The organism is Fortiea sp. LEGE XX443 (assembly GCF_015206815.1).
Lineage (GTDB): Bacteria > Cyanobacteriota > Cyanobacteriia > Cyanobacteriales > Nostocaceae > Nostoc_B.
The window spans coordinates 1-57,671 of record NZ_JADEXZ010000008.1; the positions used below are offsets into that span (position 1 = coordinate 1).

Annotated in this window: 50 protein-coding genes, 2 tRNA genes and 1 pseudogene; 12 read left to right on the forward strand and 41 right to left on the reverse strand. The window is 40.9% G+C overall.

Annotated elements, in window-relative coordinates; translation table 11 throughout:
• The 3 genes and pseudogenes from IQ259_RS05340 to IQ259_RS05350 all read right to left on the reverse strand — a co-directional run.
• Positions 1–454: pseudogene (locus tag IQ259_RS05340) on the reverse strand (hypothetical protein); the annotation flags it as partial.
• Between the two features lie 1,000 nt (positions 455–1,454).
• A tRNA-Phe gene (locus IQ259_RS05345) sits at positions 1,455–1,527 on the reverse strand.
• A 73-nt stretch (positions 1,528–1,600) separates the two neighbouring features.
• Positions 1,601–2,470, reverse strand: a complete 870-nt coding sequence (locus IQ259_RS05350) for a metal ABC transporter permease (protein ID WP_193881995.1) — start codon at positions 2,468–2,470, stop codon at positions 1,601–1,603.
• Positions 2,471–2,781: 311 nt separating this feature from the next.
• On the opposite strand from IQ259_RS05350, the gene IQ259_RS05355 reads away from it, so the two are divergent.
• Both IQ259_RS05355 and IQ259_RS05360 read left to right on the forward strand, forming a co-directional pair.
• Positions 2,782–4,140 carry a GTPase family protein gene (locus tag IQ259_RS05355; RefSeq protein ID WP_193882011.1) on the forward strand — a complete coding sequence of 453 codons (1,359 nt, stop codon included), beginning with the start codon at positions 2,782–2,784 and terminating at the stop codon, positions 4,138–4,140.
• A 276-nt stretch (positions 4,141–4,416) separates the two neighbouring features.
• Positions 4,417–4,737: a hypothetical protein gene (locus IQ259_RS05360; protein ID WP_228014378.1), complete on the forward strand. Its 321-nt coding sequence runs from the start codon at positions 4,417–4,419 to the stop codon at positions 4,735–4,737.
• A 236-nt stretch (positions 4,738–4,973) separates the two neighbouring features.
• Here IQ259_RS05360 and IQ259_RS05365 read toward each other — a convergent pair whose 3' ends face one another.
• The 19 genes from IQ259_RS05365 to IQ259_RS05455 all read right to left on the reverse strand — a co-directional run bounded on the left by IQ259_RS05365 (position 4,974) and on the right by IQ259_RS05455 (position 23,011).
• Positions 4,974–5,435, reverse strand: a complete 462-nt coding sequence (locus IQ259_RS05365) for an orange carotenoid protein N-terminal domain-containing protein (RefSeq protein WP_193882017.1) — start codon at positions 5,433–5,435, stop codon at positions 4,974–4,976.
• Between the two features lie 258 nt (positions 5,436–5,693).
• A complete protein-coding gene (locus IQ259_RS05370) occupies positions 5,694–8,237 on the reverse strand; it encodes an ABC transporter substrate-binding protein (RefSeq protein ID WP_193882020.1) in 2,544 nt (847 codons plus the stop codon).
• A gap of 355 nt (positions 8,238–8,592) precedes the next feature.
• The gene (locus tag IQ259_RS05375; protein ID WP_193882022.1) at positions 8,593–9,360 is read right to left on the reverse strand and encodes a phycobilisome rod-core linker polypeptide; all 768 of its coding nucleotides are present in this window, start codon (positions 9,358–9,360) and stop codon (positions 8,593–8,595) included.
• Positions 9,361–9,470: 110 nt separating this feature from the next.
• Positions 9,471–10,163 (reverse strand): phycobilisome rod-core linker polypeptide, encoded by a 693-nt coding sequence (locus IQ259_RS05380; protein ID WP_193882025.1) that lies wholly within the window; start codon positions 10,161–10,163, stop codon positions 9,471–9,473.
• 276 nt (positions 10,164–10,439) lie between these two features.
• Positions 10,440–11,183 (reverse strand): phycobilisome rod-core linker polypeptide, encoded by a 744-nt coding sequence (locus IQ259_RS05385; protein ID WP_193882028.1) that lies wholly within the window; start codon positions 11,181–11,183, stop codon positions 10,440–10,442.
• Between the two features lie 114 nt (positions 11,184–11,297).
• Positions 11,298–12,137: a phycobilisome rod-core linker polypeptide gene (locus tag IQ259_RS05390; protein WP_193882031.1), complete on the reverse strand. Its 840-nt coding sequence runs from the start codon at positions 12,135–12,137 to the stop codon at positions 11,298–11,300.
• Between the two features lie 37 nt (positions 12,138–12,174).
• Positions 12,175–12,774 carry a HEAT repeat domain-containing protein gene (locus tag IQ259_RS05395; RefSeq protein ID WP_193882034.1) on the reverse strand — a complete coding sequence of 200 codons (600 nt, stop codon included), beginning with the start codon at positions 12,772–12,774 and terminating at the stop codon, positions 12,175–12,177.
• 66 nt (positions 12,775–12,840) lie between these two features.
• Positions 12,841–13,656, reverse strand: coding sequence for a HEAT repeat domain-containing protein (locus IQ259_RS05400; RefSeq protein WP_193882037.1), 816 nt, complete (start codon positions 13,654–13,656; stop codon positions 12,841–12,843).
• Between the two features lie 9 nt (positions 13,657–13,665).
• Positions 13,666–13,908 carry a phycobilisome linker polypeptide gene (locus tag IQ259_RS05405; protein WP_193882040.1) on the reverse strand — a complete coding sequence of 81 codons (243 nt, stop codon included), beginning with the start codon at positions 13,906–13,908 and terminating at the stop codon, positions 13,666–13,668.
• Between the two features lie 51 nt (positions 13,909–13,959).
• Positions 13,960–14,820, reverse strand: coding sequence for a phycobilisome linker polypeptide (locus IQ259_RS05410; RefSeq protein ID WP_193882043.1), 861 nt, complete (start codon positions 14,818–14,820; stop codon positions 13,960–13,962).
• Between the two features lie 153 nt (positions 14,821–14,973).
• A complete protein-coding gene (gene cpcA / locus IQ259_RS05415; protein ID WP_193882046.1) occupies positions 14,974–15,465 on the reverse strand; it encodes a phycocyanin subunit alpha in 492 nt (163 codons plus the stop codon).
• 82 nt (positions 15,466–15,547) lie between these two features.
• On the reverse strand, positions 15,548–16,069 hold the full coding sequence (locus IQ259_RS05420) for a phycocyanin subunit beta (RefSeq protein WP_193882049.1): 522 nt from the start codon (positions 16,067–16,069) through the stop codon (positions 15,548–15,550).
• Positions 16,070–16,614: 545 nt separating this feature from the next.
• The gene (locus tag IQ259_RS05425) at positions 16,615–17,238 is read right to left on the reverse strand and encodes a HEAT repeat domain-containing protein (protein WP_193882052.1); all 624 of its coding nucleotides are present in this window, start codon (positions 17,236–17,238) and stop codon (positions 16,615–16,617) included.
• Positions 17,239–17,334: 96 nt separating this feature from the next.
• The gene (locus IQ259_RS05430; protein ID WP_193882055.1) at positions 17,335–18,108 is read right to left on the reverse strand and encodes a HEAT repeat domain-containing protein; all 774 of its coding nucleotides are present in this window, start codon (positions 18,106–18,108) and stop codon (positions 17,335–17,337) included.
• A gap of 85 nt (positions 18,109–18,193) precedes the next feature.
• The gene (locus IQ259_RS05435) at positions 18,194–19,030 is read right to left on the reverse strand and encodes a phycobilisome rod-core linker polypeptide (protein WP_193882058.1); all 837 of its coding nucleotides are present in this window, start codon (positions 19,028–19,030) and stop codon (positions 18,194–18,196) included.
• 271 nt (positions 19,031–19,301) lie between these two features.
• Positions 19,302–19,790 carry a phycocyanin alpha subunit gene (locus IQ259_RS05440; RefSeq protein ID WP_193882061.1) on the reverse strand — a complete coding sequence of 163 codons (489 nt, stop codon included), beginning with the start codon at positions 19,788–19,790 and terminating at the stop codon, positions 19,302–19,304.
• A gap of 76 nt (positions 19,791–19,866) precedes the next feature.
• Entirely contained in the window at positions 19,867–20,385 is a 519-nt protein-coding gene (locus IQ259_RS05445) for a phycocyanin/phycoerythrocyanin subunit beta (RefSeq protein ID WP_193882064.1), read from the reverse strand.
• Positions 20,386–21,159: 774 nt separating this feature from the next.
• Positions 21,160–22,098 (reverse strand): RluA family pseudouridine synthase, encoded by a 939-nt coding sequence (locus IQ259_RS05450; protein WP_193882067.1) that lies wholly within the window; start codon positions 22,096–22,098, stop codon positions 21,160–21,162.
• A 217-nt stretch (positions 22,099–22,315) separates the two neighbouring features.
• Positions 22,316–23,011, reverse strand: coding sequence for a Uma2 family endonuclease (locus IQ259_RS05455; RefSeq protein ID WP_193882069.1), 696 nt, complete (start codon positions 23,009–23,011; stop codon positions 22,316–22,318).
• 901 nt (positions 23,012–23,912) lie between these two features.
• Between IQ259_RS05455 and IQ259_RS05460 the strand changes: the two genes are divergently transcribed.
• The gene (locus IQ259_RS05460) at positions 23,913–25,037 is read left to right on the forward strand and encodes a response regulator (RefSeq protein ID WP_193882072.1); all 1,125 of its coding nucleotides are present in this window, start codon (positions 23,913–23,915) and stop codon (positions 25,035–25,037) included.
• A 171-nt stretch (positions 25,038–25,208) separates the two neighbouring features.
• Here IQ259_RS05460 and IQ259_RS05465 read toward each other — a convergent pair whose 3' ends face one another.
• From IQ259_RS05465 to IQ259_RS05490, 6 genes are all read right to left on the reverse strand, one after another.
• On the reverse strand, positions 25,209–25,427 hold the full coding sequence (locus IQ259_RS05465; protein ID WP_193882075.1) for a type II toxin-antitoxin system HicB family antitoxin: 219 nt from the start codon (positions 25,425–25,427) through the stop codon (positions 25,209–25,211).
• Positions 25,424–25,648: a type II toxin-antitoxin system HicA family toxin gene (locus IQ259_RS05470; RefSeq protein ID WP_193882078.1), complete on the reverse strand. Its 225-nt coding sequence runs from the start codon at positions 25,646–25,648 to the stop codon at positions 25,424–25,426. Before IQ259_RS05470 ends, IQ259_RS05465 begins: the two co-directional genes overlap by 4 nt.
• A gap of 243 nt (positions 25,649–25,891) precedes the next feature.
• Positions 25,892–26,569: a peptide-methionine (S)-S-oxide reductase MsrA gene (gene msrA / locus IQ259_RS05475; RefSeq protein WP_193882081.1), complete on the reverse strand. Its 678-nt coding sequence runs from the start codon at positions 26,567–26,569 to the stop codon at positions 25,892–25,894.
• Positions 26,570–26,618: 49 nt separating this feature from the next.
• Positions 26,619–27,086: an N-acetyltransferase gene (locus tag IQ259_RS05480; RefSeq protein ID WP_193882084.1), complete on the reverse strand. Its 468-nt coding sequence runs from the start codon at positions 27,084–27,086 to the stop codon at positions 26,619–26,621.
• A gap of 159 nt (positions 27,087–27,245) precedes the next feature.
• Positions 27,246–27,920 (reverse strand): response regulator transcription factor, encoded by a 675-nt coding sequence (locus IQ259_RS05485; protein ID WP_193882087.1) that lies wholly within the window; start codon positions 27,918–27,920, stop codon positions 27,246–27,248.
• Positions 27,917–29,047 (reverse strand): cell wall metabolism sensor histidine kinase WalK, encoded by a 1,131-nt coding sequence (locus IQ259_RS05490; protein ID WP_193882090.1) that lies wholly within the window; start codon positions 29,045–29,047, stop codon positions 27,917–27,919. Before IQ259_RS05490 ends, IQ259_RS05485 begins: the two co-directional genes overlap by 4 nt.
• A gap of 683 nt (positions 29,048–29,730) precedes the next feature.
• On the opposite strand from IQ259_RS05490, the gene IQ259_RS05495 reads away from it, so the two are divergent.
• Both IQ259_RS05495 and IQ259_RS05500 read left to right on the forward strand, forming a co-directional pair.
• Entirely contained in the window at positions 29,731–30,057 is a 327-nt protein-coding gene (locus IQ259_RS05495) for a hypothetical protein (RefSeq protein ID WP_193882093.1), read from the forward strand.
• 1 nt (position 30,058) lies between these two features.
• The gene (locus IQ259_RS05500; protein ID WP_193882096.1) at positions 30,059–34,579 is read left to right on the forward strand and encodes a tetratricopeptide repeat protein; all 4,521 of its coding nucleotides are present in this window, start codon (positions 30,059–30,061) and stop codon (positions 34,577–34,579) included.
• Between the two features lie 66 nt (positions 34,580–34,645).
• Here the strand turns inward: IQ259_RS05500 and IQ259_RS05505 are convergent, their stop codons facing one another.
• The 3 genes from IQ259_RS05505 to hemE form a co-directional block, all read right to left on the reverse strand.
• Positions 34,646–36,634, reverse strand: coding sequence for an amylo-alpha-1,6-glucosidase (locus IQ259_RS05505; protein WP_193882099.1), 1,989 nt, complete (start codon positions 36,632–36,634; stop codon positions 34,646–34,648).
• Positions 36,635–37,149: 515 nt separating this feature from the next.
• Positions 37,150–38,106 carry an NAD(P)-dependent oxidoreductase gene (locus tag IQ259_RS05510; protein ID WP_193882102.1) on the reverse strand — a complete coding sequence of 319 codons (957 nt, stop codon included), beginning with the start codon at positions 38,104–38,106 and terminating at the stop codon, positions 37,150–37,152.
• A gap of 310 nt (positions 38,107–38,416) precedes the next feature.
• On the reverse strand, positions 38,417–39,478 hold the full coding sequence (gene hemE, locus IQ259_RS05515) for a uroporphyrinogen decarboxylase (RefSeq protein WP_193882105.1): 1,062 nt from the start codon (positions 39,476–39,478) through the stop codon (positions 38,417–38,419).
• Between the two features lie 116 nt (positions 39,479–39,594).
• On the opposite strand from hemE, the gene IQ259_RS05520 reads away from it, so the two are divergent.
• Genes IQ259_RS05520 through IQ259_RS05530 form a run of 3 tightly spaced genes read left to right on the forward strand, consistent with a single transcriptional unit; the run spans position 39,595 to position 41,999 of the window.
• On the forward strand, positions 39,595–40,332 hold the full coding sequence (locus tag IQ259_RS05520) for a hypothetical protein (RefSeq protein ID WP_193882108.1): 738 nt from the start codon (positions 39,595–39,597) through the stop codon (positions 40,330–40,332).
• A gap of 49 nt (positions 40,333–40,381) precedes the next feature.
• A complete protein-coding gene (locus IQ259_RS05525) occupies positions 40,382–41,107 on the forward strand; it encodes a Uma2 family endonuclease (protein ID WP_193882111.1) in 726 nt (241 codons plus the stop codon).
• A gap of 4 nt (positions 41,108–41,111) precedes the next feature.
• Entirely contained in the window at positions 41,112–41,999 is an 888-nt protein-coding gene (locus tag IQ259_RS05530; protein ID WP_193882115.1) for an aspartoacylase, read from the forward strand.
• Between the two features lie 291 nt (positions 42,000–42,290).
• On the opposite strand, the gene ptsP is transcribed toward IQ259_RS05530, so the two are convergent.
• From ptsP to pdhA, 8 genes are all read right to left on the reverse strand, one after another.
• Positions 42,291–44,783 (reverse strand): phosphoenolpyruvate--protein phosphotransferase, encoded by a 2,493-nt coding sequence (gene ptsP, locus IQ259_RS05535; protein ID WP_193882118.1) that lies wholly within the window; start codon positions 44,781–44,783, stop codon positions 42,291–42,293.
• A gap of 267 nt (positions 44,784–45,050) precedes the next feature.
• Positions 45,051–45,314, reverse strand: a complete 264-nt coding sequence (locus IQ259_RS05540; protein ID WP_193882121.1) for a type II toxin-antitoxin system RelE/ParE family toxin — start codon at positions 45,312–45,314, stop codon at positions 45,051–45,053.
• Entirely contained in the window at positions 45,311–45,511 is a 201-nt protein-coding gene (locus tag IQ259_RS05545) for a hypothetical protein (protein ID WP_193882282.1), read from the reverse strand. Before IQ259_RS05545 ends, IQ259_RS05540 begins: the two co-directional genes overlap by 4 nt.
• 551 nt (positions 45,512–46,062) lie before the next feature.
• The gene (fba, locus tag IQ259_RS05550) at positions 46,063–47,142 is read right to left on the reverse strand and encodes a class II fructose-bisphosphate aldolase (protein WP_193882124.1); all 1,080 of its coding nucleotides are present in this window, start codon (positions 47,140–47,142) and stop codon (positions 46,063–46,065) included.
• Between the two features lie 310 nt (positions 47,143–47,452).
• On the reverse strand, positions 47,453–48,139 hold the full coding sequence (locus tag IQ259_RS05555; protein WP_193882127.1) for a Uma2 family endonuclease: 687 nt from the start codon (positions 48,137–48,139) through the stop codon (positions 47,453–47,455).
• A gap of 137 nt (positions 48,140–48,276) precedes the next feature.
• Positions 48,277–48,348: transfer RNA gene (locus IQ259_RS05560), tRNA-Lys, on the reverse strand.
• A gap of 62 nt (positions 48,349–48,410) precedes the next feature.
• Positions 48,411–49,280 (reverse strand): aldose epimerase, encoded by an 870-nt coding sequence (locus tag IQ259_RS05565; protein WP_193882131.1) that lies wholly within the window; start codon positions 49,278–49,280, stop codon positions 48,411–48,413.
• A 120-nt stretch (positions 49,281–49,400) separates the two neighbouring features.
• Positions 49,401–50,435, reverse strand: a complete 1,035-nt coding sequence (gene pdhA / locus IQ259_RS05570) for a pyruvate dehydrogenase (acetyl-transferring) E1 component subunit alpha (protein WP_193882135.1) — start codon at positions 50,433–50,435, stop codon at positions 49,401–49,403.
• Between the two features lie 786 nt (positions 50,436–51,221).
• Between pdhA and IQ259_RS05575 the strand changes: the two genes are divergently transcribed.
• Together IQ259_RS05575 and IQ259_RS05580 are read left to right on the forward strand one after the other, a co-directional pair.
• Complete coding sequence (locus IQ259_RS05575; RefSeq protein WP_193882138.1) at positions 51,222–53,543, forward strand: IMS domain-containing protein; 2,322 nt, start codon at positions 51,222–51,224, stop codon at positions 53,541–53,543.
• Between the two features lie 190 nt (positions 53,544–53,733).
• A complete protein-coding gene (locus tag IQ259_RS05580) occupies positions 53,734–54,045 on the forward strand; it encodes a hypothetical protein (RefSeq protein ID WP_370568002.1) in 312 nt (103 codons plus the stop codon).
• Between the two features lie 173 nt (positions 54,046–54,218).
• Here the strand turns inward: IQ259_RS05580 and IQ259_RS05585 are convergent, their stop codons facing one another.
• A complete protein-coding gene (locus tag IQ259_RS05585; protein WP_193882144.1) occupies positions 54,219–54,545 on the reverse strand; it encodes a DUF2103 domain-containing protein in 327 nt (108 codons plus the stop codon).
• A gap of 4 nt (positions 54,546–54,549) precedes the next feature.
• Positions 54,550–54,876, reverse strand: coding sequence for an ATP-dependent Clp protease adapter ClpS (gene clpS / locus IQ259_RS05590; protein WP_193882147.1), 327 nt, complete (start codon positions 54,874–54,876; stop codon positions 54,550–54,552).
• A gap of 445 nt (positions 54,877–55,321) precedes the next feature.
• Between clpS and IQ259_RS05595 the strand changes: the two genes are divergently transcribed.
• Positions 55,322–56,830, forward strand: coding sequence for a UbiD family decarboxylase (locus IQ259_RS05595; RefSeq protein WP_193882150.1), 1,509 nt, complete (start codon positions 55,322–55,324; stop codon positions 56,828–56,830).
• 247 nt (positions 56,831–57,077) lie between these two features.
• Positions 57,078–57,617: an SH3 domain-containing protein gene (locus tag IQ259_RS05600; RefSeq protein ID WP_193882153.1), complete on the forward strand. Its 540-nt coding sequence runs from the start codon at positions 57,078–57,080 to the stop codon at positions 57,615–57,617.
• The last annotated feature ends 54 nt before the right edge of the window (positions 57,618–57,671 follow it).

A 57,671-nucleotide genomic window follows, 5' to 3' on the forward strand; every position in this document is an offset into this window, starting at 1 on the left:
AGGTACAAACCTTGCCCCTTGTGGGCAAAAGCCCCCTTGCTCCTTTTCTCCCTTGGTTGTTCGCGTAGCGTCCCGTAGGGAAGCCCCACCCCTTGTGGGTGGTTTTTCTCCCCTGCTCCCTGCTCCCTGCTCCCCTGCTTTTTTCACGGTGTTTGAGTCTCTGGAGACGACGACGCTGCTCTCGATTTAAGTTCCGTCCCGTTTGTACTTGTCTAATCCAATATTTTATCAAGGGAAACCACAAAAGTTTGACATTGAGTTGAGGCAAGTTTAAAAAGCGTTGCAGGTTTCGCTTGCGACTGCCATATTGAATCGGTTGTGGAAAGACACTCGCTAAAACGGAGAGTTTGACCTGTCGATGAACTTGTAGCCATAATAACAGAAGCTGTACGGTTATATACTGGCTTTCATTCAGATGGCCACGCAGGGTTTTTTGGTAAGATTCAGGAAACATATTTTTCCAGGGGAGTCACAACAGTACTCCCTATTTTTTGTCTTCACCATCCTCTCAAAGTTTTGTCCTGCATAGCTTATAGTTGCCTTGTCACCCTTTAAGCAATTTCTATGACATAAATAATGACATCACTAAATGACATACAACTTTTACCCCTATATCCCCCTCGGAAATACACTGTCAGATAGCAAGCTAATTTTGAATGAAGAGGACTGTACAGCATACCTTTCAGGCGAACTAATCATTTATGAGATAAGAAGTTTTACTGTCACCTACGCACTTAATCACCAACACAAAGGCAGTACCAACTACAAGAGAATACTTACATCCCACACGAACGCGCATATATAGAGAGATGAAAATATGTTAATTGAGTGTGGTTGTCAGTTTGGGTAACGCACTAATTAAGCACTAATGCAGTAATCTCTCTCGTTTATGTAAGCATAAGTGGTTTATGAAATTTCTACGTAACACCTCAACAAACTAGGTGTATATATACTACGGAACTCAAGAGCATTACTGAAAAAGCTACCAGCATCACCTATTTCTTTTATGCCATAAACATATGTCATTTTCTGTGCAATAAAAAAAGACATGGGTAAATGGCATTCACTTTTTACCCCTACCCTATACCCAGTAAAGTACTTGTTTTGTACAGCAATAAGTGAACAAGCATCAGATATCCGTAAACGCCTTTTATTGTCCATGAATATCAAACTGACATAACTGACATAAAATCACCGCCAAGTTTACTACCAGGAATAGAACCAACTCAGAACACCCGTAGGTGTTGCTGTCGCTTCTCCTGAAGATACCTGTAACGTAATTCACCCTTGCTACCCTACTGGAGCGTAGCCAAGCTGAGAGATGACAAAAGGTTGTGTGTACCGTACCTACAATCAGAAGTGGGCAGTAAGTATCTACTATTAGTGCATCTAGCTTATGCCAGTTTTATGTCAGTTTATGTCTTATGCCAGAGATTGTATTAGGCTGTGATGTATGCCAGGAACGAGACTTGAACTCGTGACACGAGGATTTTCAGTCCTCTGCTCTACCAACTGAGCTATCCCGGCGCGGGCTTTGTTTTGCGCCCCGACTTATAAATTTAGCAAACAAAGAAGGATTACGCAAGGGTTTTAAAAAAAATTATGCTGTCTTCCACCCCAACTTGATCCCAATAAAAACAGTTACAAATAGGAGAAACTGGACAAGAACAATACTAGGGCCAGAAGCTAGGTTAAAAATACCTGACACAAGAATGCCTGCAATGCTGCTAGTAGAGCCAAATACCACGGACATTAACAGAAAACGGCTAAACTGCTGGCTCATCAGTTTGGCTGTAGCGGCAGGAATAACCAAAAAGGCGTTCACTAATAAAACTCCAACGGCTTTAATCGCTACAGCAACAGCTAGTGAAAGCAGAACTACAAACGCATAGCGATATAATTCAACTGGAATGCCTTGAACTTTGGCTACATCAGTATTCAGGGTTAACAAAATCTGCTGACGCAGAGTGGATAATAAAAATATGGTGCTTCCAACAAGCACCAGCAGCGTTAACACTAAATCTGTGGCATCAATAGCAAGAATATCGCCGAAAAGCACCGCCATCAGGCTGCCACGATATCCCTGAATCAGACCAGAAAGAATCACACCGATCGCTAATGCCCCTGAGAGAACTATACTCAGTACGCTGTCGCTTGCTAAATCGGTTTTATCGACAAAGTAAAGAACAATAACACCAAAAATTAGAGTAAAGGGTAACAGCATCCAAGTTGGATTTAACTGTAGCAGTACACCCAAGGCTACACCAACTAATGCAGCATGACCTACGGCATGGCTAAAAAACGATAACTGACGCAAGGTAACAAAGCTACCTAGTAATCCTCCAAGTATCCCCATGAACATCGCACCAATCAGCGCTCGTTGCATGAAGGGAAATTGTAATAAAGTTACTAAATCTTTACCAGTAGTAATGGTTAGCTCTGCGATCTGATAATCAGAGTAGAAATTCATAAGCAATCTTCAATTGTATTAATACTGAAAAACCTGTATATTTTTTAGCTTTTTAGTTGATCAACTATTAATTAAGGCGCGGACACAGGATCAAGCATTTAAGAAGTTTGGGAGAAACTCTATCCCAAGGTATAACTAATTCTATGTTGATGCTGACCTTAGCGTTGAATCATCTAAAATTACAAGTGAGCGTCTTCAAGATATAAGCAATGTAAATGATTCAGTGCAGTTATGGATCTTGAGCGATGGCGTTCCGCCCAGCGTAGCTGATCGCCAAAATGAAGTTGGAATTTATCTGCTGTTTTGATACTATGACTGACCAACCTAATACTGATTTGCCATCAGCGGATTCTCATCAGTTGAATCAACCAAACGACAACCAACCTACGGACATGTCTCCTAGAAATGGGACAACCAAGCCGACTAATGATCCTTGGACAAACCGCATTGCAGATGTCTGGAAGAAAGCCACAACCAGCGTGATGCAGTTCCTACCCGTAGAGCAAGTATCACAGACTGTTGTTGAATGGTATAGTGTCAGCGAAGCTCAGGTGGCAGAGATTTTAGAAGTTGTACGCGCCGAACTGCCAACTACCGAAGCTTTGTTGATTGGTAAGCCTCAAGCTGGTAAAAGTTCGATTGTGCGAGGGCTTACGGGAGTTTCGGCGGAGATTATCGGGCAAGGATTCCGTCCCCATACGCAGCACACTCAGCGCTACGCCTATCCTTCTAATGATCTGCCGTTGCTAATTTTTACAGATACGGTGGGATTAGGAGATATCAACCGAGAAACTCAGGCAATTATTCAAGAGTTGGTGGGTGATTTGCAACAGTCGAGTCGTGGTGCAAGGGTGTTAATTCTCACCGTCAAGATTAATGATTTTGCCACGGATGCGTTACGACAAATTGCCCAAAAACTACGTCAGCAATATCCAGATATTCCCTGTCTCTTGGCGGTTACATGTTTGCATGAAGTTTATCCTCCCGATGCAGCTGATCATCCGGTTTATCCGCCAGATTATGAGGAAGTTCAGCGAGCCTTTGTCGAAATTCAGCAAGCCTTTGCCGGATTGTGCGATCGCTCTGTTCTCATTGACTTCACTTTAGAAGAAGATGGTTACAATCCCATATTTTATGGTTTAGAAGCATTTCGAGATTCCTTGGCGGAATTGTTGCCAGAAGCCGAAGCCCGTGCCATTAATCAGTTATTAGCTCAGGGAGTAGGTAAACAAATTGGTAACATCTACCGTGATGCTGGACGGCGTTACATGCTCACATTTTCGATTATGGCAGCAACACTGGCAGCTATACCTTTACCTTTTGCAACTATGCCTGTGTTAACGACATTGCAAGTATCGATGGTAGGACTTTTAGGTAAATTGTACGGACAAACAATCACACCATCCCAAGCTGGTGGTATTGTCAGTGCGATCGCTGGTGGATTTTTAGCCCAAGCTGTGGGAAGAGAGTTAGTTAAATTTATCCCTGGCTTTGGCAGTGCGATCGCAGCTTCTTGGGCAGCGGCTTATACTTGGTCTTTAGGTGAAGCTGCTTGTGTTTACTTTGGTGATATTATGGGTGGGAAAAAGCCCGATCCGCAACAGATTCAATCTGTGATGCGAGAGGAGTTTCAGGCGGCTAAAGAACGGTTTAAGGGAATTAAACGCTAAATTTTTGTGACAAGCAACTTTATTTGGGTGGTAATTTTATATATGTAGATTTATTGAAGCGGTTTACTATTATATAGTAAAAAGCAGGAGTCAAGTATTATGCCTATTAGTAAAAATATTAAAGTTAAAATTCAGTTACCGTTTATTGATGAAATTGAAGGTTCCTGGGAGCCTGATGAAAACGAAGAGAAGGCTGCTTAGGCACTCTATGTAGAATTAATAACGCGTATATCTATTGTAGAGCTTAAACTTGATGAAGGTTTGCTGCGAGAAGCCTTGTCTTCTCTTTATTCAGTATTCGCCACTACCAGAGAAATATTAAAAAAACATGGCGCTTCTATCGCTCGATGTAAAAATGAAAGCCAAATATCTTTTGGTTATTTAGCAATAGCGGTTCTCAACACTGTTTTACGCCCTGTTTTAGCTAAATGGCATCCTTTACTGTTAGATTATGAAAGCAAAAAACCAGAGGATGTATCGCCTGTTGAACATGAAAAATTATGGAATAGAAATCAAGAATTAAGAACAGAATTAAATCAAGTCAGACACGTTTTACTAAGTAGGCCGGTGTTAAAAATTGTCGTTATGACAAGGTAGGAGGCAGAGGGCAGAAGGCAGAAGGGAAGAGGTTTTCAAGCTACTTTACTTTCCGTTACATAGTTCGGTTTATTTGCACCTTTCTACTTAAACTATGCTGAAATATTAGCTGAAGTTGCTAAAGTCCCGCTTTTAATTGTAGATAGATAGCTATATATGTAACAGCTTATAAGAATATTGAGTTTGAGTGCGTTGTTTTAGTAACGCACCCTTTTTTATGTTGTTGAGATAGCTGCTTATTGCTTCGCACCCATTTCTAATGCAACACTACGCATAAAATCAATGCGCTGTTCCAAATCCAACTGTTCAATACGTTCTACAAAATCATTTGTTTCTGTTGGTAATTCATAGTCAGAAGGCATGGGAATAATCTGCTCGTTTTCCATACCTTGTGCTAGGCGTAACCAGAATTCCAATTTGCCACTAGAATGTAAGCTAGTGTAAGCACGACTAATATCAGTATTTTCACAGCTAATAATATCACGTTGCGCTTGTAACTGCTGTTCTCTTGGCAAAGCCTGGATTTGATTATACACAGCATTAGCCGTATCTATTTCAGCAGCAACGTTTCCCGAAGGAAGCAATTCTTCTTTGATATCGAGATAGCCAAACCACAGTAAAGCTAATTGCGTATCAACATCAAACTGGTGAAATTGTTCTACAGCTTGTCTTGTGCTTTCGTCGGTTGCATAAGTCATGGAATATCTCCGATCGCTTGAATAAACCTATGTGATTAAAATCACTCATGACAGTTAACTAGTCACTCACTGACAAAATCTTATAGATCAAGCGTTGTGGTTTAACCCTACCGGAGACAGAAATGAGTTTTGCCGCTTTTGACAGATGTAAATCATACACTATAAGCTAATAAGTAACGGATCATACTCAAATAGATAAGTGCGATCGCTCACACACCAATTATGTTATTTAGCTGTAAATTTCTGAAAAATTAAGATTTATTTAATTATTTGAAACTCGCCATCTTTAGGTGAAACTAAAAAAACCAAGTCTTTAATGTTTTGTTGATCAATAGCGCGATCGTGGTTTTTATCAAACCGCACTTTGGTTTTAGCACCTTCTACCATAAAGTTATGTTTACTCAATTCATCATATAACCGTTTCCGAGTGGGATTATTGCCACTTCTTCTTAAACCTTCCACAAGTGCTTGAGTTGCATCGTATGTCATTGCACTAGCAAAGTTGATGTCTTTAGTTCCCCAAAGTTTAAGCGATTTTTGCTCCAGGAGCGATAAATTGTTATCACTACTTCTGTGCCATTGAACAGCAATAACTAACTTCTCAAATATAGCATTGCTAATTGGCACACTCTCAAGATAAGCTGTAGGGCCAGATATAACAATAGTATCTTGGCTATCCTGCAATATTTTATTAATTTCTCGGTTTAGAATATCACGACTAATAGTCAATAAGATGATATCAGTTTTTTGTTTTTTAGCCCTTTGTAAACACTGGGATACCACAAATGGCTTATTTTGATATTCAAAAAAGTCACATTCATTAACAACTTGTCCTCGGTGACCAAATACTTTTTTGAATCCTTGGCTGAAAGATACACTAGCAGGCTCTAAATGATTAAAAAATATTGCAATCTTGGAACCTTGTTTATTGAGTATGTAATCAACCAGAGGTTTAGCCAAATGAAAATCTCTTGGAGACACACGAAAAACATATCTATTTATATCTATAACCTCTCCCTGATTAAAATGAGTTTCTCGAACAGCCGTGCTAGTAGGAGAAATGCTAACTAATCTGTTGTCACCATATTGTGGCTCGCCGTAAACCTTTCCAGCTGCTGAGGTTGTGAGGGTGAAGTAATGACCAACAACTCCTAAAACTTGTTTATCTTGCATCAATTTTTCAGCAACTTGGCGAGCAATAGTGCGATTTTGTTGATCGTTACAAATTTGAATGAGCAACTTTTTTCCATTAATAGATTTCTTCGCTTCTGTATTAATTTCTTCTTGAACAACAGCAATTCCTCGCAAAAGTTGCTCTACTCCAAGACCATTATCTTTGAGTATTGGAAGACATATAGCTATTTTGATCAACTCTTTACTTTTAGCTGCTCTAGCATTATTTAAATAAATCCGAAATTCTGGCATGTTTGGATAATTACTGAGATAAGTAGAAAAATTTTCAATTGCTTCCTGATATTGTCCTTTTTTAAAAGCTTCAGTTCCTTGTCTGAAATCGACTGAACCTAATATTTTTTCTGGGTACTGTAAAAGTGATTTTTCACCGCAACTGAAGTAAGGATCATCAATACAAATGGGATTATGAGGTCTAGTATATAAAGACACTAAAGCAAGCAACCCTAAAATCACACTTCCTAACCCTCCAATCAGAACCATCCTCCATTTTTGCAAAGAGCGTGGTGGCTGTGACGATATTGATGGTTGTATTGAAGCCTGTTCGGATGACTGTAATTTTTGGGGTTGAAGCTCTGGAGGCTTTTTTTCTAGTATCAGTGAATTTTGGTGTTGGAGGGGTGTTGGAGGATTTTCTGGTAGCGGTGTTGGCGCTGATTTTTTTTGGTTTTCTAAAACTTCCATTACTTGACGCGCAGACTGAAAACGATGACTTCTTTCAGCCGATAGCATAGTATCTAAAATTGTTGCCAATTTGTCACTGACATCAACATATCTTCTCCAACTCCAAATATCTCCAATTCGCAAATCTTCAGCGGGTTTTAATGTTAGTAAGGAAACACAAGTCGCTGCTAGAGAATATAAGTCTGAAGATGGATATACTGCTAAACCTGCCCTTTGTTCTGGTGATGCGTACCCTGGTGTTGCTATGGCAATAGATTGTTCCGCTGGTATCCCTGTGACAGCTTGCTTAACAGCACCAAAATCAATTAAATAGAATTTTTTATTAGTATCAAGAATAATATTCTCTGGCTTAATATCTCTATGGATTAACATCACAGGTTGAAGATTGTGAATGTAATCTAAAACTGGTAAAATTTGTCGTAAAAGTTGGGTAACTTCATCCTCTGACCATCTCTCATTTTTTAGTTGTCGAAGATTGCTGCCTTTTATATAATCTTGTACTAAATAAAATACTACTTGTGCAGTTTCTAATGTTTGCTCAGATTCCTCTGACTGTGGCGCAGAAAGTTCAAAAAAATCCCATAGTCTGGGTATTTGCGGATGGTTTAAATGACATAAAGCTTGTGCCTCTCTTTTAAAAGATTTTTGGATGTATTGCAACTGTGCAGGTGTCCATTGAGCGTTAGAAATATTTGTTAGTCGTAGCTGTTTGATTAAACACTCGTGTTCTAAATTAGAATCCCAGGCGCGAAAAGTTCTGCCAAATCCTCCACTACCTATTTGCTCTAAAGGTATGTAGCGAGTCCTTAAAACTAGACGCATTCCACAATTACTACAAAATTTTTGTTTACCTTTGGCGGGAAGAAATTTGTCAGCAATATCGTTTTCTGGAGTGTGGCAGTTAGGATTTGTACAGTAAACTCTCATAGATTAACCTTTGGGTAGAACAGAGCGATAAGTACTCACCTTCATGGAATATCAGCAACTTGACAATTTCACAGAACACACCAGAACAATCGAAATTAAAGCAGTTTTTTTGCTGAATAGACTATAAGTACCAGGTATAGCTCCCAAGTTTCAAATATTTGGGATGCGGTACTGGATACTACGGGTATAGATTGCGTACAGTTATTATTGCAGTTTTTTGAAATGGATACTATAAAAAGCTACTGGGTCTAGCTTTCACTCAAGGTAACATCCAACTAACAAATAAGCTGCTGGTCGTTACATCAACGCAAAAACTAGACCCAGTATAAAATTTTAGCTAATCAGGACTTAAATCCTAGCGTCTGTTGCCGCCACGGTAAGGTACTGCTGCAAGATAATCGATATCAAAGGAAGACAGTCTTTGAGCGTAGTTACCACTACCACTGACTGATGCTGCCATATCAGCATACTTGCGTGGGTCGCCTTCAGCAAGGCGTTTTTCTTTAGACTTGCGGCTGTAGAATTTGTCCAAAGTAAAGCGCCAGTCGGTTTGGACTGTACCGGCTTTTTCTTGGAAGTCTTCGCCGTAACGAGGTGTAACCAAGTTGTGCGGACGATCTACCATACGTTTACGTTGGTATGGTACTGTATTTTCGCCAAAGCTTTGGGTATATTCTTCGCTGTCTACAATAGCATCAACAAAGCCACCAAAACCTTTGGTTCCAATTACGATTGACCAAGCAATTTCTTCTTCTTTGTTGTAAGCAGAACGACCTAACAAGCGTTTGAGAGTAATATCAACTAAACGATAGTTGTTGTTGACAGAAACAACCAAACGATAGAAAGCTTCAGACTTAGCCAAACCACGGATAAAGTCGCGTACAGAGATTGCGCCAGTTTTGAGTTGAGATTCCAAAGTTACTTGGCGGTTGAACTTGAGAATTTCATGTTCGCTAAAGACTTGACGGTAAGTTGCCCAAATGATGTTTTGCATGTCAGTATAAGAACTGACATCTTCTATACGATAGATATAGGGTGTATTTTCATTTTGGTCAGCAACACCAAAGCTTTTGACTCGGTGGTTTTGACTGCTGGGTTTGTATTGAAGTAATGGCAATGCCATGCTACTTTTTCCTCTTATTAAAAGATTACACAGAGATTTAGCTGGTGAAAAACGAGGAGGTTTGATTGCTCAAATCCTCACTCATGCTTTATCTATTGTCCCGCATTAGGTTAGAAGCCAGTATTAATTCCTAACCAATTTAGTACCAACAAGAAAGTTATTCCTGCCGACATTACAAGTAATACAGCTAACATTGCAGTTCCATCAAGTTTCCGTTCAGATACTTGAGAACTGGTGATACCTGCTCTGTCTCGATAGTCAGCACCATAGCGGGGCGTAAAGCTGAATGGTCGGTCTACGGTCTTGCGTTTGCGTTGATAGGGTACAGTATAGTCACCGAAGGCTTGAGTGTATTCTTCACTGTCTATCAAAGCGTCTACAAATCCACTCCAACCGCGAGTAGCGATTTGAATAGACCAAGCTATTTCTTCTTCCCGATTATAGGGAGCGCGACCCAACAAACGTTTCAGGCACATTTCTACCAGCCGATAGTTATTATTGGGTGTGACAACCAGCTGATAAAATCGCTCTGACTTAGCCAAACCTCGGATAAAATCTTTAACCGTGATTGACCGATTTTTGAGTTGGGTTTCTAGGGCTATTTGGCGGTTAAATTTCAGAATTTCCTGCTCATTGAAAATTTGGCGATAAGCAGCCCAAATTAGTTGCTCAATTTCGCTAGGAGAGTTAGCTGTTTCTCTTCGGTAGATATAAGGTGTATCTTCGTTTACATCTGCCGTACCAAAGCTTCTAACTCGTTGATTTTGAGTTGTGGGTTTGTATTCCAGTAAAGGTAATGCCATACTAAAGACCGCCTTCAGGATAAGGTTGGCATCTTATACTTAGTCCGTCTTATACCAATTCGTAATTCGTAATTCGTAATTCGTAATTAAGAAAGTCAACTATGGTTAGGGTTTTGAGTTTTGAATCTGTCGCCAGATTTTAGTGACTTGGTATGAATTACTCGTCATTTTTTACGATTAGTATTTAAGCGAAAAAATATTTAGAAGGTTGTTCGTTTGATGATGCAAATTTTGTGACCTTCTTATACCTTGATCAAACCACTAAACAAAAGTTTTTTACCGCACGGGGAAATTAGCGCTGGAATTGATAGAAACCGGAATACCTTGAGGTGTGGTTTCTCTGGTGGTGTCGGGAATTTTGATGTTGGTAAGGTTAACTGGTGTGTAGGTGACTGTTCTAATACTGAGGGAATTAGCCAGTTCCATGAAGTTTTTGATGTCACCTTCTTTATAGCGAGCGTCTTCTAGCTTGTCGCGCCAGTAGTCAGCATAGCGAGGGGTGACTAGATTGAATGGTCTATCTTTATAGCGACGACGTTGGTAGGGAACTATGTTTTCGCCGAAGTTGGTGAGATACTCTTGAGAGTCGATCAAGGCATCAACAAAACCATCCCAACCAGCAGTTGCTATTTTGATTGACCAAGCAATCTCTTCGTCTTTATTATAAGGCGCACGACCTAAAAACCGTTTGAGGGCAATTTCTACTAAACGATAGTTAGAGTTGGTTTGGATAACTAAAGTCCGAAAAGCTTCAGACTTGGCTAAACCCCGAATGAAGTCACGCACGGTAATGGCGCGATTCTTCACTTGCGATTCTAAGTTGCCTTGGCGGAAGAATTTCAAGATTTCGTGTTCGCTAAATACTTGGCGATAAGCTGCCCAAATTAATTCTTGAAGATCGCCGTTATCAGCGCAGTCTTCGATGCGGTAGGGTCTGGGGGTATTTTCGTTGGGGATTTCGTACCCAGGGACGCGCTGGTTTTGGGAACTGGGTTTGTATTCTAGTAAGGGAATTGCCATATTTTTAGGGTTTTATCATTGAAAAAGTGCTGAGTTTTGAGTGCTGAGTGCTGAGTAAGATATTATTCTCCTCTGCTCCTCTGCGCCCTTGCTCTCTTACCTGACTTCTGCCTTTTAGGTTGTCTTAGTACCTGGAAGATAACGGTAAGGTAATGCAACGGCTGTGGGTTTGACAGTTGGTTGGGGTGTGCCAACTTCACGGCTGTTGTCGAGAATTTTGATGTCTCTGATTTGGGAGACGACGGAAGCGGTCACTCGTTGGTAATTGCGTTCGCCGGTGATCATGCTTCCTGCCATTGCCATGAAGTTGCTAGGAATTACGCGACGAATGTCTTCTTGAGAGGCGTAGCCTGTGGTACGGGCATTGTAGAAGGAACGTCCACCCAAGTAAAGGAGGGTTTGGCGATCGCGCCAATAATTGTTGTAGCGGGGGTTAACTAAGTTAAAGGGTCTGTCTTTGAAGCGGCGGCGTTGGTAAGGTACGATGTCATCGCCAAAGTTGGTGAGGTATTCTTCGCTGTCTAATAACGCATCAATGAAACCGTGTAAGCCTTTAGTGCCGATGACTATTGACCAGGCAATTTCTTCATCTTTATTATAGGCAGCGCGTCCTAAGAACCGCTTCAAGATAATGTCAACTAGGCGGTAGTTGGAGTTGATATCTGCTACTTGCGTGCGGAAAACTTCAGATTTACCCAATCCCCGAATAAAATCTCGCACGTTAATCGCCCGATTTCGCAGTTGTGATTCTAGGAAAAGTTGGCGATTGCTTTTAATGATTAAATGTTCGCTGAAAATTTGCCGATATCCTGCCCAGATGATGGCATCAATATCTTTGTCGTCGGTAGCAGCGGACAAGCGATAAGTCGTTGGGGTGTCTTCGTTGGGGACTTCGTAACCTTCTACACGCTGGTTTTGTGTAGTTGGTGAATAATTAAGTAATGGGATTGACATATTTACTTTTACCCTGTTTTATGGTAAATGAACAAGCTTAACGATAAGCTAACTGCACACGAGCGCGGACGGCCTTTTCGGTATCGTTTGCCAGCATTTGTTCTAATCTGGCGAAAATAGACTGTTGCAAATCAGTCTTTTGCGCCAAGGCTTGTAAACCAACAACAGCAGCATACCGAATTGACCAATCAGAGTCTTGAGAAATAAATAGGAGTGTTTCTAAGGCTCGTTTTGGTGCTGTATGGCTTTCGGGAAAATCTAGCTGATGCCAGTGCAGGTTTCCCAATCCTTTGGCAGCAGCACGGCGAACACTGGGGGCAAAATCTGTAGCAGCTGTACTGATTAATACATCTAAAGCACGAGGGTTAGCGATCGCAGCTAAAGTGCGAATCGAATAAGCCCGCGCGCCATAGTTATAGTCATCGATTTGAGATATTAGCTGTGGGACTGCGATTTCTCCCATTTCTGTGAGGGCAGTTACTGCTACGGCTGCGGCGGCTGGGTTGTTATAACCAAACACCGCAATCAGGGTAGGAATTGCAGCTATATCTTTTGTTGCTGCCAAGTTCTGCACTGCTGTCACCATTTGGGCTGGTGTGTCAGCAAGGGCAACGGCACGAATTAGTTCATCAGTCATCGGTCATCAGTTATCAGTCATCAGTTATCAGTTATCAGCTTTTGACAAAGGACAAATGACAAGTGACTATAAAAGTGCATCCATCAGGTTCATTACCCGAATTGCGTCATCGTTTAACTCTTGGGTTAATTGATGCTCTAGCAATCCTTTCAGGGCAATGAGTTTGAAGCTATTTTCGACTTTAGCCTGAGCGATCGCTTCTGCTGCTGCCAAATACCCAATTGCACCCAAATCCCCTAAGACAACACGACGCAATTTCAGATCGCCTGTAGCCAACATTGACACTAACCTCTCTCCGTAGATTGGGTTTTGTGTTAGTTGGTACATGGCTCTGGCGGCGGCGCACTGTACTCGTGGTACTGGATGCTCTAGGAAAGGCTGAATGAGAGTAATTGCCTCAGTTGCACCAATGGCTCCCAAGGCTTCGATTACTGCTTCGTAGGGCTGGGTGAGATGGGGTAGTCCTGGTACTTGCACGGCCTTGGCCACACCACCATCTAACATTTTTTTTAGTGCTGATGCGGCAGTGCTATCGCGCAACATTTCCAAGGACTGGGCGGCTGCTTCGCGCACATAGAAGTCAGAACATTCTAGGCACTCGATTAAGCTGGGTACTGCTCGGACATCGCCTAACTTACCTAATGCTCTAGCTGCATTCCGGCGTAGAGGATAACCTCCAAGTTCTGTTCTGTCGGCTTCATCTTGTAATGCCGCAAGTAAAGCATCTACAGCATCTGCTCTTTTAACCCGGAACTTACCCAGCCACCAAGCTGCATAATAGCGGAGACTTAAATCTGATGATTGCAGGTTAGCTATCGCTAATTCTGGTGTGAGTTGTGGATTGTTCTCAGCAGAGTATTCTTCTGCGCTGGGTTCTATCATTTCCTGGAGTTAATTTTCTTCAGCTGTTAACGGCTCAATTTTGATGATTTTGCCGCCGAGGCGAGTAATTCTTTGATATTCTTCATTCATCCGGCTATATGGCACTGTAATAAATACGCTACCGCTATTACGAATGCTGTATTTATTTTTGTCGCTTTCGGAGTTTTGCCGCAAGCCTACAACTTCGTAACGAAATACGCGACTAGCAGATGAAGAAACGCTACTAGCACCAAGTGTGGTTTGACCGAACATTACTTCTATATCTCCTGTTTGGTTTTACAATCCCTATTCCAGCAATCAATCTTAAGCGGGTATGATGCTGACGATTTTGCCGCCTTGTCGGTGAATTTGCTGGATTTTGTCAGAAAGCCGTTCGTAAGGCACGATAAAAGCTGTGCTGCTCCGTCTCACACTTGGATAGCCAGGATTGCGAATCCCTGTAACTTCGATGCGGTAAACACGATCAGCTTGTCCGACTGCGTTGCCTAAATTTCGCTTCGGAGCCACATCCACTGTTGCCCGGAAACCCCAGTTGTTATTACTGCCAGAGGGGCCAACAATTGAGGAAGCTTTATTACTAGCCAAGTCCCTTGCTAGACGAGATTTTGTCCCTTCTACTTGGGCGCGATCGCTATTGGCATAGCCACGATATAGCCGGAATATCCGGTTAAAGCCTACGGTTTTTTGCCCTGCTTGAGTTTCAAAACCACGATAGTAAGGTACAATGCCATCACCGAAGTTGTTTTGATACTCTACAGAATCAATGTAAGAGTCAATTTCAGCGTCGTAACCTTTGTTTTGGTACAAGTCGAGGTGATAAACAACTTCTGACTCATCGTAAGGAGCGCGACCCAACAAATGTTTGTAGTTGAGTTCGATCAACCGAGTTTGGAAGCTGTTATAGAAAAATTTGGTTTTGTAGAGTTCTGATTTGGCAACGCTACGCACAAACTCCCGCACTGTCAGGTTCCCATCCCGCAGGAGCGATTCTGCACTGACCAGGCGTTCTGATGCCATGATGTAGTCATTACCCAAAACTTGCCGATACACAGCCCGAATCACTGCTTCGACTTCTTCTTTGCTGGCGTTGGGGCGCAGTTCAACTCGACGTGCTTCGCTGTAAGGCTCTGTCCCTAACCTGGATGCTGCTGTTGTAATTGCCATTTTCTATCCCCTTATTGATATACGGCTACTAGTGCCGACTGCTTGCTGAATAAAGCTTTTTATCTATCTCCACCTAAAACTATGCCCGGGGCTAGATCCAACTGCTAGGTGATTCCATCCAGCACTTGTATCCCTCCCCGGGCAGAATACTATCTAGCTAAGAGCGTTGATAGCGTAGTCAAGGTAGGTGTTAGCTTCGTTAGCAGCTTGACCAGACAAGCCATGATTAGCTTTGATGTGCTTCAGAGCTTCTACATACCAGCTGGGAGACAAATCAAAGGAGCTATTGATTTCAGCCAAGCCAGCAATCAAGTATTCATCCAAGGGGCCAGTACCACCAGCTACCAAGCTGTAGGTAACGATGCGGAGGTAGTGACCAACGTCACGAGCGCATTTGGATTTACCACGGCTGTCAGCAGCAAACTGAGGGCCGGGTGTTTGGGTGGTGTAGGGGAATTTTTGGTAAACAGCTTGGGTTGCACCATCAATCAAGCGTTGAGCATTGGAGGTCAAACCACGAGCAGCTTCCATACTAGCAGCAGCACGTACATAACGACCGTTAACAGCTTGTAGTTCGGTGTTGCTCAGGAAACGTCCTTGGGTATCAGCAGCTGCGATCGCTTCGGTAATTGGTGTTTTAACCATGTTTTCAAATCTCCTTGGTATTTCTTAGTCTTTTACCTGGTTTCCTAATACTTTCGTATTAAGTGGGGCTTTTTGATTGCTATTAAGCAACAGCAGCAGCAGCACGATCAAAGTAGCTTGCTACTTCGGAGATCAATGCACTGCAATCGCCTTTGGTGATACCGTTAGGATCGTTAGCGATCGCAACAGCAGCATCTTTCATCTTCTGAACGCCAACAGCTACAGAAGAACCAGGTGTACCTAGAGCTTGGTAGGTTTCACGCAAGCCGTTTAGGCAACGATCATCCAGGACACTTGCATCACCAGCTAAAATAGCGTAGGTGACATAACGCAAGATGATTTCCATGTCGCGTAAGCAAGCAGCCATGCGACGGTTGGTGTAAGCGTTACCACCAGGAGCGATCAATTGGGGTTGCTCTTCAAACAAAGAACGAGCTGCGTTGGTAACAATCGCAGAAGCGTTGCTTGTAATCCGGTTTACAACATCTAAACGCTTGCTACCTTCTCTAACAACGTTAGATAAAGCATCTAACTGTTCGTTGCTCAAAAATTCGCCTCTAGCGTCAGCTTGAGAAGTTACCTTGGTAAATACATCTAATGTCATGGACTCTAATCTCCTAATTTGAGAGATGTCTCGATTAAAACTGGCAATGTTTTATCAATTTGGTATGAAGTAAACCAGACCCAGCATCCAACTACGTTTTTGGCTATTCTCAATCAGCCCTGTTACTTCATGCGGGAAAATTATGAGAATCAGGGATTGTTTTATGAGAAACTAGCAACTTTTACGAATTGACTGCCTTGTTTAAGTTCTGTCTGTTATTTACCCCTCCAGCTTATGTTTATACAACGCTATAGATCCTTTATTTGTTACAAATTATGAATAAATAAGTTGTCCGAATAAGAACCACCTCAAATCCTTTACATACAAGGGGTTTAAGTGAGAAAAGCCGAGATTTTTCGTTACATAAGTTCATATTTGTCAAATTTTCCAGCAAAATTAGACTAGTTTAATATTTTTTTAATTGTGCTAAAACCCTTACTAAACAAGACATTGCCGTTTTAAAGCTGATTTTGCATCAAAAAGGTTATTGTAAAGAAACATAAAATAAATATTTCGCAACATTTGGGTGAGTGCTTGGTTTAGAGTCAGTGACCTGTAGCTAAAGCCATGCGCGATCGCACAACTAAATCGACTTCTTGAGCGATCGCCTGTTGTAAAGCCGCCTGAGCTTCTGGCGTGGCTATCTCTTGCAAAGCCACAGCCGCAGCGTAACGTAATCCCCAATCTTCGGGTGTGAGCAAAGCCCAAATCAGCTTTTCTTGGACATGGCGAATAACTTCTGCGTCGGGAGAATTGGTAGCAATTTTTCCTAAACCCCGTGCAGCAATCCGGCGGACATTACCCTGACAATGATTAGCTACTGTGGTACCCACAACTTCCACTAACAAATCCAACGCATCTGGAGAACCAATTTGAGCTACAGCTTGAATAATATGAGCTTGTAACCTCTGATCTGGCGAAGCTTTGTATGCTGCAATTAACGGCTTAACTATCGTATTTCCTAACTTGACTAACGCTGCCACAGCCTCAGTCCTAACAGCCTGATGGTGATGGCTCAAAGCTGTAGTTACGGCATTGATCGTGGCTAGTTCTTCTGTGCTACTACTGGTAGCTATAGCGTTAATTGCTGCTATTGCCTCTTGAGGAGTTGAGGCATGATTAATTTGTGAAATTAACTGCTGAATATCGTCAGATGTGTGTGTGTTCATAGCCTACCGATAATTTTTGTAGAAATGTTGCAATACATGTGGAGACGTTACAATGCAACGTCTCTAGGAAAAGTCGGAAATCTAATTTTTTACATTTCAAAGCAGAATTAATAAGTCATCAATTGCTCGAAAAACTAACAAAGCTGTTGCTTTTTGGGAATCACTACTATTTAAAAGCATTTCTAAAATTCGCTTCAAATTTAACAGCTTCAAACTATTAGGAACATTCGCCGTTAAGATTGCCTGTATGGCTTGTTGATGACCAACAGCCCCCAAATCAAATACAGCAGCCCAGCGTAAATACATATTGTCATGGTTGAGGTTTTTGACAATACGTTCAATGTATTGCGGCTGCTGCGTCAAAAGATACATATATCGAGCAGCTGCACATTGCACTCGCTCGGAAGGATGTTTGAGAAACGGTTCAATTTGCGGACGTGCTGACCAAACTTGGAGACTAGCTAGTGCTTCAATCAGGACTTCATAGGGTTGCTCTTGACTAGTTTGCAAAAGATTTAGCAAAGGCATTACCGCTCTTTTGTCGCCAATAGTTGCTAAAGCTGCGATCGCCGCTTCCCGAAGACGCAAATCCTCATCACATTCCAACGCTGCAATTAACGCTGGTACAGCTTGGGGATTTTTTAATTGTCCTAAAGCTCTTGCCGCTTGACGGCGCAGAGGATAACCGCCCGATGGAATGCGATAGCGCTGATCAAACAAAGCATCGCACAGCGCCGTACAGCCAGCTTGCACTTGATGTTTACCTAGCCACCAAGCAGCATAATAACGAATTTGGTTGTCGTCACTAGATAATGCTGCGATCGCGGTTTCTGGTGAAAGAATAGGTTCGGCAGTATTAGTTGTAGTCATTATTAAGTAAGGGTGTAAGGCGATAAGGGCGTAAGGGTAAGCCTTACACCCTATTTGGAAAAGAATTTCTTACTTCCCCTAAGAGTTACACAGGCGAAATTTTGACTATTTTACCGCCGCGCTTGTGAATTTCTTGGTATGTAGCGGAGAGGCGATCGTAAGGTACAGTGTAAACCTGTCGGCTACGACGGACTGCGGCTTGAGAACCGATTGCACCGGCGATCGCTTCAATAACGAACATCCGACTATCTCCTCTTGCAGCCGAACTAATCAACGTTGGCGCTGCTGAGACAAAGCTAGTACCTGCGGAAGTTGGTGGCATAATCCCATTAGCCAAATTCAACGCAACTTTAGTCCGCAAGCGAGAATTTTTACGCCCCATCTGAGCATTATCACTGTTACCACAACCGCGATAAAGCTCGAATATGCGGTTAAATCCTACCGTCTTCATTCCGGGAATTGATTGAAATCCCCGATAATAAGGAACGATAGAATTGCCAAAAGCATTATCGTATTCTGAGCTATAAATGTAAGACTCAATATCGGCATCGTATCCACGAGCAGCATATAAATCTACATGGTAAGCAATTTCTGATTGATCGTAGGGGGCGCGTCCCAGTAAGTGCTTATAGTTTAATTCGATAAAACGCACTTGGGAGTTTTTATAAAAAAAGCATTCTTTGTAAAATTCAGATTTTGCTAAAATCTCCACAAATTGCCGCACACTGATTTTGCCATTCCGCAATAAAGCTTCGGCACTAATAAATTTTTGGCTACCATATATTCCTTGACGACCAAAAATTTGCTGGTAAGCAGCCCGACATACTTTTTGTAATTCGTCTTCGCTCCAATTTTGGCGTAGCTCAACTTTGATGCCAATTTCATCTCTAATTGCTAGCCGTTCTGCGACTGAACTACTCATTTTAACAATCGCTCCTTTTTGAATTTTTATTCACATAAATTTGGGTCTTCGGCAGTAGAAAAATGCTGCAATTAACGTAGATAAACAGGTGATCCAATTCTCTAAAATTCGGCAACAAGTTTAGAGCCATAACTTTAGATGCTGTCGAAATTCCGTAATTATGTTAGCGCAGCGTTAGCGAGTCCGCGAGCGTCATTACGAATTACGAATTGGTATTACTGCTCTACTTAATTGAGCAATTATCTATTTCCAAAGACCCACGGGTTTTGTATTAGCTTAATGCGTTAATCGCATAGTTTAGATAAATGTTCGCTTCACCAGCGACATCACCATTTAAACCATGATTATCGCGGACAAATTCGAGAGCAGCTACATACCAGCTAGGAGATAAACCCAGAGCGCTGTTGAGTTCGCTTAAGCCAGCAACTACATATTCATCTAAAGGGCCAGTACCACCAACAACGCAGCAGTAGCTGATAGTGCGGAGGTAGTGGTCAATATCCCGTACACACTTGGATTTACCTTCAGGAGTAGAGGCGTATTGAGGCCCACTCATTTGAGTAGTGTAGGGGAATTTTTGATAAACATGATTTGCAGCTGCTTCTGACCATTTTTTGCCATTATTTGTAAATGCTTTAGCAGCTTCTAAACCTGCACGAGCGCGGTTGAAACGACCAAACACTGCTTGCATTTCAGTATTGCTAAGGTAAGAACCGCGCAGATCAGCAGCAGCGATCGCTTCAGTTAAAGGTGTTTTCATAATTCTCCTAATCTCCTCGATTTTCGACTAATTCCTAACAGTTTGCTTGCGAAAAAATTTAGGCAAACAAGCTATATTAAACAACTGCACCAGCAGCACGATCAAAATAGCTGGCTACTTCACCAATTAGTTGGCTACAATCACCTCTAGTAATCCCATTTGGATCATTAGCAATGGAGATTGCTGCATCTTTCATTTTTTGAACGCCAGAAGCTACAGCATCACCAGGAGTGCCAAGTGCTTGATAGGTTTCACGCAAACCATTCAAGCAGCGATCGTCCATTACACTAGCGTCACCTGCTAATACAGAATAGGTGACATAACGCAGGATAAATCCTAAGTCACGGATACAAGCAGCTTGATTGCGGTTATGGAAACAAGCACCGCCAGCATTAAAAATTTGGGGACGTTCAGCAACTAAGGCACGATAAGCATTAGCTACAATCGAGGAAGCATTACCATTGAGTCTGTTAACTATATCTAACCGCTTATTGCTATCAGCAACCATTGCTGATAATGCGTTGATTTCGTCACCACTTAGATATGAACCTTTTCTATCGGCTTGTTCAACTACTTTGGAAAAAGCGTCGAGCATTTTTTATTTCTCCTAAAGGTCATTGCAGCTTTGTATGAGGCTTATCGCAATTAATTTAGCAAGCAAAAATTTTTAGCAGGACATAGCAGCTATTTCAAAATAAAATTTGAAATAACAACAGATGCACCGCAATTAACTATTACAAAAACAGCTAATTTTGCTTGTTTTTTTAATTGCTTTTAAAACCTTGTTCGTATTTTATATATTGCTTGAGTTCGTTTATTATTAAGTTTAGTAAAATAGTGTTACTCCATACAGATTTTCAACTAAGACCTTGTTGAGCAAAGCTTTGGCTGGTATTTGTTAAATGATTGCTTTACAATTAAACTTTTTTCGTTATATTACTTTATAAATTCTCTCAGTTTTTTATTTACCAGTAACAAATAAAACTTATATATGATGTCCTACACAGAATATGACTAGTATATTTAGTACAAGACAGCAGAAATCAAGCTTTTATTTCAAACTTTTAGTCTGAAATAAAAGCCTTTTGAATTGTGATTTTTAACTTGTGACTTCCGTGTAGCGTTAATAGTGTGTTAAAAATTTTGTTAGAAAAATCTGTACCTTATGTTACTAAGTTTGATTTTTATTAGCAAAATAAAAATGATTTTTACATTGAATTCAGTTGTATTATTAATTTGCTTATAACTTTTTGTTTACAAGCATCTCATCCAACATTACAGTTACTTACTGCCATTTTTGTGAAAAATCGATGTGTAAGGTTTTGTAAAGAAAAGTAAAGGAAAATCTGAAAATCTTTAGATTTGATTTTTAAGAAGAGATTGCCACTCTGCGGCGGAGTACCTCTAACAAAGTTGTAAATGTTGGCGGAGGTGGTGCTGTCACCTCAATCAAATCTCCAGATATGGGATGCAGCAACTTTAGTCGCCAAGCGTGTAGTGCTTGACCAGGTAAATTTACCCCCACCGAACGACCAGAACTATAAAGAGGGTCACCAACAATGGGATGGCCGATTTTGGCACTGTGAACACGAATTTGATGGGTACGTCCTGTTTCTAATTGAAAGTGGATTAATGTGTAGTTACCCAAGCGTTCTAATATTTGCCAATGAGTAATAGCTGCGCGTCCACCCTGTTCTATAGGAATCACAGCCATTTTCTTGCGGTCTTGGGGATGGCGACCAATGGGGAAATCTATCGTACCACTTTCAGTTTTTGGCGCACCGTAAACTACACCTAAATATTCTCGGCGTGCGGTTTTTGCTTGGAGTTGTGCTTGTAGGTGTTGATAGGCGATATCAGTTTTGACAATAGCGATCGCTCCTGTTGTATCCTTATCCAATCGATGTACAATTCCTGGACGCTGAACCCCGCCAATACCAGGAAGGTTGGGACAATGCGCCAACAAAGCATTTACCAAAGTACCATCAGGATGTCCGGGTGCGGGATGGACAACTAAACCTGCGGGTTTGTTGAGAATAAGTAGCTGGTCGTCTTCATAGAGAATATCTAAGGGAATATTTTGGGCTTGTAGTTCTAGAGGTTGTGCTTCTGGTATTTTTAGGGTGATGCGATCGCCTATCTTCACATTCACTTTTTTGGATGTGCAGACTTCACCATTAATTTGCACATTACCTTGTTCGATTAACTGCTGAATGCGAGAACGAGAGATATCTGTTAATTCTTCTGCTAGATAACGGTCAAGGCGATCGCTATTTTCTGAAATTTGTAAATTAATCTCTGTCTGCATCGAGAATGGGGAATTGGGAGTAGGGAATCTAAATAATAAAATTGGCATTGCTGATGTAGGATATGAATCCTACTGTGTCATGCTGAGTGTAGCAACGCGAAACGTAGGCGAAGCCTTCTCGCAGGGGGTAGCATCTACCCAGATTCTTCACTCCACTTCGTTCCGTTCAGAATGACAATTCATATTGTTATTCAGCAACGCCATAAAATTTCACACTTCACACTTCATCAGGGTTAATCCCCTTATCGCGGAGTAAAGCACGGAGTGATTCTAGTTGAGTTTCTGCTTGTTCAGCGCGTTGACGTTCTTGTTCGGCGCGTTGACGTTCTTGTTCGCGTTGTTGCGCTAATTCTAGATAAGTGAGAAACTTTTGTCCGTCGGGACGATAAATCTTCAGTTCCCCATTTGATAATTCAAAGCGGATACCCAGACGAGGACTTACCCAGTTGATCATTTGCGGGATTTCGGCTAATTCATCCTCGGAACGCAACCAACCGCTTAATTCAGTTGTCTCTGGATCATATATGTAGTATTCTTCCACCCCATAGCGATCGTAGAATTTGTATTTGGCAATCATCTCTCTAGCTGTATTGCTAGGTGACAGAATTTCAAATACTACTTGTGGCGAAATGTTACCTTCTTGCCATTGGAGATATGAACCGCGATCGCCTTTTGGTCTACCAAAGACTACCATCACATCAGGGGCTCTTCGAGTCACGTTATCCTTTTCAACAGGATACCAAAATAGATCACCCGCAACAAAAACATCTGGTTCATCAGCAAATAATAGATCCAGGTTCTTTTTAATCAGTACAATCAATTCAAACTGTCTCGTATTTTCCGCCATTGGCTGTCCATCAGTTTCCGGGTAGATGATGTCTTTTTTGGTAGAAGAAGGTAGCTGGGTAAGCATAAGCGTAAGCCCAAATTACACAAGTTGCATAGTTAATTTTAACTTAGTATTTCAATACTCATAATTTTTCATCTTTTGCTGGGTACATTCTGAGTTATCCTCAGCATATTTCTTAGTAAATACAAATTTCTATTTTTTAAATGTGCTGGTTTTTCAACCAGCAATTCACAAAAGTGACTAATTACTGGATTTTTTGATGTTGTCCGGATAATTTATTTAATTTCCGGTAACTCAAATCTTTAAAGAAGAATTACATTCACGTCAACACAGTTTGTTTATCATAAAGTTATTCTATTTTTCTCTGGCGAATAAAATTCGATGCAATCTCACTTTCAGTCATACAAAGACTGCTATCTACCATTTAGCTGAACAAAGAGTAATTTTAAAACTTTATACTGAGGCAAAAGTGTATACTGAGTTCTTGTATATACGTTTTATCTTAATAGAGTTCCTTGTTCAAAAGCCTCTCTAATCCAGACTTTGCGGACTAAATAACTATAAATATATACTAAATAATACGGAGGGCGACAATATTTTTGCTACTGATGGGTTGGAGCCAATACTTCTAAATACAAAATTTGAGTTACTGTTAAATTGGCCAGATTATTGCAATATGCAAAAGTCAATTTGACTTTTAAATACTATTGACTGGCAACCAATTGGCTATTTTGCTATCTGGCAATAGCCCAGTTTACTAACCCGCAGTTAAATGTAGTTAGGTTGACAACAGTTTAGCAGAGATTGACTACTTTAGAGTTAGGGGTGAAGAATCTCTATACTAATTTAAATGTGAAAGCTATATTTAGCTGAACAGTATCTCTAAAATATTTTGCCGTGAATACCTACCAGGTAATTCGCCACTTTTGCTTGTCGATATGTATTTATTTTTAAAGATATTCCCATGACAACACTTCCTATTAGTAGATATAGATTCTTCCAGAAAATTCAGCCCTTATCTCTGTTGAAAAAAATTACCAGTAAATCGGTGACTGGCTGTCTACAAGTATTTAGCACATCAGGTGCTTGGTCAATATACATAGATGAAGGTAAGCTAATTTATGCTTGCTACTCAGAAAAGATGTTCGAGCCGCTTTATAGAAACTTGCAACGCTTGAGCGAGGAAATCTCTACTCTCCCTAATGGTATTGATGATCAATTAAAGGCGATATTTGAAAATAGTGTTGGTAGTCAAGCCATCCCAAATCCAGATTATTTAGCAATTTGCTGGTTAGTTAATCAAAAATATATTAGTCCAACGGAAGCAGCCATACTTATAGAACAATTGGCACTAGAAGTTTTAGAGACATTTTTGAATTTAGAAGAGGGGAGTTATGAATTTATCCCAGAAAGTTTTTTGGATGATATGCCAAAATTCTGCCATCTCAATCTCCGCTTGCTAGTCGAAAGATGTCAAAAGCGTGGAAGAGAAGGGGTTTATCAAGACATGTCGCCATATACCGAAAGTAGCACTTCTCCAGTTAATCATCAAAGGTTGCGATCGTCGAAGATGTCAGCGCAGCCATCCTCATTTACATACCCACCTCGGCCACAAAGCCAACCCAAACCTGAGCCACAATTACCCAAAATCAACCGCTTTGCGTCACAGCCTATTAGCTCTCATCATAGTTATCAACCAATTTCTTCCGCTTCCACAGAGAAGAAAGTTTATACAATATTTTGTATTGATAACAGCCCAGCTATATTAAATGTGATTAAGAATGCTTTAGATGAGCAAATATTTTCTGTAATTGGAGTTACAGATTCTTTAAAAGCTTTAATAGAAATTCTTCGTACTAAACCAGACATTATCTTATTAAATGTAGATATGCCTGATTTAGATGGATATGAGCTTTGTACTTTATTACGTAAACACGCATATTTTAAAAATACACCCATAATTATGGTGACTGAAAAAGTTAGCCTAATTGATAGAGCTAGAGCTAAAATAGTCAGGGCTTCCGGCTATTTAAATAAATCTTTTACCCAAGGAGATTTAATGAAAATTATCTTTCAACATATTATGTAATTTAAGTCTTAGTTACACTAAATAAACTAAAGTTTTGAAACGTCTGGCTCTTATTTGTATTCGTCGGACGGAGATGGAATTTGAGAGGAATCAGAAGCAGGCATAAAAGTGGATGATAAACTCTAATTGCGTACAGTTTAACAAAGTTATTAGACCTTGACGATTTAGAAATTAAGCAATTTGAAGTGTATTAGGTTCAGGGATAGTCTCACCTTCTGCTTGCCAAGCCTCTAAATACATTTCAATTACCTCTTCGCCATGATGAATTGCTTCTTCACGAGTTTTGCCATGAGTGCAAGGCATAATAACACGATCTGCAAATTCTGGAATCGTAACCAAGAAAAGCTGATCTTCATCAGACCATTGAACAATCATACTGTATCGATTCATGAATTTTTATCCTCTCTTAACTCTTCTAGTTCAGTTAATAACTTTGCTAACTGCTTTTCTAGGTAAATTGGCACATCATCTCCATCTTGTCCTGGAATTGTCAGTGTTTTTCTGAGCAAAGGATGTCGCCATCGCTCATGGCTACCTTTACCGCGCTTTGGTAAATAAATAAATCCTTTACGCGCAATCTGAGCTTTTAACTCTCTAATTTTTCTGGGCATCGATTTTGTCTACTTATTACCCTATTTTCTCACGCTGGCAAATGCTTTTTCCACTAATTGTTGATTTTCTGCCCATTGTTTTAACCCTTCAATAAGCACATGAAAACACTCAACATTGACGCGCCACTACGTATCTTTTCAAAAATCGGTAATTCTATATAGGAATCCTACTTGAATCTTGCTAAGTATACTGAGAAATAAACTTTTATAGAGTGAACTTAGATACCAAGTACTCAAGAGTTTTTATTTGCTATATATTTCAGGAAATTTTTCTTGAAGTTTAGCAAGTTTTGGCAAATCATGAACTACAACATAGCGACTGTTTGGATTACGCACAATATAGTTCTGATGGTATTCTTCAGCTTGATAAAAACCTTTTAAGGGATTGAGTTCGGTAACAATTTGATTGTCGAAGATTTGCTTTTGATTGAGTTGAGCAATATATTCTTGTGCTTCTTGTTTCTGCTGTGTGTTAGTAAAAAATATGACTGAACGATATTGCTTGCCTGAGTCTGGCCCCTGGCGATTCAATTGTGTTGGATCATGAGCGACTAAAAAGTATATTTTCAGCAATTGACTGTATGATATTTGTGATGGATCATAGGTGATTTTTACTGATTCAGCGTGATCAGTGAATCCAGAACTGACAAGTGTGTAGTCTGCATTTGTTGCATTACCGCCAGAATAGCCGGAAACAACATCAGATACACCTTTGAGATGCTCAAAAACTGCTTCCATTCCCCAAAAACAACCTCCACCAAAAACGGCTATTTGTTTACCCTGGGGTGTAGCAGTTGAGATATCAGCGGCAGGAGTGGGAAATATCACACGAGATGCGCCATACAAGAGTATCAAAGTCAACGAAATTATGGATAAGTTGCGTACTAGATTGCGAGAGAGAGTAAAGTTGTTATTAGACATAGATTCGTGAACTCCTTTGAGGAAATAATTTATTTATAGTCGGAATTATTCATTGCAAATTGGTTTTATTCAACCATTTTGTCATCAGATAGCGATTATGATCTTTAAATCCAACTCGGCGATAGAAACCTTGAGCAGATGTATTTTCTCGTTCAACTTCTAGATGTAATGCCTGAACATTTAGAAAAATGCAAACCTCCTCTAGAAATTTGATTATTTGCTTGCCTATACCCTGACCGTGGTAAGCAGGTTCAATGTAGAGTTCATCAATAAAAGCATCACGTCCTCCATATTCCAAACTATAGCCAAATGTGAGAATAACATAACCAATTGTTTGATTATGGTCTTGAATTAACCAGACTCGACCCATTGACTCATCACTCAGTAGTTGACTCAGCGCACTACGAAGAACGACAGCATTAAAGGAAACACAACCGTCTAATTCATAAAAGTTTTGAATTAAAATTAAAAGTGTTTCAACATCATTATTTTCTCCAGGTTTGAAATTAATATTCATAGTTCATTTATTTTAAGAATTAGTGATATCTCAACATTGATTTTTTCTACTAGATTTAGCTGGGGGTTTATTAAGATAAATTACCCAGTTTTTATTTGTTTGTAAATTGATTTGAAGAACCTCCAGAAAAATCCCTTATTTAAAAGTTTATTTTTAGAACTACTCTCGCAGTACATAACCCACACCACGCATTGTGTGGACTAAGCGTTTTTCATTATTTTCTTCTAATTTGAGGCGCAGGTAACGAATATAAACTTCGATAATATTAGAATCACCCATGAAGTCGTAACCCCAAACTTTTTCGAGAATTTGGTCTCTAGTAAAGACCTGGCGAGGATGGGTGAGGAGATATTCTAATAAATCAAACTCTTTGACTGTTAGTTCAATAGATCGTTGACTCCGAAATACTTCACGGGTGCAACGGTTGAGTTTTAAGTCTTCAAACTGCAATAAATCCGCATCTGCTTCTTGAGTGCGGCGCAGATGAGCGCGAATTCTTGCCAACAATTCCTCAATGCTAAATGGTTTGACCACATAATCATTGGCTCCTGCATCTAATCCTGCCACGCGATCGCTCACTTCATCTTTTGCTGTCAACAAAATCACTGGCACTTTGCTCCCAGTTGCTCGCAAGCGCCGACAAAGTTCTAAACCCGTTAGCCCTGGTAACATCCAATCTAGTATGACTAAATCTGGTGATGACTCCCGCGCCACAGTCAAACCAGTGATGCCATCATGGGCTACACTGACTGTGTAATTTTCGCTGCTCAGTTCCAATTGGACAAATCGCGCCAGTTTGGTTTCATCTTCAACTAAAAGGATGTGTGCCGTCATACTTTTGCTCCTAATGTAGGTAGTATCAGAATGAAAGTGCTGCCATTACCGGGTTCTGACCGAAGTTCGACCTTACCGCCAATACATTCTACAAGGCGTTTCACAATAGATAGACCCATACCAGTGCCTCCAGTTGAACGGGTACGAGATGGATCTATGCGATAAAAAGGCTCAAAGATGCGGGACTGCTCTAACAAAGGAATGCCACATCCCTTGTCGCTGACTTTAATTATTGCCCAACCATCAGCCTGAGTCAGATGCACAGTCACAGGCTCACTTGCATCCGAGTATTTGACTGCATTACCAATCAAATGGCTTAATATCTGCATTAGCTGGTTGCGTTCTGCCTTGACTTCAATAGGAAAGGGGGATGTTTCTAGCTGAATTGCCCGATGGTGAAATTTTTCTGTCATCTGAGCTATAGCTACAACCAAATCATTTAGTAAGAGTGGTTCAGTTTGCCAAGGGATTGTACTGTTTTCTGCCCGTGCCAAGTCCAGTAAGTCTTGTAAGATGTGATTCATTCTTTCAGCATCAGAAAAAGCCATTTCTAGAGTTTCTTTCTGGGAATCTGCTAAATTATGACTGCGTTGTAAACTTCTTTGCAGATATCCATAAACCATGCTGAGAGGTGTGCGTAACTCATGAGCTAAATCGCTGATTAACTGTCGCTGCTGTTCTTTGGCTTCTGAAAGCCTGGTTAAAAATTCAATCCATGTCTGGGCTAACAGTTGAATCTCGCTCGGTGTTTGATTCAATCCTAGCTGGTAGGGAATCAGTTCAGCCGTAGAGATTTCTGCCCATCGATTCATCTGTTGTAATGGTAAAAGCGATCGCTTAATGAACAGAGTTGTCAAAACTATAGTAGTAGCAAGGGAAAAAATACTCATAGTTCGTAAACTTTGAATCACTGTCAACAGTTGAGAGTCGTCTGTCATACCGTACTGTTGATGAGTAATAATCAGAAACTGTTTTATTTCCCAACCCACCCATAAAGTAAAACTACTTAATCCGAGTGTAAAGATCACGATAATGCCAACAGTTAGGCGAAATTGTAGCGAAGATGGATCAATTCTGACTTGAAAAAATTTGACTAATTTTCTTTTAAACTTTTCTGTAAAATTCATTGGAATATCTCATCTCTATATGTTTTACGATTGTCCGTCTAATAATTAAACTTGAGAACCATCTGATAGCTGTCTAATTAGATGTCAGATAATAACTCAATTCAACAAATAACTATAATTGGGTTTATAGTTGATGGTTTAAACCAGAGACAAGAAATTATTTTATGATTTAACTCTAATAGATATGTGTTGCAGAAAAATGAGTTTTTCCTGAATATAATTAAAGCTTTTGCTGAAAAAATTTTTAAATTAGTACTAATTAAATCTTGGTCAAGTATCAAATTGTCTTTTTTTCCTTTATAAAGAAGGATTCACTTTTTAAAATATCATCTTGTAAAGGGTGATTTAGAAGTGTCTTGAGCATGAAATTTTGAAATACTTAGTTATCAGAAATGCCAAAAATTCTATCCTCAACTCTTTGGTAGGTAAGAAAATATTTCGCGCATCTACCACTAGCGATCGCTTTGAGGCTTGGAAAATAAATCAAACGAGAAATACTGATTTTTTCCTTGGTTCTTAATCTTGGTCGTGATCAAGAGTACTTTAGATGTGATCGCCCTGGGATAATAAGCTTAGTTATAGTAATCGGTAAAATACCCCAATAAAGCTTAATTATGATGCTGCTTGTGTCTTCTCCAACGACTAGGCTAGTATATTTGTATTTATAGTTACTTAGTTGACATATGGCAGAGGTAAAACTTTCACTTGAAGGTGAAGAAGCGGGTGTTGCCACTGAAAAGCTTTTTGAAACCACTGGTCTACAGGGTAGTTGGGAAGTAGCACCAAATTCCCTGCTTACTAAAGAAGGTACATTGGCAGTTATAGGAACTGTTGTAGGCATTGTAGGAGGTACAATTGCAGTCGCAGAACAAATTCGTAAGTGGTATCAGGAACACAAACGAGCGAATAAGAAATTTGATGTAGTACTTGTAGCTGGCGATGTGCGAGTAGTTTTAGAGAATGCCACGATTGAAGATATTTGTGCCGTATTAGAAGAATTGGAGAGTTAATGTGCAGACGCTTTATATCAAGTTAGTACCGCTTGAAAAGCAGTTTGTAGAATTGCGTTATGCACTGGGGCATCCAGCAAGATATGAAACACAACACCTTGATGTATCGTCAATTGAGAACTTAATTCAGAAAGCAAAAGGTAGCTACTATATGCTGATGCCTGATTTAAAAGGAATTGGGTCTCAGTTATTTTATTGGTTAGATGGAAATGGTAGGTGGCTAAGTCGAGCAATTAATAATTGTACGGAGGAAGGCTTAATTCTGGCGCTAGATGTACGTGAACGATTAGGGCATCTACCTTGGGAAACGTTGCATGATGGAGAGCAATTTTTAATAGAGCGCGTTAATCCAGTTGTTGTCGCAGTACGCTGGGTTGATCGTCCTGTTCAAGATTTAGCAATTACGCAGCAACGTCCTTTGCGGATTTTATTTATGGCATCATCGCCAGAAAATGTAGAACCTCCACTCGATTTTGAACGGGAAGAGGCTCAAATTTTGTCAGAAACAAGGGATATTCCTCTCTATTTACGAGTTGAAGAAAGTGGTTGTATTGCAGAATTAAGCAAACTCTGGGGGCGTTATCGTGAACCGTTCGATGTGTTTCACTTGACAGGACATGCTTCTATCAAAGATGAACAACCGTTTTTTATTACAGAAACTGAAACTGGGGAACTTCATGCTGCTTACTCATCAGAGATTGCTTCAGCTTTAAGATTTCGCATACCACAGCTAGTGTTTTTATCAGGCTGCCGAACAGGTGAAGCGGCGAGTGATGGAGCAGTATCTTCTTTAGCTGAATCATTAATTGAGCAAGGTTGTCGGGCCGTTTTAGGATGGGGACGACAAATCGCAGATGTAGTAGCAACACAAGCCGCAGCATATCTCTACAGCAAACTGGCTGCCGGATATGAACTTTCAGAGGCACTTGCCAGTACTTATCAATATCTACGAGAGGAAAAAGTAGAGGATTGGCATCTGCTGAGACTTTATATTCGAGGTCAGTGTCCAAAAGCGTTAGTTGAACCATTAGGCGATCAAGTATGGTTGCCAGAAGAACCAATTTATGAACAGTTTCTGGATTCGCAGGGAATTGTTCGGGTTGCTACACCACAAGATTTTGTAGGAAGACGCAGAATACTGCAACTTAGCTTGAGAGCATTACGGGCAGCAGATAAGTTAGGTGTGATTCTATATGGTTTAGGTGGAGTTGGGAAAAGCACTGTTGCAGCAAGGCTTTTAGAGCGTTTACAAGGCTATGACGAAATTTTTATCTATCAGCAATTAGATGAGGATAAGCTGCTAAGGCAGCTTGCTGAACAATGTCTTTCAGCAACGGGACAGGAAATTTTACAAAGTAATCTGCCACTCACGCAAAAGTTAACCAAATTCTTACGAGAAGGACTGAATGAGCAAGCGCAGAGACTAATCTTTGTTCTTGATGACTTTGAAGCAAACCTAGAATTGAGAACAGACGGTAGCGCAGTCTTAAAGCCTGAAGCTGTAGCAGTCTTGATATCTTTTTTGAAGGCAATAACTCAATCGCGTCTTCCACACCGGATTATTATTACATCTAGGTATGATTTTTTGCTTCCAGAGCTAAATCAGCGATTCCATCGAGAGCAGTTAGTTGCCTTATCAGGTAATGATCTACAGAAAAAATGTAACCGTTTAGTGTCTTTTGCACCTGGTTCTGAAATTGATCGAGAGTTACAACTCAAAGCTTTGGGAACTTCGGCAGGTAATCCTCGTTTGTTGGAGTGGTTAAACAAAGTTTTACAAGTGCAACAAGTTGGTAAAACACAAATACTAGAACAGGTAGAGAACACCACCCAAGAGTTTCGTGAAAGTATTCTGGCAGAGGAATTACTAAATCGACAACCAATTAAATTGCAACGAATGCTTGGGTTTAGCTTGGTTTATCAGTTACCAGTGCCTCAGTCTGCAATAGAAGTTCTTTGTCCAAAAACTTTCGATGTAAATAGTTATATTTCTAGAGCAGTTGCATTAGGTTTACTTGAGTGTATACATTCTCAAGAAGAAACTTTGTACTATGTTCCACGAATTATAGAGCCGCTTCTTGATTTTCCTAAAGATTCTATAGAATTATACAGAACTGCTGCGAAACATTTAGATACAATATGGTTTTTCAAAGGTTTTGAAAAGATTATAGAGGCAGAGGACAAAGTATCAGAAAGCTCTCTGCTTAATGATCCTTTTGAGAAATCCATGCCGACTGATAGATTGTTTGCGTTGTATCAACTTGCAACTAAAGCTTTTAACCCAGACTTATTAACTCGAGCAAATTGGTTTTTAGTCCTGCGGCTCAACCGCCAAGGAAGGTACAGAGAAGTAGCGGCACTATGTAAATTTGTCCGTGATGGAGCTTATGCTCATTTAAAAATTCATATTATCTCTTTTAGGCTCCTTTACTACTTAGCAAAAGCGCAAGAACATATTGGAGAAGTGGAAGAGGCTTTGTATAACTATCAAGAGTCGCTAAAATTTTGTTCGGATGAATATGAAAGTGAAAAAGCTGCAATTCTTCATGATTTAGGGGATTTATACGTTAAGCAGGGTAACTATCAGGAAGCCCTGAAGATATGCCAGCAGGTTATGAAAATTGATGATAAAGATAACAATAAGCTTGGTAAAGCTAAGTCTCTTAGTCAAATAGCAGATATCAAGAGAGAATTAGGTGAACTTGAAGAAGCACTCAGATTATATATGGAAGTACTAGAACTTACTCAAGAAACAGGAGATAAAAATTTTCTCTATACTGTGCAAAATAACATTGCTACTCTTCAAGTTGATCTTGGTAAAACGGATGCTTGGGATCATGTATTACCAAGTTTAGTTTCACACAGAACACAGTCCCAAAACCTTGAGGATACAATTCCACTCCTCAGTAATACTGCATCGCTAAGACTAAAACAAGGTGAAATAGAAGAGGCAAGAGAGATTTTTGAACAATTAAATGACTTACTGCCCCAAATTGATAACTCTTGGCTCAAAGCACTACTTTTACATAATCTAGCTACTTTCCGCTCAGATTGTGGAGATCGAGAGATTGCTTTAGAGCTTTACAATCAAGCTCTCGAACTGCACAGAAATAATGGCGATCAACCGCGTGAAGCAATGACACTTCAGGAGATAGGTATTCTCTATGAGCGTCAAAATAATATCAGTGAAGCTTTGAAGTTTCTCAAAGATTCTTACGAGTTGGCTTTGAAGATTGGGAATAAAGACACTCAAGCCCATGTTTTGCCACGAATCGCATCAATACTGATTGATCAAGATAATTTAGATGAAGCTGAAGAGAAATTAAATACAGCTTTAGCAGTACTCAATCAATTTAACAATCCAAAACATCATGCCCTCGCCCTTAGAGAAATGGGACGGCTTCAAATAAAGCAGGAAAGTTATGATGCAGGAACAGATTTTTTAAGGCAAGCTTTAGAAAAATGTAGTTCAGTTGTTGATGTTGTTCTTCGAGCTACTATTCTCAAGCTTTTAGGAGAGGTTCTGTCCTTTCTTAGTGAAGTAGATATAGCAATTGAGCATTTAACAGAATCCCTGAATCTCTATCAAAAACTAAATTTCCCGAAAGATATTGAAGAAGTTAGAGAGCTAATTAAGAATGCTCAACTAAAAAAACCTGCACAGTTGTATCAAGCAGCAATTACCGAAGCTGAAAAAGGTAATGCGAGAACAGCACTTGATTTATTTGAGCAAGCTCTTCCTATGATAGAAGAACTGGGCTATGAAGAAATCAAAGCACGTATTTTGCTATCAATGGGGAACATTTTGATAGGTGAAGGGAATTTTAAAGAGGGTGTTAAAAAAGCATCTCAAGCAATTGAGATTGCAAAGCTGCATAATCTTCCTGAAAGGGAAAACATAGAAAATATTTCCGTTGCAGTACAGTACGGAACACTGAAAAATATTTTTAATTCGGCTCAAGAAAAATGCAAAAGCCAACAATTTGACGAAGTATTGAATTTGGGCTACCAATGTTTAGAACTTTCTGAACTATTAGAGGATGTTTACTGGGCTTCGGAAGTTTACTCAATGCTTGGGCAAATTAAGGCACATTTGGGCAATTATGAAGATGGCATAAAAGATTTGAAAAAAGCGGTTTCTTTAGCTCAAGAAAATCAACTTGATGGAGTTGAGGAATTACAGAAGATAATTCTTGCAATAAATCATAATCAGGCAGTTCGCTTACATGAGGCAGCTAATTCTGCTGCACAGGAAAGAAATTTAGCGGAAGCAATTAAACTTGCTCGAAAAGCTTATGAATTTCAGTGCAGCATTAATTATAAAAATATCCAACCTGTTACTTTAGGATTACTGGGACAAATGCTGTTAGCTCAAAATCAATCAGACAAAGGATTGAAGCAACTACAGCAAGCACTAAATATTGCCCAAGAATTAAAAGCTCAAGAACTTATAAATCAGCTTCAAGAGATGATTTCTGTGTATGCCAGAAAGATTAAAGACCGAGATATTGATGAGAAGTAGTTATAATTCCATGTGATCGCAGCATCACTATTAAACTAAGTCTGAAGTCCTGAGTTACTACTGTTCTCAACTTTCCGTCGCCAGCCAAGCACGTAAAACCTCTGCTACTGTCCAGGCTTGGGCAATACATCCGCGTGGAGTCATCGGTGCATCACCATCAAAAATTTCACTGAGACTGCCAAGACCGTGAGTTGTGAGATGATTAGCCATTGGTTCTAGAAATTGACGCGCCTGTTCAGGATTTTTGTAGACGCGCAGATGTGCGAGGACAAACGGCCCCAACAACCAACCCCAAACGGTTCCCTGGTGATAAGCTCCGTCACGTTGATACTGATTACCACCGTATATTCCTTGATATTGGGGATGATCGGGAGAGAGCGATCGCAATCCATGTGAAGTTAGCAACATTCGTCCACAAGCTTCTACTACACTCTTTTGTTGGGCAGGTGTGAGGGGGGTTTCTGGTAATGACACAGTAAAAATTTGGTTAGGACGCAACGCTGAATCATTACCTTCAGGACTATCTATAACGTCATAGCAGTAACCAAGCTCCTCATTCCAGAAGCGAGAAAATCTAGCTAAGGCGCGGTCTGCCATTGCTTCATATTCTTGATGTGGTTTACCCAACTGACGGGCAAACTTTGCCATTGTGCGTAAGGCGTTATACCAAAGGGCATTGACTTCAATCGGTTTACCAATTCGCGGTGTCACTACCCAATCGCTAACTTTGGCATCCATCCAAGTGAGTTGTACACCTGCAACACCTGCATAAAGTAAACCATCGGTGGGATCGAGGTGGATGTGATAACGTGTGCCGCGACAGTGCCAATTGATGATGTCTGCAAGTACTGGAAACAGTTCACTCAGTAAATTATCATCGTCTGTGGCGTTGTAATAAGCACGGATAGCTTCAAAGTACCAAAGTGTGGCATCGACTGTATTGTATTCTGGTTGCTCCCCAACATCGGGAAAGCGATTAGGCAGCATTCCTTGGTCTACATACCTAGCAAAGGTGCGGAGAATTGAGCGTGCTACCTCTGGACGACCAGTAGAAATTGTTAACCCAGGTAGGCTAATCATCGTGTCCCTTCCCCAGTCACCAAACCAGTGATAACCAGCGATGATGGTTTTACCGTGGGATTCTTCTGGCAATGGGCGGTCTACAATAAACTGATCAGCCGCTAGTATTAAATGGTTAATCCAGCTAGGAGATTCCTGAGCGTCGAGGGGTCGGTTACTATGCCAAAATCCTATTAGCTTTTGTTCTTGAGCGCGACGTAACTTGAGTGCGTTTTCACCATGCAAATCTGGTTGTTTTTCTGTACTGGCTACAAAAGTTAGTGTTTCTCCAGGATTGAGTGTAACTGTAAAAGTGGCAGCATGGAGGTGATCTTCTTTGTCGTTCAATCCTCGATAACGTTCAACTGCCAAGTCAAAGTTGTAGTACCAATTGTGAACTGGCGACGCGCTGCTTTTGTCACTCAACAGATAAAGTGGTACAGCACTTGGATGAGCAGTTACACAAATCCCCTGTTCTACTTGCTCAACAGACATCTGCCAGCTATTGCTGTGGGTGTCGCCATGATAATCACGGTAGTTGACCATTGCTTTGAGCGTTAGTCTAAGAGGTTGGGTAGCACGACGCAAAGTATATTGAATATATGTTGTGTTAGCTCCCTGCTGCATCCATATCCGCTTTTCTAACAAAGCATCAGCCACAGCAAAACGCCAGACAGGAATGGTACCTTCCAAAGAAAAACTTTCGATGTGTCGATAACCGTGGGGACTAACGATCGCATCTGCCCAGCGATTCGTGTGTAGAGAATAAAAGCGATCGCCTTCACCATACACAACAGTTTCATCTAGTTTTGCCAGCAGTAAAGTGCGACCTAACGGCGGTTGCAATGGTGCTACTAGTAAGCCGTGATAGCGACGGGTTAGCAAACCCGCCACAGTACCAGAAGCGTAACCACCTATGCCATTGGTGACTAACCATTCCCGTGTCTCTGCGGTGTCGAGATTGCCACAGATTTCCCGCCCAAATTCTATACACATAAGGCAACACTCTTTCTGGCGATCGATATTTGGATTATCGGTTATGAATCTTCTACTATGCTGAGAGCGGTATTAAGACTTGATAAGAGAGCAATTTTTAGACAATTACAATTGAAATTGTAACTGCTAATCAAATTGAAATCATCTCAAGTGTAAATATTGGCTCATTTGACCGTTGCTTTAAGTTTTGCTCATAATATGACCTAGAATGGGAAGCATCCTGTTATTAAACTAGTCACTAAAACTTATGAGTTAGGTGTGAAACTGACAAAAGAAGCTATGTTAGGTGTTGCATAAATGCGGGATAATTTTTTTGTATTTCTCTCTCAAAAACCTCTTCTTCTCTACGAGACGCTGCGCGTTGGCGGAAACCTCTCGTAGAGAATGCGTACTTTGCGTACTTTGCGGTTCATTATTTCATCCCTAAATTCAGCAACGCCGAAGCTATATCAAAAGTTGAAAAACAAATCAAGCGTTTGACTGATTCAAATCATGAAACAACAAAACTTAGCAATTTATTTTTTTCTAGGCACGCCACTAATTTTCAACACATCAGTCATGGTTGCACAATAATTTGACAAGCCAAAGGTAGCAGGATTGATGGCATTGTCATAAGTAAAATGGCGATAATTCATACAGAATCGATCCCAAGCAGCCATTTGAATGCGGAACACAGCAATAATCAAATTAGCTAATGATATAGATAGAGGGATACGAAAGTAAATTTTTTTCCCTAGATAAGTACAAAGTTCTTCAATTGCTTGGTTAGCGTATAACCCTTCTTGACCCAAAACTAATTTACGTTGTTCTTTGGTTTGGGGTGGATGTTCAATTAAATATTGTACGACGGTAGCAATGTCTCGCCCGTGGATAAAGTGAAAACTGCCGTCTGCTTGTAAAAACCGAATTAAATTAACGTATTTTGTGATTTCGGGAATGCCTAATGTTGCGTGAGAATAGGGCTTTTTGGCATCGCCGCCTAAAACTAAAGTGGGAAAAACTGTGGTAATTTTAGGTGCGATCGCTAACTTTTCTTTTTGATGTAAGCATTGATATTTGGAACTAATATAATCTGTGCCAATGTCACCTGCTTCTTTTAAGGGCTGGTTTTTGTGATCTAAAACACTAGCTGTCGAAAAATAAATTACCTGTTCACAACGTTCTGTATCTAACAAACTAAGCAATTCTATTGTTTTTGAGACATTAATATCATAAGTATTATCGCCACCCCAAGCTGTTGCTGTTAAAACTGCCGTGTCAATTGTAGGTAACAAATCAGCAAAACGGCTAATTTCCTGCATATCACCTTGCAATACATTGACACCAGGACGTAATTGTGTATTAACTTGTAACTTATTTGGGTTTCTAACTAATAAAAATAACTCGTGATTCGTATTTTGAATTAATGCTTCCGAGATGTAATGACCGACGCAACCGCTTGCGCCTGTGACTAAAATTCGTTTTTGGTTCATAGTAAGTTTTTTAAAATTTAAGAGTTAAATATAAGATTAAATGTTCCACTCAATAAATTATTTATGAGTAGAGCATGAAACAAAACTGCTGGGGACTGAATTATTACAAAGTTTTTCTGGTTCTTCAAAAACTTTTATGGAGCATTAACAGAAAAGTTCCTGAAAAACTACAATTACTAGCAGTACGATATATAAATTGTGTTGCGATCGCAGTCAAAATTTTCATAAAAAATAGATTTTGCTGTGTCTACGATGCAATATATTCTGTCTTTGTGGTTAAAAAAATGTCACCACAAAGACACAAAGGTAACTAACTCACTACGGCTGCGGTACTGAGTTGCTTGGCTGTTTCAAAAAAGAAAGCCACATTTTCTTCTGGAGTATCTGGTAGTACACCATGACCAAGATTGAGGATGTGACCCCAATTACCAGCTTTGCGAACAGTATCATGAATGCGATCGCGGATGAACTCTTTGGAACCATAGAGTACGCCAGGATCGAGATTACCTTGGACTTTGACTTGTTTGCCTAATCTGGCGCGGGCATCTGCCATATCTACTGTCCAATCAACGGTGACAATATCTGCACCGGATTTGGCCATTCTTTCCAACACCCCTGCACTACCGCTAACCAAAAGAATTAAAGGTGTGTCGGGGTGAGTTTGCTTGACTTGCTGGAATACCCGTTGCTGATAGGGGAGAGCAAAGGTATCGTAATCTTGAGGGCTTAACTGTCCCGCCCAAGAATCGAACATTTGCACTACTTGAGCGCCGCAGTCAATTTGGTAACGGGCGTAGACAGCGATCGCATCTGCCAATTTCGTTAGCAGTTGGTGTAGAATTACCGGGTCTGAGAATGCCAAATTTTTGATAATAGAATAGGTTTTAGAACCTTTTCCTTCCACTGCATAAGCAGCTAACGTCCACGGCGCACCAACAAAGCCTAATACGGTTGATTTGTTGCCCACTTCTTGGCGCAACGCCTGCAAAATAGTTTTAATAAACGGTAGAGCCGCTTCTGGTTCTAAGGGATGCAGGCTCTCAATTTGTGCTTGAGTGCGAATGGGCGCATGAATAATTGGCCCTTTACCTTCCGCAATGTCCATATCAATGCCCAAACCAGGCAATGGGGTTACAATGTCGGAAAATAAAATCACTCCGTCCGGCTGGAAGGCTCTCCAAGGTTGCAGGGATACTTCAATCGCTACTTCGGGAATTTCAGAGCGATCGCGAAATGAAGGATACTTTTCCCTTAAGTCTCGGTACGCCTTCATATATCGTCCTGCTTGTCGCATCATCCATACGGGGGGACGATCTACGATTTCACCACGAGCAGCCCGTAGGAGATGAGGAGCCGTTGAGGAAACACCCATTTAACACTTCATCCTAAGTCACTTTATTATGTCATTGTTTAGCTTATCATTCTAGGATTACGCTTTTTCAGGAGGCTTGCCTCAAAAGCTCAAGTCTTAGCTTTACTTAACTTTATATGCAAACTGATTCTAATAATCCAAATCCTTCTAATGTTGCATCTACTAATAGCAATTACCCGCCAGGACGGTTATTAATTCCCCATTCTCAAAGACGAAAGTTTGTACTTTTATTTACCTGTATGACAATTTTGGGGTGGATTGTGGGTGGTATTGCCAGTATTTCTGTAGAAAGAATTCTGGCGCAAAATCTATCAGATGCTGGTTCTTTTTACTGGGTAAATTTACTGAGCAATATTGTATTTGCTGTAGTTTTTGCTGCCGATCAAGCCTTGGTAATGCGTCGCTATCTCTCTGGTAGGCTATGGATGATAGCTACTAGTGCAGGTTGGCTAACTGCTAATGGCGTAGCTACCGCTTGGATCGATTATATTTCCTCAATTGCCAATTCACTCAATCAAAGTTTGTCTCCTGAGTTAGGTGTTATTTTTGGATTATTATCAACAATTGCTTACATCGTTTCAGGGATTTGGTTAGGATTATTTCAATGGTTAGTAGTGCGGCGTTACACCACAAAAGCTTGGTGGTGGAGTTTTGTACCCTCAATTTCTTTCTTATTTATCAGTTTATTGGTTTGGTCGATTTCACTGCTGCAAAATTTAATTCCAGAAGCCGTAAGAGCAGCAATATTGTATGGAAGCCAACAAAGTTTTACAGCTATTGTCTTAGGAGTTATCCCAGCAATTAGTTTGTGTACTTTAAAAAGACACTTACCGCGACAAACTCAAATAAGTTGAGAAGAACAAGAATTAGTTTTCAGCAACATTTTTAGTAGGAAAGACTGTTATGTTCAAATACAATCCATTAGCTTGTTTACCTTCATCATCTGAATTACCAGACTCTGACGATACACCAGTGGATAACGAACTACAAATTTTAATTCCTAGCTTATTATTATCGATTTTAACTAGTATCTGGCAAAACCGAGATGATTGGTTTTTTGGCATCAATATGGGGATTTATTATGCAGATGGTAAACCTGCGATTGTTCCAGATGGATTTTTAAGTATAGGCGTAGAACGTTTTATAGGAGAAAATGGACGTTCTAGTTATGTAATGTGGGAAGAAGATGGTATTTCGCCAATTTTAACGTTAGAAATTGTCTCCCAAACATACAACTATGAATATGAGCAAAAAAAACTAGATTATGCTCAATTAGGGGTTTTGTATTATGTGATTTATGCACCAACACGATTGCGTCGGAAACGTCAGCGCCTAGAAATTTATCACTTAGTCAATGGAGAATATATTTTACAAGCAGGTGATAAAATTTGGATGCCAGAAGTTGGGTTAGGTATTGGACGCGATCGCGGAACTTATCAAGGGATAACGCGAGAATGGTTGTATTGGTATGATGAAACTGGTAGGCGATATTCAACACCAGAAGAATTAGTAACTGCACGGGAACAAGAACTAGAAAAAACCCAAAATCAATTAGAACAAACTCAAAACCAGCTTCAGGAACTTCTATCTAAACTGCAACAAAAAGGAATTGATCCAAGTAATTTATAACATTATGGAAAAAATAAAGTCGGTGGTGATTTCTACTGGTACGCATGGGAATGAATTTACAGGAATATATGTAGGGAAAAAGTTTGAGCAGTTTCCAAACTTAATTCAGCGTTCCAGTTTTGATACTCGTGTATTATTGAGTAATCCTCATGCGTTTGCAGCAGTCAGACGTTATATTGATAAAGATTTAAATCGTTGTTTTGCAACAGAAGATTTACAGGATAATCAGCTTGATAGCTATGAAGATGTATTAGCAAAAAATCTTGTACAAGTTTTAGGAGAAAAAGGCAAATCAAAGGTAGATATGATTATTGATTTGCATAGTTCCACTGCAAATATGAAGCTAACTATTATTTTAGGAAATCAACATCCATTTCTACTGCGGTTAGCTGCTGAATTGAGTGCTATAAATCCTGATGTGAGAATTTGTTACTCGCAACCTATAAGAGAATCTAACTTTCTTTGTTCTCTCTCAGAATTAGGTTTTGCGATTGAAGTAGGGCCTGTAGCGCAGGGAGTATTAAATGCTGATTTGTTCCAAAAAACGGAAGCATTAATTTATCAAGTTTTGGACTATATAGAAGGCGATAACCAAGGTGTGAATCAACCAAAAAACAAAACTCTTACCATGTATCAATATACAGGGATTATTGATTATCCGAGAAACGAGCGTGGAGAAATTCAAGCCATGATTCACCCGCAACTTCAGGATCGAGATTATGAACCCCTTAATCCTGGTGATCCGATATTTTTAACTTTTGATGGGAGAGCGATCGCATATCAAGGCGCATCTACAGTTTATCCCATTTTTATTAACGAAGCTGCGTATTACGAAAAAGGTATTGCCATGTGTTTGACACAAAAGCAATTAGTAGTCTGTCCCATTAAGTAGGTCGGTGTTAAAAATTGTCGTTATGACAAGGCAGGAGGCAGAAGGCAGAAGGGAAGAGGTTTTCAAGCTACTTTACTTTCCGTTACATAGTTCGGTTTATTTGCACCTTTCTACTTAATTCTGAAGATTAATAGGCGTTGCTGAATTTAGGGATGAAATAATGAACCGCAAAGTACGCATTCGCGCAGCGTCTCGTAGAGAAGAAGAGGTTTTGAGAGAGAAATATAAGAAAATCATCCCGCATTTATGCAACACCTGAAGATTAATATAATGAACCTTTGGGTGAGTTTTTCATTGCACCAAAGCTCTAACATCGTTGGCAGAATCTAATTGTAATGCTGTGGCGGCGATCGCCTCTGCTTGAGTTACAGTTAACTGTGCGATCGCCTGTTTAATGATCCCGATTGCTTGGGGATTCACGCTCAATTCATCTAACCCCAAACCTAATAAAATCGCTGCGGCTGTGGGATCTGCGGCTAATTCCCCACACAATCCTACCCAAATTCCGGCAGTATGGGCAGCTTGTACAGTTTGCTGGATCATCCGCAACACGGCTGGATGCAGAGCATCAGCTAAATAAGCTACCCTGGGATTATTGCGATCGCCTGCCATGACATACTGACTCAAGTCATTAGTCCCAATACTAAAAAAGTTGACTTCCGCAGCTAACTGATCAGCGATGGCGACAGCCGCAGGGACTTCAATCATCACACCCACCTGCATATTTTCATCAAAAGGGATACCTGCTTGCCGCAATTCTGCTTGTACTTCACCTAATATTGCCTTAGCGGTGCGTACTTCCGTCACAGTCGCAATCATCGGGAACATCACCTTAATATTGTGTCCCGCACTGGCGCGTAAAATTGCCCGCAACTGAGTTTTAAACAATTCTGGATGATCTAAACAGAAACGAATACCTCGCCAGCCTAAGAAAGGGTTAGCTTCGGGAAAGCCGATTCTCAAATAGGGTAATGGCTTGTCGCCGCCGACATCTAGGGTACGAATAATTAGCGGACGGTGATCTAAAACTTGGGCGATCGCCTGATAAACTGTCAGTTGTTCTTCTTCTGTCGGATCTGTAGTTCTACCTAAATACAAAAATTCTGTCCGCAGTAATCCCACACCTTCAGCACCACCAGCCACCGCCACTTGCACATCTGCAATGCTACCAATATTGGCTAAGATGCTAATTTGCTTGCCATCACGGGTAATTGCTGGTTGATGTGCCTTGGCTAGTGTTTCTAGTTTGGCAGTTTGCCAAGCTTCCCGCTTGGCTTCTAACGCACCGATAATATCTGCTTCTGGTTCTACCCAAGCTTTGCCACTTTCACCATCCAGCGCCATCAAAGTACCATCTTCTAGCCGCAAGACTTCTGGATTTACACCCAAAACAGCGGGAATTCCCAATGTCCGGGCAATAATGGCACTGTGGGATGTAGCGCTCCCAGAAGTTGTACAAATACCTAGTACCTTGCTGGGATCTAATGCTGCTGTATCGGAAGGTGTCAAGTCTGTCGCTACTACAATTGCTGGTTCTGCAAGGTGCAAGCCAGTAGCACTATTTCCCTCTAACAATCGCAGCACCCTTTGTCCCACATCTCCCACATCTTCCACACGCTCTTGCAAATAACTATCTTCCAGGGTGCGATAAGAAGTCGCTACTTCCTCAACGACAGCTTGCCAAGCTGCTTCTGCATTGATGTGGTGTTCCATGATGCGTTGCTGCACTGTTTCCAGTAACACTGGATCTTCTAAAAATAGTAGATGAGCATCAAAAATTGCGGCTTCTGTGTCACCAATTTGCAAAGATGCTTGTGAGAAAATTGTCTGGATTTCTTGTTGAGCAGTGTGAATTGCTGACTGTAACCGTTGCCATTCTGCCTCTGGGTCATGAACGTGGTATTGTGTAACCGTCATCGGGGCAGGTTGATAATAAACTACAGGTGCGATCGCAACTCCCGGAGAAGCCGCAATTCCTAAAAGTTCACCATGAGTTGCTGATGTCACTTGATGCTGCATTGTTGGTGGAGACACAACAGGAATCTCATCTTCGCCAAAGTTATTTGCGAATAACGTTTGTAATGCTGCTAGTACTGCATCTGCATCAACACCAGTCGCAGTAATTAATAATTCGTGTCCTTGACGCACACCCAAAGTCGTAACTTGGTTAATACTGTCACCCCGGACAACTGCGGTATTTTTAGTTAAATTTTGCACATGAGTTTGGGCGTTAAATCGGGCGACGGTGGCGACAAACTTCGCCGCCGGACGAGCATGTAATCCTAAGCGATTATTCACAGTTAACCGGATTTCTCTGGTGGGATAAGCGCTCTTTGTTGGTTGAGTATTGCTGCCGACAGTCGATGTTAGGTTAGTAACACCTAATTGTGTGGCTTTGGCGCTTAATGCTCCCCTAGCTTCTGTCATTACCTGTTGGATATTTTTGCCTATGGCGGCGGCTACAGCGGCGGCGATCGCACCTTCTACCAGTGGTGCTTCACAGAGATATACTTTTTCTTGCTGTGATAAATGCAAAAATTCAACCGCCATTTCTGCATTCATCACAGCGCTACCAAGATCCATCAAAACTAATACACCATCATCGCTGAATACAGATGCGATCGCCTCATAAATCTTCAGCGCATCTGTACCTAGTGGATTGTCTGCATCTTCCATCCCAGCCGCCACCGCAATGGCCACTTTGCCCTGAACCATTTGTGCAGCGAGTTCCTGCACACCCAGAGCCAATTGTTTACTATGAGAAACAATAACTATTCCGACCACTGCAACACCATCAACTTTGTTGAGAGTCTAATATTTAGTCAATTACCCGTTATATTTACCCTGGCGCACCACCAAAATAGCATCAATACTTCACGGCCGTTGCAATTGTCCGAAAATTTTTATAATGACGCGTGGCGCTTAGGGTGAGGATGCGTAGACGAATAGCGGCTTGTCGTAGACATCGCACTCAATCTTTAGAAACATTCATCATTATTACAACAAAAACTCAAGCATCTCTAGCATGGCTAAGATTAAATTTAATTAGCTCTATTTGCGACGATAAACATCTCTACGATGACTAATTTTAACAACTTTAACTATTAATAAATCATCTTTGATTTCGTATAATATACGATACTTACCTACACGAACACGGTACGTATCTTCTTCACCCTCTAATTTCACCACGCCATTAGGACGTGGATTGTTTGCTAACTCTTGAATTTTCTCCTCTATTTGAATTTTGATGTCTTCCGGCAGCTTTTTTAATTGTTTAGCCGCCCTATTTGTAATTTCTATTTGATAACTCATGCACTCTCTTGCTTATATTCTTCCCAAGAGATAGTAGTATCATTTTTTGCCACAGCAATATCTTGAATATCCTCTTCATCTTCACTTTTACGAATTTTTAGTAACTCTAAAACATCTTCTAAAGTGTCTTCATAAGCTTGTTCTAGTTCTTCATAAATAGCTTTGAGCAACGCTTGTCTGGTTTTTGTAATTTCCATTTTATACCTCATTATTTACTTTTTTTGGCGTATATCTATACCATGATTGTGGTATGTGAAGTTGGCGATCGCAGTTGTCTCTAGTTTACCAATAGATTTCAGCAGTATAATGGCGATCGCCTATTGTCGTGCGAGCTTATAACCTATTCATAGAAGGTATGTGATCGCTCTTTAATTTTTGGTAATACTTCATTTTGAAGGTATTCTTCTAAATTAAAAGTAAAAATTATTATGAGCAATACGCGCCCGATAATAGTAGAGCAAATGTCTTAGAACTCAAGCAAAAATTCTCTCAACCTCTCATTCCTCCGTGACCTCTGCGCCTCTGTGGTAGCCTGCGGCAAGCCGCTACCGCGTCTACGTTATCTGTTTTATCCCATCGACTGAGACAGCACAAGACTTTTCTATCTGTCACCTGTAACCTGTCCCCTATCACCTGTTCTAATTTCAACAAAAAACCGAGAAACTGTGATGTTTCCCGGTTTATTTCTAATATCAAAACCCTCAGTTTAAGGAAACACCAATGTGTCGCCTACAATTCTTTAGCTAAATTAAACCTTAGCAGCAGCCTTGGTGACAACATTGAGTTCACCTTTGGCATATTTAGCAGCAAAATCATCTAAAGAAATTTGCTTAATCTTGCTGGCGTTACCAGCAGTACCAAATTGCTGATAGCGTTCAGCACAAACCTTCTGCATATATGTAATAGAAGGCTTGAGGAAGTGACGGGGATCAAATTCCTTGGGATTTTTTGCTAAAGCTTCGCGTACAGCAGCAGTAATCGCCAAACGGTTGTCGGTGTCGATGTTTACCTTGCGAACACCACTCTTGATACCTTTTTGAATTTCTTCTACAGGTACACCGTAGGTTTCAGGAATCGCACCGCCGAACTCGTTAATCAAAGCGATTAAATCTTCAGGAACAGAAGAAGAACCGTGCATTACCAAGTGGGTGTTAGGTAAACGGCGGTGAATTTCTTCAATGCGGCTGATAGCCAAAATTTCGCCAGTTGGTTTGCGGGTAAACTTGTAAGCACCGTGGCTAGTACCGATAGCTACAGCCAAAGCATCTACTTGGGTTGCTTCTACGAAACTAACAGCTTCATCGGGGTCAGTTAACAGTTGAGAATGGTCGAGTGTACCTTCAAAACCGTGACCATCTTCAGCTTCACCCGCGCCGGTTTCCAAAGAACCTAAGCAACCGAGTTCGCCTTCTACACTTACGCCCAAAGCATGAGCTACATTTACAACTTCACTGGTAACTTTAACGTTGTACTCAAAGCTTGCAGGAGTTTTAGCGTCAGCTTCCAAGGAACCATCCATCATCACACTGGTGAAGTTGTTCTTGATGGCTGAGTAGCAGGTAGAAGGAGCATTACCATGATCTTGGTGCATGACAATGGGAATTTGAGGATAGGTTTCTACCGCAGCCAAAATCAAATGGCGCAGGAAGTTTTCACCTGCATAGTTACGAGCGCCACGAGAAGCTTGCAAAATTACGGGGCTATCTGTTTCTGCCGCCGCTTTCATGATTGCCTGAATCTGCTCTAAGTTGTTAACGTTAAAAGCTGGGATGCCATAACCGTTCTCAGCTGCGTGATCCAACAATAGCCGCATTGGTACAAGCGCCATAGATAGTCCTCCTAATAGTGGTTGTCAGCTAGTCGGTGTCAGACAAGCGTAATTTTTACGCCAATCTTAAGATTTTTTTCAACTTATAGGAAATTATAACTAGTGTCGGGTGTTTATGTTGAAAAAGTTTACGTCATCACTAATCAACATGCCCTACACATGACCTACTCTACTGTAAAGTGTGCTACGTTACAGATTAAGGCTTTAGTAGTCTGGTATGCAAGATAATTAATTATTGGTGCTGTCTAAGACAAGCTCATCTGTAAACTCCTCAATACCAAGACTAATATACAGGCGATCGCTCCCTTGTTCAAGATGTTAATTTATCTACAAAAGCCTGATGTTCAGCAGACTGTAAACCTGCTTGTAATACTGTCAGCACTTGCTGCATATTTCCGGCTAATAACTGACTCACCGCTAACCACAATCCAGGAAAAATCTGACTTCGCAGAATTCCATCATCATCAGGTACTAATTCCAAATACTCACCCTGTTCTAAATAGAACCAAGTCAATTTTTGATCAAGAACTTGCCAAACAATATATTCTTTTACTCCATTGCGGCGATAAGCTTGTTTTTTAGCATGAAGGTCTATAGCTACGCTACTAGCCGCAATTTCGATAATTAACTCTGGCGCACCTTCAATATAATCATCTGCACTCAGCTTTACTTGGCCACCTGCTTCTGGTGCAATGAGGAGAACTGCATCTGGTTGTGGTTCGTTATCCAAGTCTAGGCGCACAGTCGGCTCAACTCCCAGCGCCACAACTGGTGTAGCAGCTTCGTAAGTACATAACCAACCAATAATCCAGCCATGCGGCTGACCATGACTTCTAAAACGCAGAGCAGCAGGCATAAGATAGACTATCCCTTCAATTAATTCGGCTTTTTTTAGGTTGGTCATAGCGTTGTAGCGACGCTCAAATTCATATCGGGTGAGTTTGTCGCCATTTTCTAGAAGGGGAATTATCGAATGCTGTGGAAGGGTTTTCACCATGACTATGGTATTTGGGTTTAGCCTATGTTTATCTTACCCAATGGATATTTGTGCGATCGCCTCTGTAAATCACATCTTAACTATAAAACTGGCTGAAGCTTCCATTTTCAAAGCTTCAGCCAGTTTTTGCTTCTTCATGGGTCGCCCGGGATTCGAACCCGGAACTAATCGGTTAAAAGCCGAGTACTCTACCGTTGAGTTAGCGACCCTGGCATTTCGTTTTGCAACTTTGCCATCATAACATAGATATCTGTAGATTTGTAAGGGGTGTCTAGAAGAAATTTGCCGTTAATCTAACAGATGCTGTGTAGCTGGCTCCTGGCTCTATCACAGTCAGGTTTTCGCCTGTATTCAGGGAGTTGCGCGGAGCGCTCCAAGGTTCGAGACAATAAAATTCTTTACCCTTGACTGTCCAAAATACCACGACTGGATAATCATCGCCGTAATCTAAGGTCAATTTTAATTTACGGCTGTTGTCTGTGACTGTAGCCGATTTAGCAGTTAAATGCTTAAAGGCAGCATCAATTTCATCTAAATTAAAATCAAAATTCCCGTCAAAGGGTCTTATTTCCTTGGTTCTGTTGTCTTGATACTCTTGACCAGCGATATCAATTTCTAGCTGTGTTTTATCTGGAGCCAGGAAGTAAGGATGAAACCCAGTAGAAAAAGGTATTGATGTTGCAGAAGAGTTATGCAGATGTTGCTGAACTTCCAGGGTATTCCCGTGGATTTTATAACTAAAACTTAAGTGAAAATCAAAGGGATATACAGCTTTTGTTTGCTCATTGCTGGCTAAATGGACTTTGAGATACGTCGTATTTTCCTCTGATACTTCCTCAGCCTCCCAAGGTAAGTCACGAGCAAAGCCATGTTGTTTGAGGGTATATTGCTGCCCGTTGTGGGTGTAGGAATTATCTGGTAAGTTGCCGCAGATAGGAAACAATATGGGATTTCCACCTCTGACACTTAAATCAGGGTGAGTAAAGCGCTCCTTATCCAAATAGAAAATTTCTTGACCTTGAATGCGCCAGCTAGTGATGATACCACCGCGTTCTGGAACAACTTCTAGTTGAGTATTAGAGGTTTCGTCAGAAAGGATGTAGGTTTTGTACTGTTGCTGTTGAACGGTAATGCTAACCACAAGTTTATTCCTAAGAAGCTAGGGATTGGGTGTTGGGAAATAATTTTGAATTAATCATTTGGAATTTAGCTCCAATCTAAAATCCAAAATCTCAAATTCCCAGTCCCTAGTTTCTGATAATTACTCGTCTTCTGCAAATATAAAGCGATACAATTCGCTAGGATCAGGTTCAGGACTACTTTCGGCAAACTTCACTGCTTCTTCAATCACTTCCTGAATCTTTTGGTCAATGGCTTTCAATTCTGCCTCACTAGCTAAATTTTGCTCTAACAGATAAGCAGCGAGGTTTTTAATTGGGTCACGGGCAAACCAAAATTCTTTCTCGGCTTTGGTGCGTAATTCATCTGGGTCGGCTAAGGAGTGACCACGGAAGCGGTAGGTGAGGGCTTCGATTAATGTTGGCCCTTCTCCAGCACGGGCGCGGGCGACAGCTTCTTGGGCGACAGACCTAACTGCCAGTACATCCATCCCATCTACTTCCACACCCACCATGTTAAACACACTGGCTTTTTTATAAATCTCAGGCTGGGAAGTTGCTCGTTCGTGAGCCATCCCAATTGCCCATTTATTATTTTCCACCACAAAAATAATTGGCAGTTTCCATAAAGCTGCCATGTTTAGCGTTTCAAAAAACTGACCGTTGTTAGCCGCACCATCGCCAAAGAAGCAGGCTGTTACTTGGTCAGCGTTGGGGTCGCCTAAAACTTCGCGGCGGTATTTGCTTTGAAAAGCTGCACCAGATGCGACAGGAATACCTTCAGCCACAAACGCATAGCCACCTAATAAGCCATGTTCCGCAGAGAACATGTGCATGGAACCACCACGTCCTTTGCTGCAACCTGTAGCTTTACCAAATAATTCCGCCATCACTTCTCTGGCTGGTACTCCTGCACTCAGGGCGTGAACGTGGTCGCGGTAGGTACTGCTGACAAAATCTTCTCCTTGACGCATTGCTCTGATAACGCCAGTAGAAACGGCTTCTTGACCGTTATATAGGTGAACAAAACCAAACATTTTGCCCCTATAATACATTTCAGCGCATTTATCTTCAAAGGAGCGCCCTAACACCATGTCTTCGTAAAGCATTAAGCCTTCTGCTTTGGTGATTTGAACGCTGGCAATATCAAATTTAGGTAAAGTCCGTTCTTGAACCATTATTTTTTTTAGTATCCCTGTTGTAAAACTGAAATTTACTTAGTACTCAGCACTCTTCATCATGTTAAATATGGCGCTTTCTGACAAATCATCTGCTTTGACACAGAAACCAAAATTTATGCGCCCAAAAGGATGATTGGAAATAGAGGGTAGGTGATTTTTTGGTTTATTGAAACCGCTATCGGCGATTTTTACACCCTAGGGGCCATAAATAGCCTTCCAGATGCCCTCTGTCGTTATGCACTCCCAACTCCTGTAAATAGGCTATCAATCAGGATAGCTTGGTTTCTGCATATCCATGCACAATTTTGGGAAAATGAATGCCGAGGCTGAATTTATTTTGCCAAAGAGTTGTAATTAAGGACTGAGAATGGTAGCATTTTATTCCTTGTTATTATTAACATCTACCATTACGTGTATTGCTAGTATTACTTCCTAGACAGGGAATATATTTAAGTGAACATCAAGCAGATAAGCTGTAAGTAGAGCATAATGACTATGATAAACGATCGCAATTTAATTTTGCAGTATCTAATGACTGTTAGCAGTTATACACAAGTAAATACTAAGAATTAAGACAAAGTTTCCCTCTTGCCTAGGCGAACTCAAATTAATAGTAATAAAATGTGTCTCAAAATTTGAGAGGGAACAAAACTAATAGTTGCACTATACACTTATAGTGTAAGTCCGGCACGGTGTTATTCACCGTCATATTTATGGCACGGTTTTACATGCCTGGAATGCTCTAGGTGGATTATGTTGATCACGGTGCAGAGGAAGTAGGCTGTGCGAATTCCGCTAGATTACTACCGAATTTTAGGACTACCGTTAGCGGCAAGTGAAGAACAGTTGCGGCAAGCATATAGCGATCGCATTGTGCAATTGCCACGACGGGAGTATTCTCAAGCAGCGATCGCTTCTCGTAAACAACTTATAGAAACAGCTTACGTGGTTTTATCAAATCCGAAAGAACGTAGCAGTTACGATCAGCTTTATCTGTCCCACGCCTATGACCCTGATGGCACTGCTACTGCCACAGTTACAACAGGAACACCCACAGGTCCGAATCGTGATCTTGATAACCAAGGTCTTAGTATTGAAATTCCTCAACAGGAATTGGTTGGTGCGCTGTTAATTTTGCAAGAGCTAGGGGAGTACGAACTCGTTTTGAAATTAGGTCGTACATACCTAGCAAATCATCATAGTCCAGCAGTTACTAAAGCAATTAACAATCTCACCGAGGCAGACTTTCTCGAAAGTAGTGACCATCCAGATATTGTGCTGACTGTGGCTTTGGCTTGCCTAGAATTAGGGCGCGAACAGTGGCAGCAAGGTTACTACGAAAATGCGGCTCTTTCCCTAGAATCAGGGTTAGAAATGCTTGCTAGTGAAGGGATATTTTCTGCCGTACAGGCAGAAATTCAAGCTGATCTGAATAAATTGCGCCCTTATCGGGTTTTAGAATTACTGGCGCTACCTTTAGAAAAGACTGTCGAACGCCACCAAGGTTTGGAATTACTGCAAAGCATCCTGGAAGATCGCGGCGGCATTGATGGTACAAACAACGATCAATCGGGGTTAAGCATAGATGACTTTCTCCGTTTTATTCAGCAAATCCGCAACTACTTAACAGTCGCAGAACAGCACAAGCTATTTGAAGCCGAAAGTAAGCGTCCATCGGCTGTAGCTACATACTTGGCAGTTTATGCTTTGATTGCCAGAGGATTTGCCCAACGTCAACCGGCATTAATTCGTCAGGCTAGACAAATGCTAATGTATCTGGGTAAGCGTCAGGATGTGCATCTAGAACAGTCACTCTGTGCGCTATTTTTAGGGCAAACCGAAGAAGCAACCCGTGTTTTAGAAATGAGCCAGGAGTACGAAGCCTTAGCTTTTATTCGGGAAAAATCTCAAGACTCTCCTGATTTATTACCGGGCTTATGTCTGTATGGCGAACAGTGGTTACAACATGAAGTGTTTCCCCATTTTCGTGATCTGTCAAGACAGCAAGCCGCACTCAAAGATTACTTTGCCAACTCCCAAGTGCAGGCATATTTAGAAGCACTACCCAGCGATGCAGAAACTAGCAACGAGTGGGGTGTAATTAATCGCCAACCGCCAAATCATAGCCATCAACAAAGTCATTATTCTGGAGTTTTTCGTCAAAACCAGAGTAAAATGCCTGATTTGGATTTGCCAGAAACACCAAACAACACAAGACCTGAGTATTCTAACTCGCCACTCCCCAGATGGAATACAGCACCTTCATCAACCGCAGATGGTAATACTCAAACATCAGAAATACCCATAGCATCTTCCACCGCAACACAACCAGATAGAGCAAGTAGTCATCATCTGAATGGCAAAGGTCAGGTAGGTGCGCCCCGTCCAACCCAAAAACGCAGACGGCGCAAGCCCAGTCAACCAATCAACAGAGAACGTGGGTTAGATAATAACCGCGATCGCCGGACTCGGCAACGACGCACTGTCACCAATCGCTTAGACAGTAAAACACGATTAGTCTGGACAGTATTTGCTTCTTTGGCTGGTGTATTGGTTTTTTGGTTGATAGTTTCCACTACGTTTGGTTGGTTGAAAAATCTATTTTTCCCGACACCAGCTTTGCAAGGTGAGCAGTTGTCTGTCCAACTCAATCAACCACCTATCGATATCCCCAATGCTTATAGCGAGTTACTACCACCTGATGGCCCTCTGACCGATACGACAGCTGAAGAAGTAATTCGCACTTGGCTGTCTACCAAAGCCGTGGCTTTAGGGCAGAACCATGATATTGAGAGTCTAAATAACATTTTAACTGGTTCATCTTTATCTCAGTGGCGATTAATTGCCCAGCAAGATAGAGCAGATAACCGTTATCGTAAGTACGACCACAGCGTTAAAGTAGAATTTGTGAGTAAAAATGACCTAGATCCTAATCGCGCCGCTGTCTTAGCTACGGTAAAAGAAGCAACACAATTTTATGAACGTGGGCAAATAAAAAAGTCTTCTAATGAAAGCTTGCGGGTTCGCTATGATTTAATTCGGCGAGAAGGTAAGTGGCGAATTCAGAGTATGTATGTTGTTAATCAAGTTAGTATGAATTTTTAGAACTAAGTAAACTAATGAAAATGAATTGTTAAAAATATTTAGCTTAGTAAAGCGCAATAAAATAGTTGCACTTTGTAACACTAACCGCGGTGCTTATTGCAGTTTGTAAATCTTTTGTATAACTCCAAGGAATATTCCTTTAGACTGAATCTCAATTACAAAAATATTGGGATCGAGGCAAATGCAGTCGATGAGTTTTTTGTGTCATGAATTTGTCGTTGCTGTTTCCTTTGGTGCTTGTGTACTTGGGTTAGTAATACTCTGGGACGGTAAGCAACCAAAAAATGATTTAGAAGAAACAGAGAAAATTTTATTTAGAATGAGCTTTTCTTACTGGCTCGTATACTGTGTTGCTTTTGCGCTAGAGAAAATCATTTTACCCGACTGGGAATCTGTTGTGATGTCTTTGAGGATTACAACAGCACTGTCATATTTCTTAACTTTTTCTTGTATTCTCAGTTTGCCGCTACATAAGTTTGCCGTGCATCGTGTAGAAGAATAGTGCTGAGTGCTGAATTAAAAGTGCTGAGTGGTTGTATCAATAGTAATTCGCTAAAAGTAGGTAAAAGATTAAATCGCTTAAGCCTAGACGTAATCTTAATTACGAATTACGTTAGCGTAGCGTTAGCGAGTCTTGCCTACGGCACGCCAAGGGCGAACGAGCGTCATTACGAATTACGAATTGTTCACAGCGATCGCAATAGCTGTTTGCAGTTCATCCTGCACTAAACTAGTCAGGATGAACACCTCTTGTACTGTCTTACCTTGTCTGGCGATAACTTTGTAACCCCCTCGAATCGGTACAGATATGCGTAACTGCATTTTTGGGCAATGACCTTTTACCCGCCCAATTACGCCTGGGGTAACGGTGTAAATGCCTTCCTGCTGACAAAGAAGTTCTAAAATGGGGATAAGACCGGGAAGATGGGTAGAGTGATTCCAGACTAGTCGGCCATCTTTGCGATTTGCTGCTTTTTGGGAGCTTTTGGTGGATTTATCCATGAGATTAAGCTGCTTCCAAGGGAGCCATAGTTAAACCGGCTCGCCGCAGCTGTTGGTGATATAATTCTGCTGGTTCTTGGGGGCCGACCCAAACGATCGCTTGTCCTTCATGATGTACCTGATTAGTTAAATCCCATGCGCGATCGCTGGTCATATCAGGAATATACTTCATCAAGCACTCAGCTACATGTTGAAAAGTGTTGAAGTCATCGTTTAAAACGATTACCTTGTAATTGGGATAAGGCTTGCGAACAACTTGACTAGACCGTTCAGGAGCAACAGTTGGTGCTGTACCCATCCCGTAAATAGCTGCTGAAAGTCTCGTAATCATAAGACAGTTGGCTAACAGGATTTTACAAAACTACACTATAACTAAATAGTTTAGTCCATAGAAAGTATGAAGTATGAAGTGTGAAGTATGAAGTGTGTTCGCCTTACAGCCCTAAGGGCATCCTACGGCAGACGTTTCCTCAGGGTAGTATGAAGTACGAACAAAAACCTAGCAGGAAGCACATCACAACACTACCTGCTAGGGAACTAGAATCTATTCTCGCCATGTTTGAGGAGTAGAGCTTATTTGTAATCAATAATGCCTATCCTTAGTTAGGATAACCACATTGCTTGTGCAACAGGGTTAAGAAAAGTCAATCAATTAGTTAATTTGCAGTGAAAATAATTTCACTATTGTAGGCAATGGGAAGATAGACAAGCGAATAATAGCTCATAATATTAAAAAAGCGCTTCATATTTCTTAACTATTTAGCTTTATTAAAACAATGGCGAGAGACTTACGCGGATTCATCAAAATTTTAGAACAAAGAGGACAATTACGGCGGATTTCAGCCTTGGTTGACCCAGAGTTAGAAATTGCGGAGATTTCTAACCAGATGCTGCAAAAAGGTGGGCCGGGTTTGTTGTTTGAAAATGTCAAAGGTGCTTCCTTCCCAGTGGCGGTGAATTTGCTGGGAACGGTAGAAAGAATATGCTGGGCGATGAATATGCAGCATCCCCAAGAGTTGGAAACTCTGGGAAAAAAGCTGGGTATGCTACAACAACCAAAACCACCGAAAACGATTTCCCAGGCGATAGATTTTGGCAAAGTGTTGTTTGATGTTCTTAAAGCCAAACCAGGAAGAGACTTTTTTCCTGCTTGTCAACAAGTGGTAATTCAAGGCGATGATTTAAATTTAAACAAGTTACCGCTAATTCGTCCTTATCCTGGTGATGCTGGCAAAATTATTACATTGGGTTTGGTAATTACCAAAGATTGCGAGACAGGTACACCGAATGTTGGTGTATATCGCTTACAACTCCAATCTCAGAATACAATGACCGTTCACTGGTTATCAGTGCGGGGTGGGGCGAGGCACTTGCGGAAAGCTGCCGAACGTGGGAAGAAATTAGAAGTAGCGATCGCACTTGGTGTAGATCCACTAATTATCATGGCAGCTGCTACACCTATCCCTGTAGATTTATCAGAATGGCTATTTGCTGGTTTGTATGGTGGTTCTGGTGTGCAGTTAGCCAAATGTAAAACTGTCGATTTAGAAGTTCCCGCAGATTCAGAATTTGTTTTGGAAGGAACAATTACACCAGGAGAAGTTTTACCAGACGGGCCTTTTGGCGATCACATGGGTTATTACGGTGGTGTGGAAGATTCACCATTGATTCGCTTCAACTGTATGACGCACCGCAAAGAACCGATATATTTAACCACATTTAGCGGTCGTCCACCTAAAGAAGAAGCCATGATGGCGATCGCACTCAATCGTATTTATACCCCAATTCTGCGGCAACAAGTCACAGAAATTGTGGATTTCTTCTTACCAATGGAAGCTTTGAGTTACAAAGCCGCAATTATCTCCATTGATAAAGCCTATCCTGGACAAGCGCGCAGGGCAGCCTTAGCTTTTTGGAGTGCTTTACCTCAATTTACATACACCAAGTTTGTCATTGTTGTTGATAAAGATATCAATATCCGCGACCCCCGCCAAGTCGTTTGGGCAATAAGTTCTAAAGTTGATCCCACCCGCGATGTATTTATCTTGCCGAATACACCTTTTGACACCTTAGATTTTGCCAGTGAAAAAATTGGTTTAGGTGGACGCATGGGAATTGATGCAACTACCAAAATTCCCCCAGAAACAGAACACGAATGGGGTGCGCCACTAGAATCAGATCCAGATATAGCCGCAATGGTAGAAAGACGATGGGTAGAATATGGTTTAGCAGACTTGCAGTTAGGAGAAGTTGACCCCAACTTATTTGGTTACGACATGAAATAAAGTTGATAATCAGCTAATAATCATTCAAATCGCATCATCGCGCCTTTCTCAGGCTAAAGGCTATGCAACTTAAAGGCGCATTACCTTAACGTATCACCCCATTCTCTTAATGAGGTGGGGATTTTTATTCAAATACAAACCCTGGCGAACATCAGTAATTAAACTTAACTAATTTAATGACAAACTAAGTTATTAAGTTATAAATAAGGCAGATTTTTTAGTTAGCACTACCAAAAAGAGAGAAAATATGCCTAAAAATATTAACTCCTCCCTGTCAAAGCTAGTAATTGCCTTAGGGCTTACGGGCATAAGTGTATTTATAAATACTGGTATATCCGAGCAAATTGTTTTCGCAAAATCAACTAATGTGAAAAAATGCGATATCTTAGCCTATGTTACTGATACAGATCCCCAAGGCTTAAATGTGCGGAGTGGCGGAAGTCCCCGTAACAGAATTTTAGGACAAGTACCTATCAACGAAACAGTTCAGATTATCGCTGCTGCTAAAAATTGGGTACAGATTACTAATGCCAGTGATGGTTTTTCTGGAACAGGATGGGTGTCTGCTCTAAAATTAGGCTTATCAACCCGTGGTTATGGTACTAATGGCGTGGATATGTACGCCAGTGCTAATCAGCAAAGCCGAAAAATCAGACAAGTTCCTGCTGATGTGGCTGTGAAATTATTAGGATGTCAAGGAGATTGGGCGCAAGTAGAATATCAAGGTGTTAAAGGTTGGTTAGCCAGAGAAGATCAGTGTGGTGCTGCCCTAACAACTTGTTCGTGATATTTTCAGAAGTAAAGAAGGCAGTTTGAACTAGATTTGTAATGGGGAGAAGTT

Excerpts from the sequence above, each read along its gene's own strand:
- IQ259_RS05375 (WP_193882022.1), bottom strand. The coding sequence starts at position 9,360 with ATGGCATTGCCATTACTTCAATACAAACCCAGCAGTCAAAACCACCGA.
- IQ259_RS05410 (WP_193882043.1), bottom strand. The coding sequence starts at position 14,820 with ATGGCAATTACAACAGCAGCATCCAGGTTAGGGACAGAGCCTTACAGC.
- IQ259_RS05470 (WP_193882078.1), bottom strand. The coding sequence starts at position 25,648 with ATGCCCAGAAAAATTAGAGAGTTAAAAGCTCAGATTGCGCGTAAAGGA.
- IQ259_RS05490 (WP_193882090.1), bottom strand. The coding sequence starts at position 29,047 with ATGAATTTTACAGAAAAGTTTAAAAGAAAATTAGTCAAATTTTTTCAA.
- IQ259_RS05540 (WP_193882121.1), bottom strand. The coding sequence starts at position 45,314 with ATGAGTTATCAAATAGAAATTACAAATAGGGCGGCTAAACAATTAAAA.
- IQ259_RS05495 (WP_193882093.1), top strand. The coding sequence starts at position 29,731 with ATGGCAGAGGTAAAACTTTCACTTGAAGGTGAAGAAGCGGGTGTTGCC.
- IQ259_RS05385 (WP_193882028.1), bottom strand. The coding sequence starts at position 11,183 with ATGGCAATTCCCTTACTAGAATACAAACCCAGTTCCCAAAACCAGCGC.
- IQ259_RS05505 (WP_193882099.1), bottom strand. The coding sequence starts at position 36,634 with ATGTGTATAGAATTTGGGCGGGAAATCTGTGGCAATCTCGACACCGCA.
- IQ259_RS05595 (WP_193882150.1), top strand. The coding sequence starts at position 55,322 with ATGGCGAGAGACTTACGCGGATTCATCAAAATTTTAGAACAAAGAGGA.
- IQ259_RS05580 (WP_370568002.1), top strand. The coding sequence starts at position 53,734 with ATGAGTTTTTTGTGTCATGAATTTGTCGTTGCTGTTTCCTTTGGTGCT.
- IQ259_RS05450 (WP_193882067.1), bottom strand. The coding sequence starts at position 22,098 with ATGCAGACAGAGATTAATTTACAAATTTCAGAAAATAGCGATCGCCTT.
- pdhA (WP_193882135.1), bottom strand. The coding sequence starts at position 50,435 with ATGGTTCAAGAACGGACTTTACCTAAATTTGATATTGCCAGCGTTCAA.
- IQ259_RS05555 (WP_193882127.1), bottom strand. The coding sequence starts at position 48,139 with ATGGTGAAAACCCTTCCACAGCATTCGATAATTCCCCTTCTAGAAAAT.
- IQ259_RS05545 (WP_193882282.1), bottom strand. The coding sequence starts at position 45,511 with ATGGAAATTACAAAAACCAGACAAGCGTTGCTCAAAGCTATTTATGAA.
- IQ259_RS05485 (WP_193882087.1), bottom strand. The coding sequence starts at position 27,920 with ATGACGGCACACATCCTTTTAGTTGAAGATGAAACCAAACTGGCGCGA.
- IQ259_RS05455 (WP_193882069.1), bottom strand. The coding sequence starts at position 23,011 with ATGCTTACCCAGCTACCTTCTTCTACCAAAAAAGACATCATCTACCCG.
- IQ259_RS05420 (WP_193882049.1), bottom strand. The coding sequence starts at position 16,069 with ATGACATTAGATGTATTTACCAAGGTAACTTCTCAAGCTGACGCTAGA.
- cpcA (WP_193882046.1), bottom strand. The coding sequence starts at position 15,465 with ATGGTTAAAACACCAATTACCGAAGCGATCGCAGCTGCTGATACCCAA.
- IQ259_RS05350 (WP_193881995.1), bottom strand. The coding sequence starts at position 2,470 with ATGAATTTCTACTCTGATTATCAGATCGCAGAGCTAACCATTACTACT.
- IQ259_RS05430 (WP_193882055.1), bottom strand. The coding sequence starts at position 18,108 with ATGACTACAACTAATACTGCCGAACCTATTCTTTCACCAGAAACCGCG.
- IQ259_RS05380 (WP_193882025.1), bottom strand. The coding sequence starts at position 10,163 with ATGGCATTACCTTTACTGGAATACAAACCCACAACTCAAAATCAACGA.
- IQ259_RS05445 (WP_193882064.1), bottom strand. The coding sequence starts at position 20,385 with ATGCTCGACGCTTTTTCCAAAGTAGTTGAACAAGCCGATAGAAAAGGT.
- IQ259_RS05425 (WP_193882052.1), bottom strand. The coding sequence starts at position 17,238 with ATGAACACACACACATCTGACGATATTCAGCAGTTAATTTCACAAATT.
- msrA (WP_193882081.1), bottom strand. The coding sequence starts at position 26,569 with ATGTCTAATAACAACTTTACTCTCTCTCGCAATCTAGTACGCAACTTA.
- IQ259_RS05465 (WP_193882075.1), bottom strand. The coding sequence starts at position 25,427 with ATGAATCGATACAGTATGATTGTTCAATGGTCTGATGAAGATCAGCTT.
- IQ259_RS05400 (WP_193882037.1), bottom strand. The coding sequence starts at position 13,656 with ATGATAGAACCCAGCGCAGAAGAATACTCTGCTGAGAACAATCCACAA.
- IQ259_RS05370 (WP_193882020.1), bottom strand. The coding sequence starts at position 8,237 with ATGAGAGTTTACTGTACAAATCCTAACTGCCACACTCCAGAAAACGAT.
- IQ259_RS05395 (WP_193882034.1), bottom strand. The coding sequence starts at position 12,774 with ATGACTGATGAACTAATTCGTGCCGTTGCCCTTGCTGACACACCAGCC.
- clpS (WP_193882147.1), bottom strand. The coding sequence starts at position 54,876 with ATGATTACGAGACTTTCAGCAGCTATTTACGGGATGGGTACAGCACCA.
- IQ259_RS05365 (WP_193882017.1), bottom strand. The coding sequence starts at position 5,435 with ATGACTTATGCAACCGACGAAAGCACAAGACAAGCTGTAGAACAATTT.
- IQ259_RS05440 (WP_193882061.1), bottom strand. The coding sequence starts at position 19,790 with ATGAAAACACCTTTAACTGAAGCGATCGCTGCTGCTGATCTGCGCGGT.
- IQ259_RS05355 (WP_193882011.1), top strand. The coding sequence starts at position 2,782 with ATGACTGACCAACCTAATACTGATTTGCCATCAGCGGATTCTCATCAG.
- IQ259_RS05435 (WP_193882058.1), bottom strand. The coding sequence starts at position 19,030 with ATGAGTAGTTCAGTCGCAGAACGGCTAGCAATTAGAGATGAAATTGGC.
- hemE (WP_193882105.1), bottom strand. The coding sequence starts at position 39,478 with ATGGGTGTTTCCTCAACGGCTCCTCATCTCCTACGGGCTGCTCGTGGT.
- IQ259_RS05510 (WP_193882102.1), bottom strand. The coding sequence starts at position 38,106 with ATGAACCAAAAACGAATTTTAGTCACAGGCGCAAGCGGTTGCGTCGGT.
- IQ259_RS05390 (WP_193882031.1), bottom strand. The coding sequence starts at position 12,137 with ATGTCAATCCCATTACTTAATTATTCACCAACTACACAAAACCAGCGT.
- IQ259_RS05530 (WP_193882115.1), top strand. The coding sequence starts at position 41,112 with ATGGAAAAAATAAAGTCGGTGGTGATTTCTACTGGTACGCATGGGAAT.
- IQ259_RS05600 (WP_193882153.1), top strand. The coding sequence starts at position 57,078 with ATGCCTAAAAATATTAACTCCTCCCTGTCAAAGCTAGTAATTGCCTTA.
- IQ259_RS05525 (WP_193882111.1), top strand. The coding sequence starts at position 40,382 with ATGTTCAAATACAATCCATTAGCTTGTTTACCTTCATCATCTGAATTA.
- IQ259_RS05480 (WP_193882084.1), bottom strand. The coding sequence starts at position 27,086 with ATGAATATTAATTTCAAACCTGGAGAAAATAATGATGTTGAAACACTT.
- IQ259_RS05405 (WP_193882040.1), bottom strand. The coding sequence starts at position 13,908 with ATGTTCGGTCAAACCACACTTGGTGCTAGTAGCGTTTCTTCATCTGCT.
- fba (WP_193882124.1), bottom strand. The coding sequence starts at position 47,142 with ATGGCGCTTGTACCAATGCGGCTATTGTTGGATCACGCAGCTGAGAAC.
- IQ259_RS05585 (WP_193882144.1), bottom strand. The coding sequence starts at position 54,545 with ATGGATAAATCCACCAAAAGCTCCCAAAAAGCAGCAAATCGCAAAGAT.
- IQ259_RS05520 (WP_193882108.1), top strand. The coding sequence starts at position 39,595 with ATGCAAACTGATTCTAATAATCCAAATCCTTCTAATGTTGCATCTACT.
- IQ259_RS05460 (WP_193882072.1), top strand. The coding sequence starts at position 23,913 with ATGACAACACTTCCTATTAGTAGATATAGATTCTTCCAGAAAATTCAG.